At 72.2% G+C, this 55,316-nt stretch carries 58 protein-coding genes, 1 tRNA gene and 1 pseudogene (2 of these 60 cut by a window edge); 29 read left to right on the top strand and 31 right to left on the bottom strand.

What is annotated here, in order from left to right; translation table 11 throughout:
• The 4 genes from hpnE to AB0M46_RS06285 form a co-directional block, all read right to left on the bottom strand.
• Window positions 1–1,119 carry the 5' portion of a hydroxysqualene dehydroxylase HpnE gene (hpnE, locus tag AB0M46_RS06270; RefSeq protein ID WP_363333259.1) on the bottom strand. Its footprint begins 249 nt before the window's first position, so only the first 1,119 of its 1,368 coding nucleotides appear in the window; the start codon lies at window positions 1,117–1,119; its stop codon lies off the left edge, out of view.
• Window positions 1,116–1,985 (bottom strand): presqualene diphosphate synthase HpnD, encoded by an 870-nt coding sequence (gene hpnD / locus AB0M46_RS06275; protein WP_363333260.1) that lies wholly within the window; start codon window positions 1,983–1,985, stop codon window positions 1,116–1,118. Before hpnD ends, hpnE begins: the two co-directional genes overlap by 4 nt.
• Window positions 1,982–2,860 carry a squalene synthase HpnC gene (gene hpnC / locus AB0M46_RS06280; RefSeq protein WP_363333261.1) on the bottom strand — a complete coding sequence of 293 codons (879 nt, stop codon included), beginning with the start codon at window positions 2,858–2,860 and terminating at the stop codon, window positions 1,982–1,984. Before hpnC ends, hpnD begins: the two co-directional genes overlap by 4 nt.
• A 125-nt stretch (window positions 2,861–2,985) precedes the next feature.
• Window positions 2,986–3,699, bottom strand: coding sequence for a polysaccharide deacetylase family protein (locus tag AB0M46_RS06285; protein ID WP_363333262.1), 714 nt, complete (start codon window positions 3,697–3,699; stop codon window positions 2,986–2,988).
• Between the two features lie 136 nt (window positions 3,700–3,835).
• On the opposite strand from AB0M46_RS06285, the gene AB0M46_RS06290 reads away from it, so the two are divergent.
• The 5 genes from AB0M46_RS06290 to AB0M46_RS06310 all read left to right on the top strand — a co-directional run bounded on the left by AB0M46_RS06290 (window position 3,836) and on the right by AB0M46_RS06310 (window position 7,210).
• Window positions 3,836–4,486, top strand: coding sequence for a TetR/AcrR family transcriptional regulator (locus AB0M46_RS06290; RefSeq protein WP_363333263.1), 651 nt, complete (start codon window positions 3,836–3,838; stop codon window positions 4,484–4,486).
• A gap of 59 nt (window positions 4,487–4,545) precedes the next feature.
• Complete coding sequence (locus AB0M46_RS06295; protein ID WP_363333264.1) at window positions 4,546–5,628, top strand: XRE family transcriptional regulator; 1,083 nt, start codon at window positions 4,546–4,548, stop codon at window positions 5,626–5,628.
• Window positions 5,629–5,701: 73 nt separating this feature from the next.
• Window positions 5,702–6,070, top strand: coding sequence for a metalloregulator ArsR/SmtB family transcription factor (locus AB0M46_RS06300; protein ID WP_363333265.1), 369 nt, complete (start codon window positions 5,702–5,704; stop codon window positions 6,068–6,070).
• Window positions 6,054–6,551, top strand: a complete 498-nt coding sequence (locus tag AB0M46_RS06305) for an SRPBCC family protein (protein WP_363333266.1) — start codon at window positions 6,054–6,056, stop codon at window positions 6,549–6,551. The genes AB0M46_RS06300 and AB0M46_RS06305 overlap by 17 nt, the downstream gene beginning before the upstream one ends.
• Window positions 6,548–7,210, top strand: coding sequence for a hypothetical protein (locus tag AB0M46_RS06310; protein WP_363333267.1), 663 nt, complete (start codon window positions 6,548–6,550; stop codon window positions 7,208–7,210). Before AB0M46_RS06305 ends, AB0M46_RS06310 begins: the two co-directional genes overlap by 4 nt.
• Here the strand turns inward: AB0M46_RS06310 and AB0M46_RS06315 are convergent.
• The 3 genes from AB0M46_RS06315 to AB0M46_RS06325 form a co-directional block, all read right to left on the bottom strand.
• The gene (locus AB0M46_RS06315) at window positions 7,186–7,317 is read right to left on the bottom strand and encodes a hypothetical protein (protein ID WP_363333268.1); all 132 of its coding nucleotides are present in this window, start codon (window positions 7,315–7,317) and stop codon (window positions 7,186–7,188) included. The two genes, AB0M46_RS06310 and AB0M46_RS06315, sit on opposite strands and share 25 nt — an antisense overlap.
• A 74-nt stretch (window positions 7,318–7,391) precedes the next feature.
• Window positions 7,392–8,150, bottom strand: a complete 759-nt coding sequence (locus AB0M46_RS06320; RefSeq protein ID WP_363333269.1) for a hypothetical protein — start codon at window positions 8,148–8,150, stop codon at window positions 7,392–7,394.
• Between the two features lie 47 nt (window positions 8,151–8,197).
• The gene (locus AB0M46_RS06325; RefSeq protein WP_363333270.1) at window positions 8,198–8,473 is read right to left on the bottom strand and encodes a hypothetical protein; all 276 of its coding nucleotides are present in this window, start codon (window positions 8,471–8,473) and stop codon (window positions 8,198–8,200) included.
• Window positions 8,474–8,538: 65 nt separating this feature from the next.
• Between AB0M46_RS06325 and AB0M46_RS06330 the strand changes: the two genes are divergently transcribed.
• Window positions 8,539–9,132 (top strand): thymidine kinase, encoded by a 594-nt coding sequence (locus tag AB0M46_RS06330; protein WP_363333271.1) that lies wholly within the window; start codon window positions 8,539–8,541, stop codon window positions 9,130–9,132.
• Here AB0M46_RS06330 and AB0M46_RS06335 read toward each other — a convergent pair.
• Complete coding sequence (locus AB0M46_RS06335) at window positions 9,102–11,330, bottom strand: EAL domain-containing protein (RefSeq protein WP_363333272.1); 2,229 nt, start codon at window positions 11,328–11,330, stop codon at window positions 9,102–9,104. The genes AB0M46_RS06330 and AB0M46_RS06335 overlap by 31 nt on opposite strands.
• Before the next feature lie 86 nt (window positions 11,331–11,416).
• Between AB0M46_RS06335 and AB0M46_RS06340 the strand changes: the two genes are divergently transcribed.
• The 4 genes from AB0M46_RS06340 (at window position 11,417) to AB0M46_RS06355 (ending at window position 13,906) form a co-directional block, all read left to right on the top strand.
• Entirely contained in the window at window positions 11,417–11,710 is a 294-nt protein-coding gene (locus AB0M46_RS06340) for a metal-sensitive transcriptional regulator (RefSeq protein ID WP_344620031.1), read from the top strand.
• Window positions 11,703–12,206, top strand: coding sequence for a hypothetical protein (locus AB0M46_RS06345; RefSeq protein WP_363333273.1), 504 nt, complete (start codon window positions 11,703–11,705; stop codon window positions 12,204–12,206). Before AB0M46_RS06340 ends, AB0M46_RS06345 begins: the two co-directional genes overlap by 8 nt.
• A 90-nt stretch (window positions 12,207–12,296) precedes the next feature.
• Entirely contained in the window at window positions 12,297–13,070 is a 774-nt protein-coding gene (locus AB0M46_RS06350) for a hypothetical protein (RefSeq protein WP_363333274.1), read from the top strand.
• A 182-nt stretch (window positions 13,071–13,252) separates the two neighbouring features.
• Window positions 13,253–13,906, top strand: a complete 654-nt coding sequence (locus AB0M46_RS06355; RefSeq protein ID WP_363333275.1) for an MOSC domain-containing protein — start codon at window positions 13,253–13,255, stop codon at window positions 13,904–13,906.
• On the opposite strand, the gene AB0M46_RS06360 is transcribed toward AB0M46_RS06355, so the two are convergent.
• From AB0M46_RS06360 to AB0M46_RS06380, 5 genes are all read right to left on the bottom strand, one after another.
• Window positions 13,889–14,752, bottom strand: coding sequence for a class III extradiol ring-cleavage dioxygenase (locus tag AB0M46_RS06360; RefSeq protein ID WP_363333276.1), 864 nt, complete (start codon window positions 14,750–14,752; stop codon window positions 13,889–13,891). The two genes, AB0M46_RS06355 and AB0M46_RS06360, sit on opposite strands and share 18 nt — an antisense overlap.
• 158 nt (window positions 14,753–14,910) lie before the next feature.
• On the bottom strand, window positions 14,911–15,129 hold the full coding sequence (locus AB0M46_RS06365) for a hypothetical protein (RefSeq protein WP_363333277.1): 219 nt from the start codon (window positions 15,127–15,129) through the stop codon (window positions 14,911–14,913).
• 60 nt (window positions 15,130–15,189) lie between these two features.
• A complete protein-coding gene (locus AB0M46_RS06370) occupies window positions 15,190–15,849 on the bottom strand; it encodes a phosphotransferase (protein WP_363333278.1) in 660 nt (219 codons plus the stop codon).
• A 115-nt stretch (window positions 15,850–15,964) separates the two neighbouring features.
• Window positions 15,965–16,573, bottom strand: a complete 609-nt coding sequence (locus tag AB0M46_RS06375; RefSeq protein ID WP_363333279.1) for a response regulator transcription factor — start codon at window positions 16,571–16,573, stop codon at window positions 15,965–15,967.
• Between the two features lie 81 nt (window positions 16,574–16,654).
• Entirely contained in the window at window positions 16,655–17,473 is an 819-nt protein-coding gene (locus AB0M46_RS06380; RefSeq protein WP_363333280.1) for a M20/M25/M40 family metallo-hydrolase, read from the bottom strand.
• A 348-nt stretch (window positions 17,474–17,821) separates the two neighbouring features.
• Between AB0M46_RS06380 and AB0M46_RS06385 the strand changes: the two genes are divergently transcribed.
• The gene (locus AB0M46_RS06385) at window positions 17,822–18,028 is read left to right on the top strand and encodes an RNA-binding S4 domain-containing protein (RefSeq protein WP_363333281.1); all 207 of its coding nucleotides are present in this window, start codon (window positions 17,822–17,824) and stop codon (window positions 18,026–18,028) included.
• Between the two features lie 273 nt (window positions 18,029–18,301).
• On the opposite strand, the gene AB0M46_RS06390 is transcribed toward AB0M46_RS06385, so the two are convergent.
• The gene (locus AB0M46_RS06390; RefSeq protein ID WP_363333282.1) at window positions 18,302–19,138 is read right to left on the bottom strand and encodes an NADP-dependent oxidoreductase; all 837 of its coding nucleotides are present in this window, start codon (window positions 19,136–19,138) and stop codon (window positions 18,302–18,304) included.
• A 265-nt stretch (window positions 19,139–19,403) separates the two neighbouring features.
• Between AB0M46_RS06390 and AB0M46_RS06395 the strand changes: the two genes are divergently transcribed.
• Window positions 19,404–19,733 carry a hypothetical protein gene (locus AB0M46_RS06395; RefSeq protein WP_363333283.1) on the top strand — a complete coding sequence of 110 codons (330 nt, stop codon included), beginning with the start codon at window positions 19,404–19,406 and terminating at the stop codon, window positions 19,731–19,733.
• A gap of 120 nt (window positions 19,734–19,853) precedes the next feature.
• Window positions 19,854–21,599: a cytochrome c oxidase subunit I gene (gene ctaD, locus AB0M46_RS06400; protein ID WP_363333284.1), complete on the top strand. Its 1,746-nt coding sequence runs from the start codon at window positions 19,854–19,856 to the stop codon at window positions 21,597–21,599.
• Window positions 21,600–22,435: 836 nt separating this feature from the next.
• Here the strand turns inward: ctaD and AB0M46_RS06405 are convergent.
• The 4 genes from AB0M46_RS06405 to AB0M46_RS06420 form a co-directional block, all read right to left on the bottom strand.
• Complete coding sequence (locus AB0M46_RS06405; protein ID WP_345139434.1) at window positions 22,436–22,813, bottom strand: STAS domain-containing protein; 378 nt, start codon at window positions 22,811–22,813, stop codon at window positions 22,436–22,438.
• A gap of 214 nt (window positions 22,814–23,027) precedes the next feature.
• Complete coding sequence (locus AB0M46_RS06410) at window positions 23,028–23,600, bottom strand: isochorismatase family protein (RefSeq protein WP_363333285.1); 573 nt, start codon at window positions 23,598–23,600, stop codon at window positions 23,028–23,030.
• Window positions 23,597–24,901 carry a nicotinate phosphoribosyltransferase gene (locus AB0M46_RS06415; protein ID WP_363333286.1) on the bottom strand — a complete coding sequence of 435 codons (1,305 nt, stop codon included), beginning with the start codon at window positions 24,899–24,901 and terminating at the stop codon, window positions 23,597–23,599. The genes AB0M46_RS06410 and AB0M46_RS06415 overlap by 4 nt, the downstream gene beginning before the upstream one ends.
• A 35-nt stretch (window positions 24,902–24,936) precedes the next feature.
• Complete coding sequence (locus AB0M46_RS06420; RefSeq protein ID WP_363333287.1) at window positions 24,937–27,561, bottom strand: LuxR C-terminal-related transcriptional regulator; 2,625 nt, start codon at window positions 27,559–27,561, stop codon at window positions 24,937–24,939.
• Window positions 27,562–27,778: 217 nt separating this feature from the next.
• On the opposite strand from AB0M46_RS06420, the gene AB0M46_RS06425 reads away from it, so the two are divergent.
• The 6 genes from AB0M46_RS06425 (at window position 27,779) to AB0M46_RS06450 (ending at window position 32,031) form a co-directional block, all read left to right on the top strand.
• The gene (locus AB0M46_RS06425) at window positions 27,779–29,308 is read left to right on the top strand and encodes a hypothetical protein (RefSeq protein WP_363333288.1); all 1,530 of its coding nucleotides are present in this window, start codon (window positions 27,779–27,781) and stop codon (window positions 29,306–29,308) included.
• Between the two features lie 15 nt (window positions 29,309–29,323).
• Window positions 29,324–29,620 carry an ATP-dependent Clp protease adapter ClpS gene (clpS, locus tag AB0M46_RS06430; RefSeq protein ID WP_363333289.1) on the top strand — a complete coding sequence of 99 codons (297 nt, stop codon included), beginning with the start codon at window positions 29,324–29,326 and terminating at the stop codon, window positions 29,618–29,620.
• Window positions 29,596–30,117 (top strand): DUF2017 domain-containing protein, encoded by a 522-nt coding sequence (locus AB0M46_RS06435; protein ID WP_363333349.1) that lies wholly within the window; start codon window positions 29,596–29,598, stop codon window positions 30,115–30,117. Before clpS ends, AB0M46_RS06435 begins: the two co-directional genes overlap by 25 nt.
• A 96-nt stretch (window positions 30,118–30,213) precedes the next feature.
• Entirely contained in the window at window positions 30,214–30,705 is a 492-nt protein-coding gene (locus AB0M46_RS06440) for a M67 family metallopeptidase (RefSeq protein ID WP_363333290.1), read from the top strand.
• 58 nt (window positions 30,706–30,763) lie between these two features.
• Complete coding sequence (locus AB0M46_RS06445; RefSeq protein WP_363333291.1) at window positions 30,764–31,075, top strand: MoaD family protein; 312 nt, start codon at window positions 30,764–30,766, stop codon at window positions 31,073–31,075.
• Window positions 31,076–31,080: 5 nt separating this feature from the next.
• On the top strand, window positions 31,081–32,031 hold the full coding sequence (locus AB0M46_RS06450) for a cysteine synthase (RefSeq protein ID WP_363333292.1): 951 nt from the start codon (window positions 31,081–31,083) through the stop codon (window positions 32,029–32,031).
• Window positions 32,032–32,131: 100 nt separating this feature from the next.
• Here AB0M46_RS06450 and AB0M46_RS06455 read toward each other — a convergent pair whose 3' ends face one another.
• On the bottom strand, window positions 32,132–32,509 hold the full coding sequence (locus AB0M46_RS06455) for a hypothetical protein (RefSeq protein WP_363333293.1): 378 nt from the start codon (window positions 32,507–32,509) through the stop codon (window positions 32,132–32,134).
• A 221-nt stretch (window positions 32,510–32,730) separates the two neighbouring features.
• Between AB0M46_RS06455 and AB0M46_RS06460 the strand changes: the two genes are divergently transcribed.
• From AB0M46_RS06460 to rdgB, 6 genes are all read left to right on the top strand, one after another.
• The gene (locus AB0M46_RS06460; protein ID WP_363333294.1) at window positions 32,731–33,483 is read left to right on the top strand and encodes an MBL fold metallo-hydrolase; all 753 of its coding nucleotides are present in this window, start codon (window positions 32,731–32,733) and stop codon (window positions 33,481–33,483) included.
• A 67-nt stretch (window positions 33,484–33,550) separates the two neighbouring features.
• Window positions 33,551–34,699, top strand: a complete 1,149-nt coding sequence (locus AB0M46_RS06465; RefSeq protein WP_363333295.1) for a glycosyltransferase family 1 protein — start codon at window positions 33,551–33,553, stop codon at window positions 34,697–34,699.
• On the top strand, window positions 34,696–35,808 hold the full coding sequence (locus AB0M46_RS06470; protein WP_363333296.1) for a glycosyltransferase: 1,113 nt from the start codon (window positions 34,696–34,698) through the stop codon (window positions 35,806–35,808). Before AB0M46_RS06465 ends, AB0M46_RS06470 begins: the two co-directional genes overlap by 4 nt.
• A complete protein-coding gene (locus tag AB0M46_RS06475; protein ID WP_363333297.1) occupies window positions 35,805–36,641 on the top strand; it encodes an SGNH/GDSL hydrolase family protein in 837 nt (278 codons plus the stop codon). Before AB0M46_RS06470 ends, AB0M46_RS06475 begins: the two co-directional genes overlap by 4 nt.
• A 25-nt stretch (window positions 36,642–36,666) precedes the next feature.
• Window positions 36,667–37,395, top strand: coding sequence for a ribonuclease PH (gene rph / locus AB0M46_RS06480; protein ID WP_363333298.1), 729 nt, complete (start codon window positions 36,667–36,669; stop codon window positions 37,393–37,395).
• Window positions 37,392–37,988 (top strand): RdgB/HAM1 family non-canonical purine NTP pyrophosphatase, encoded by a 597-nt coding sequence (gene rdgB / locus AB0M46_RS06485; protein WP_363333299.1) that lies wholly within the window; start codon window positions 37,392–37,394, stop codon window positions 37,986–37,988. Before rph ends, rdgB begins: the two co-directional genes overlap by 4 nt.
• A gap of 434 nt (window positions 37,989–38,422) precedes the next feature.
• Here rdgB and hutH read toward each other — a convergent pair whose 3' ends face one another.
• The 6 genes and pseudogenes from hutH to AB0M46_RS06515 all read right to left on the bottom strand — a co-directional run bounded on the left by hutH (window position 38,423) and on the right by AB0M46_RS06515 (window position 46,468).
• A complete protein-coding gene (hutH, locus tag AB0M46_RS06490; protein ID WP_363333300.1) occupies window positions 38,423–39,943 on the bottom strand; it encodes a histidine ammonia-lyase in 1,521 nt (506 codons plus the stop codon).
• Window positions 39,940–41,109: an imidazolonepropionase gene (hutI, locus tag AB0M46_RS06495; protein ID WP_363333301.1), complete on the bottom strand. Its 1,170-nt coding sequence runs from the start codon at window positions 41,107–41,109 to the stop codon at window positions 39,940–39,942. The genes hutH and hutI overlap by 4 nt, the downstream gene beginning before the upstream one ends.
• Before the next feature lie 254 nt (window positions 41,110–41,363).
• Window positions 41,364–42,686: pseudogene (locus AB0M46_RS06500) on the bottom strand (formimidoylglutamate deiminase); the annotation flags it as partial.
• Window positions 42,677–43,909: an allantoate amidohydrolase gene (locus AB0M46_RS06505; protein ID WP_363333302.1), complete on the bottom strand. Its 1,233-nt coding sequence runs from the start codon at window positions 43,907–43,909 to the stop codon at window positions 42,677–42,679. The gene AB0M46_RS06505 and the pseudogene AB0M46_RS06500, both read right to left, overlap by 10 nt.
• The gene (gene hutU, locus AB0M46_RS06510; RefSeq protein WP_363333350.1) at window positions 43,906–45,558 is read right to left on the bottom strand and encodes a urocanate hydratase; all 1,653 of its coding nucleotides are present in this window, start codon (window positions 45,556–45,558) and stop codon (window positions 43,906–43,908) included. The genes AB0M46_RS06505 and hutU overlap by 4 nt, the downstream gene beginning before the upstream one ends.
• Window positions 45,559–45,604: 46 nt before the next feature.
• Complete coding sequence (locus AB0M46_RS06515) at window positions 45,605–46,468, bottom strand: MurR/RpiR family transcriptional regulator (protein WP_363333303.1); 864 nt, start codon at window positions 46,466–46,468, stop codon at window positions 45,605–45,607.
• Window positions 46,469–46,563: 95 nt separating this feature from the next.
• On the opposite strand from AB0M46_RS06515, the gene AB0M46_RS06520 reads away from it, so the two are divergent.
• The 3 genes from AB0M46_RS06520 (at window position 46,564) to AB0M46_RS06530 (ending at window position 49,114) form a co-directional block, all read left to right on the top strand.
• A complete protein-coding gene (locus AB0M46_RS06520; RefSeq protein WP_363333304.1) occupies window positions 46,564–47,364 on the top strand; it encodes an MOSC N-terminal beta barrel domain-containing protein in 801 nt (266 codons plus the stop codon).
• 146 nt (window positions 47,365–47,510) lie between these two features.
• Window positions 47,511–48,221, top strand: coding sequence for a hypothetical protein (locus AB0M46_RS06525; RefSeq protein WP_363333305.1), 711 nt, complete (start codon window positions 47,511–47,513; stop codon window positions 48,219–48,221).
• 401 nt (window positions 48,222–48,622) lie between these two features.
• Window positions 48,623–49,114 carry a hypothetical protein gene (locus tag AB0M46_RS06530; RefSeq protein ID WP_363333306.1) on the top strand — a complete coding sequence of 164 codons (492 nt, stop codon included), beginning with the start codon at window positions 48,623–48,625 and terminating at the stop codon, window positions 49,112–49,114.
• Window positions 49,115–49,631: 517 nt separating this feature from the next.
• On the opposite strand, the gene AB0M46_RS06535 is transcribed toward AB0M46_RS06530, so the two are convergent.
• From AB0M46_RS06535 to bcp, 6 genes are all read right to left on the bottom strand, one after another.
• Window positions 49,632–50,363, bottom strand: coding sequence for a hypothetical protein (locus AB0M46_RS06535; RefSeq protein WP_363333307.1), 732 nt, complete (start codon window positions 50,361–50,363; stop codon window positions 49,632–49,634).
• Between the two features lie 317 nt (window positions 50,364–50,680).
• Window positions 50,681–50,753: transfer RNA gene (locus AB0M46_RS06540), tRNA-Leu, on the bottom strand.
• Window positions 50,754–50,775: 22 nt separating this feature from the next.
• Complete coding sequence (locus tag AB0M46_RS06545; protein ID WP_363333308.1) at window positions 50,776–51,618, bottom strand: transglutaminase family protein; 843 nt, start codon at window positions 51,616–51,618, stop codon at window positions 50,776–50,778.
• Complete coding sequence (locus AB0M46_RS06550; protein ID WP_363333309.1) at window positions 51,615–52,562, bottom strand: alpha-E domain-containing protein; 948 nt, start codon at window positions 52,560–52,562, stop codon at window positions 51,615–51,617. Before AB0M46_RS06550 ends, AB0M46_RS06545 begins: the two co-directional genes overlap by 4 nt.
• A gap of 8 nt (window positions 52,563–52,570) precedes the next feature.
• Window positions 52,571–54,130, bottom strand: a complete 1,560-nt coding sequence (locus AB0M46_RS06555; protein WP_363333310.1) for a circularly permuted type 2 ATP-grasp protein — start codon at window positions 54,128–54,130, stop codon at window positions 52,571–52,573.
• Window positions 54,131–54,188: 58 nt separating this feature from the next.
• A complete protein-coding gene (gene bcp, locus AB0M46_RS06560) occupies window positions 54,189–54,662 on the bottom strand; it encodes a thioredoxin-dependent thiol peroxidase (protein ID WP_363333311.1) in 474 nt (157 codons plus the stop codon).
• Between the two features lie 140 nt (window positions 54,663–54,802).
• Here bcp and AB0M46_RS06565 point away from each other — a divergent pair, with 140 nt between their 5' ends.
• A protein-coding gene (locus AB0M46_RS06565; protein WP_363333312.1) for a copper resistance protein CopC crosses the window boundary here: on the top strand, window positions 54,803–55,316 show its start. 1,274 nt of this gene lie beyond the right edge of the window; 514 of the gene's 1,788 nt are visible here — the first part of the coding sequence; it begins with the start codon at window positions 54,803–54,805; the stop codon falls past the right edge of the window.

The following is a 55,316-nucleotide window of genomic DNA, read 5'->3' on the forward strand; positions in this document are numbered from 1 at the left end:
CGCCGCGGGGCAGAGCCTGGCGATCGCGGCGGAGTGGGTGGCGGCAAGCCGCCCGGCCGGGGCCGCGATGTCGTCGTCGGCGGCGGAGACCGAGACCACCAGGTACTGCCCGTCGGCCATCGACGCCGGCGTACGGTCGAAAATCCACTGCGCCGGGGACTCGACCGCCGCGGCGAACGGCAGGCCGATGACGGGCCGGTCGTAGTGCAGGTGGACGTTCACGATCGGGGCGCTGCCCAGCCGGTGCCAGTCGTCGCGGCCGCTCGACGCCGAGTCCGGCACCAGCCGCGCTGCGGCGGCGTGCGGCACGGCCAGCACGACCGCGTCGGCGCTGAGCTCGTCCCGGGCCGCGCGGGCGCCGGCGTCCCCGATGGCGATCCGGAAGCCGGCGGCGTCCGGCCGGATCCGCTCGGCCCTGCTCCCGGTCGCCACCCGCACGCCGAGCCGGTTCAGCAGCCGGTACGCGGGACGGCCGTGCAGGTCGCGCAGCGGTGCGATCGGACGCCCGATGTCGCCGGCGTCAGCCCGGTCCAGCAGCCCGGTCCGGAACACCCGCGCGGCGAGGGCCAGCGACGCGTGCTCCGCGGGCGTGTTGAGCGACGCGATGGTGATCAGGTCCCACAGCCGGCGCACCGCCCGGGGACCCTGGCCGCGCTCCGCGAGCCACTCGCCGAAGGTGCGCCCGTCGTTGCGCGGGTCGTCCGGGTCCACCGTGCGCAGCGCGTTGGCGGCGAGGATCGCGCGCAGCCGCTCGCGGACGCCGAGCAGGGAGTACCCGGCCAGGGCCGGCAGCAGGTGCGCCGGAGCGGGCAGCCCGCGCGTGCGGGCCAGCACGTGCGGCGCCCGTCCGGGCGACAGGACCGGCACGCGGAAGCGCGGCTGCAGCTGCGTCAGCTCGGCGCTGCCGAGGCGGTCGAGGAGGGCTCGGTAGCGCTCGTAGCAGCGCAGGAACACGTGCTGCCCGGTGTCCACGACGAGGCCGTCGCGGTCGAAGGAGTACGTCGCGCCGCCGAGCTCGCTGCGCCGCTCGAGCAGCGTCACCCCGACGCCGGCATCGGCGAGCCGGACCGCGGCGGTAATGCCCGCGAGCCCGCCGCCGACGACGCATACCTCCGTCATACCGTCCGCCTGACGAGCGCTCGGACGGCGACCGCGGCCTTCGCCCGGGCCGGCAGGCGCAGCCGCGTCCGGGAGACGACCAGCGGATCGTGCACGATGCGGGCCAGCAGCCGGTGGTAGATGCCGGCCATGGCGGCGGTGCAGGCGGCGCTGCGCGCGTCCAGCATCGGCAGCAGTTGCAGGCCGGTCTCGTACCACTGCTCGGCCCGCCCGGCCTCGAAGCGCACGAGCGCGGCGAGGCGGTCGGGCGGGTCGGCGAAGCCGTCGCCGTCCAGCTCCAGGGTGCAGCCGAACCGGTCGAGGTCGTCCTTGGGCAGGTACAGCCGGCCGTTCTCGCGGTCCTCCCGCAGATCGCGCAGGATGTTGGTCAGCTGCAGCGCGATGCCCAGCGCGTCGGCCAGCTCGGCGGCCCGCCCCGAGGCGCCGGTGCCGAACACGCCCAGCGACAGGCGGCCGATGGAGCCGGCCACGCAGCGGCAGTACCACAGGAGGTCGTCGAACGCGGCGTAGGTGGTGCCGCGGACGTCGGCGGCACAGCCCTCCAGCAGGTCGTCGAAGGCCTCCAGCGGGATGGGCAGCCGCTGCGCCGCGTCGTGCAGGGCCAGCAGCACCGGGTCGCCGGCGCTCGTGCCCGGCCCGCGGTGCAGCGCCGCGCGGACCTGGTCGAGCCGAGCCAGCTTCTCGTCCGGCGGCAGGTGGCCGTCGCCGATGTCGTCGATGCGGCGGGCGGTGGCGTACACCGCGGACAGGGCGCGGCGCTGCTGCTTCGGCAGCAGGCGGATGCCGTAGGAGAAGTTGCGCGCCTCCCGCCGGGTGATCCTCTCGCACCGCCGGTACGCCGCATCGACGGCCGCGGCCCGGTTCACCCGATGCTCCTGACCATCGCGACCAGCCAGGACACCGCGATGTCCCGCCGTCGGGGGCGGGGCGGCCCGGGCAGCGGGTCGTATCCGCTGCGCCGCAGCGCCTGCAGCGTCGCGTACCCGCCGGCGAGGTACCCGGCGACGGCGACCCGCGCCCAGCCGTGCAGGGTCGCGAGCAGCGGTGACCCGGCGTCCAGCAACGCCTTCGCGCGCCCCGCCTCGAACCGCACGAGGCCGCGCAGCGCGTGGCTCGCCGTCGCCGCGGCCAGGTCGGCCTCGCGCACACCGAACCGGTCGAGGTCGGCCTCGGGCAGGTAGACCCGGCCGCGCCGGTAGTCCTCGGCGATGTCCTGGAGATGCTCGACGACCTGCAGCGCGGTGCAGATGCGATCGGACAGGCCGACCCGGAGCGGGTCGGCCTGTCCGAACACGTGCAGGACGAGCTCGCCGACGGGATCGGCCGACAGCGAGCAGTACCCCACCAGCTCGTCGAAGGTGGCGTATCGCGTGACGGTCTGGTCGACGCGGTTCGCCTCGATCAGGCGCAGCAGCGGCCCGGCGGGCAGCCCGCACGCGAGCACCGTCGGGGCGAGCCCGCTCAGCACCGGGTGCGCCACCCGCTGGCCGTCGTAGAGCCGGCGAACGTCCGTCTCGAACGCGTCCAGCGCCGCCGTACGCTCGGCCGCGGTCATGCCCCGAACCGGCTCGTCGCCCAGGTCGTCGACGAAGCGGGCGTAACGGTACAGCGCATACAGGTGCCGGCGGGTGATCCCGGGAAGGATGCGAAGCGCCACCGGGAAGTTCTCGGCGGCGGCACGCGCTCGCAGCGGCCCGCTCACACTGGGCGGTGCCGCCGGCTCCGTTGTCACATAGCTCATGTCAGGCGCCCACCCCGGTGCCCACGGTGGCGTGCGACGCCGCGAAGAGGTCCATGCCGCGCATTGCGGCGCGCTACCCGCAATCCGCGCCCGTAACCCCGGCGCCGCCCGGACTACCCCGGCCGCTACGGGAGGTGGTGGCTCATCCGGGCCAGACGTAGCCCCTGCCGCTCGCACTCGCCGGCGACCGCCGGCAGCGCGCCGAGGGCGCAGCGCCAGGAGCCGGGGGTCGCCGCGTGGTCGCTGTCGTGCAGCAGCAGGGTGGCGCCGCCGCGGATGCCGCCGGTGCGCAGGTGGGACAGCACCGTCTCGGTGGTGGCGCCGGCCTCCCAGTCGCGGCCCCAGGCGCTCCAGAGCACCGGACGCAGGCCGAGCCGGGCGCCCGCGGAGAGGCTCGCGGCGCAGAGGATGCCGTACGGCGGGCGGAACCAGACCGGCGGCACCCCGCACGTACGCAGGATCAGATCGGCCGTGCGCGCGAGATCGTCGTAGACCCGGCCCGGCGTCATCCGCAGGTGATCGCGGTGGGTCCAGCCGTGCACGCCGATCTCGTGCCCATCCTCGTGGATTCGGCGCAGCAGGCCGGGCGCCTTCGACGCCAGGGAGCCGAGCACGAAGAACGTCGCGGGGATGCGAAGCTTCGCCAGCGAGCCGAGGAAGGCCGGCGTGGACCGGGGATCCGGGCCGTCGTCCAGAGTGAGCGCGACGCTGCCCGGGCGGCCGACGCCGCTGAGTGCCCGCAGGTGCCGGCGCACCTGGGGCAGCGCCGTCACCGCGGGGCCGGCGTGCAGCGCCGCGACGGCCGCGCACGCGCCGATCGCCAGAAGCCGTTTCCTCACGCCGGTACGCCCCCCGCCCTTACCCGCCGCTGGCCGAGATTCGGCGCTACTACCCGCCGCCGCGGCGGTGAAACGGGGCTGGCACGCTATGACTATCGTCGATGAGGCGAGTCGACCGGCGAGAGAGGGGCACTCGATGGCCCGTACGACGTCCGCGCAGCCGGAGTCGAGTCGGCGCCGGCAGCGCTGGGCCGACGGGTACGACCCCGAGAACACCCGCAACTCGCTGATCGCCAGCGCGCTGGAGCTGATCGAGCGCCGGGGCTTCGACCGCACCTCGGTGCAGGAGATCGCCGAGCGGGCCCGGCTCACCAAGGGGGCCTTCTACCACCACTTCGAGAGCAAGGACGACCTGCTGCGCCACATCCAGGACGAGTACCTGGAGGCCCAGCTCGCCGCCATCCGGCGCATCGAGTCCGGCAACGACGACCCGAAGGCCCGTGTGGCCGAGCTCATCCGGTTCAGCCTGACCAGCGTGGCCGAGTACCGGGCGCACGTGACCATCTTCTACCAGGAGCGGCGGTACCTGACCGGCGAGCTCTTCGCCGAGGTGACCCGCAAGCGCGACCTGGTCGAGGCCGCCTTCGCCGCAATGGTCGCCGACGGCATCGCCCGCGGGGCGTTCCGGCCGGACGTCGACGCCCGGATCGCGATGCTCGGCCTGGTCGGCATGTGCGCGTGGGCGTACCAGTGGCTCAACCTCAGTGGCCCGCTGAGCGTGGACGAGGTGGCCCGCCAGTTCGGCGCGATGGTCCTGCAGGGCCTCGAGGCGCCGCCCGCCGGCTGACGCCGGGCCGCACACGGTGGGGCAAGGCGCAGACGGCCCCGCTCCGACATGATGTGGGCGTGGACGAATCGGAGCGGGAATGGCTCGAGGTGCGGGCGTATCTGCAGGAGCATCGGTTCCGGCTCGGGGTGGAGGCGGCCGGCGAGTTCGACGGGCATCTCAAGGTGTTCGGCACGCCGCTGGTCGCGCGGGCCGAATGGGTGCCCGATCGGCCCGTGCCGCTGGGGGACGTACAACTGCGGCTCATTGACGAGCGGCGAAGCGTGCCGACGAGCCGGGAGCTCGGGGCGGTGCTTCCCGAGGGCGACGAGCACTACAGCGACGCGTTCGGGCGGCTGGCGGCGCCGCGGGTGTTCCAGAACCGCTCGACGTACCGGCTGGTCGACGTCGACAAGGGCGCCGGCCTGCTCACGTTCTCCGACGGGTCGTACTTCGACAGCCTCGACGCCGGCGAGGCGAGCGGCCACGCGTTCGCGGCCGAGCGGCTCGGGCGGGACGGGGGCGGGATCCGCCGGGCGGTCGGGGACCCGTGCGACCCGCAACGGCGCGGGATGAATCTGGCGGTCAGCGCGCTCACCGTGCGGTACGACCCGGAACCTGACTCGGCCGAGTTCTTCCTGCACTGGCGGGACCCGGCCAAGGTCGGGCACGCGGGCGGGCTCTATCAGGTCGTGCCGTCCGGCGTGTTCCAGGCCTCCGGGGACGGGGCGTGGAACCGCGCGGCCGACTTCTCGCTGGTGCGATTCCTGGCCCGCGAGTACGCCGAGGAGCTCGGCGGCCGGGACGAGGAGTACGACAACGCCACGCACGGCATCGACTACGACGCGTGGCCGTTCGCGCGGGACTTCGTGGCCGCGCTGGACAGCGGGGGCGCGCGGGCCTGGTGCCTCGGCATCGGGGTCGACCCGCTGACCTTCGCCACCGACCTGCTCGCCGTCGTGGTGTTCGACGCGGCGGTCTTCGACGGGCTCTTCGGTCGGGTCGTCGCAGACAACGACGAGGGGCGGGTGCTGGCCGGGCGGCCGTTCACCGAGGCGGAGGTGCACCGGTTCGTCGAGGGCGAGCCCATGCAGGCGGCCGGGGCGGCCATCCTTGCCGGCGCCTGGCAGCACAGAGAGGTACTCCTGCCGCACCGATCGTGACGCCAGCCGGTCCCGGCGGGTGCTTTTCCGGCGTGTGGCTTGACGCATTCCGTTATCGGCATACGATTGAGGCATGGCACGGGCGGCAACGACCTCGGATGCGTTCAACGCGGTGGCCGAGCCCTGGCGGCGGGAGATCCTCGATCTCCTGGCCCGGGGCGAGCGGCCGGTGGGCGACCTCGTGCGGGTGCTCGGCCTCGCGCAGCCGCAGGTCTCCAAGCACCTGCGCGTGCTGCGCGAGGTGGACCTCGTGCGGGCACGCGACAACGGCCGCCAGCGGGTGTACCGGCTGAATCCGGCCCCGCTGAAGGGCATCCACGACTGGGTGGCCGGCTACGAGCGGCTGTGGAACGAGCGCTTCGACCTCATGGACGAGGTGCTGGACGAATTGATGCTTGACGAATCAACGGAGGGGGAGAACGGCAATGACGTCGACGACTAAGGGGACCGCGAAGGTCACGCTTCCCGAGGACAACCAGATCCTCGTGACCCGGGAGTTCAACGCGCCCAAGGCGCTGGTCTGGCGGGCCTACAACACCCCGGATCTGGTCAAGCGGTGGTGGGCCGGTGACCGGGGAGAGGTCGTCAGCGCCGAGATCGACCTTCGGGTCGGGGGCGGATGGCGGTACGTCATGATCGGCGCCGGCGGCTCCGAGGTGGCCTTCCGGGGCGAGTACCGCGAGATCGCCGCCCCGGACCGGCTGGTCAACACCGAGATCTTCGAGGGGCTCCCGGACCCGGACGACCACCCGAGCCTGATCACGGTCACGCTGAACGAGCAGGACGGGCGCACCCACTTCCGCATGCTGTGCGAGTACGGTAACCAGGCCGACCGCGACGCCGTCATGGAGTCGGGCATGGAGAACGGCATGCAGGAGTCGTTCGATCACCTCGAGGAAGTGGCTTGCAAGCTCGATATGTGAAGTGGGACGAGGCCGTCGAGATCTTCCGGCGGCGGGGGCTGCCGGAAGAGACCTACCGCAACCTCTACCAGGAGGAGTACATCCTCCACCCCGGCCCGGCGAGGGTCGACGGCCCGTTCCCGCTGAACTTCCACGAGGACGCGCACCCGTGGAATGCCGACACGCCCGAGGCCGCCACGGGGTACATCGTCGACGGCGACCTGACGATCGAGGGCAACCTCTACGACGAGGACGATGGGGCGGCCGCGCTGGTCGTGCTCGGCAGGCTGAAGGCCCGTGACGTCTTCTTCGGGTGCGATACGAAGCTCATCGTCCTCGGCGACGTTGAGGTGGGCCTCTTCGCCGGCGAGATGACCGACAAGCTCGTCATGCTGCACGGCGACCTGCGCACCGTGGTGACCGCGCTCGACGCCGAGTTCGAGCCGGATCTTGTCGCCGGCACGCACTCCGGGCGGTTGGTCGCGCCGGCGTACGTCGACCTCGACGTCGAGGACGCCACCGCCGGCCGTCCACTGTCTGACCTGCTGGTCGACGAGGTCATCTCGGGAGACGGCGTCGACTTCGACGCGCTACGCGAGCGGGTGCCGGCGGGCGAGCCGGTCATCCGCCCCGGGCTCGCCGCCGGCGGCGGGCGTCAGAGCGGCTCGTCGGAGTCGTAGCAGGGGGTGGCTGCGGGCGGCTCGGCGTCGCCGCGCCCGCAGCCACCCAGCACGGCGGCGGCCAGGAGCAGGCACAGCATCCGCCGCTGCGAGATCGGCGACAGCAACCACCAGATGACGGGTTGGCTGGTTTGCGTGTCGGCCGAGGCGGGCGGGCCCGGTACAAGCGTGATGCGGTGGGTCAGGAGCGGACCGGGGCCGCGTGGAAGGCCGGGGACGTGTGCTCCGCCGGGACGGCCGTCGCCTTGCGCAGGCGGAGCTCGGCCTCGAAGGACTCGTCGTCCAGGCTGCGCTTGGCCGCGGCGGCCATGTCGGCGGCGTTGGCCGTCTGGCGCTCGATCTCCGACGCCTCCTGGTAGGCCTGGAACTTGCGGTCGCGGACCACCCGGCGCAGGTGCAGCTCCTGGGCGAAGGGGTGCGCCGCCGGGTCCCAGCCGTTGCGGTGCATCAGGGCGTCGGCCAGGTTGGCGGCCGAGATCTCGCCGCGGTCGTGTGCGGCGTTGGCGAGCCGGACCAGGTGGCGGCGGCGGATGTCCGGGTCGTCCTCGGCCAGCGGGAAGGCGTTGGCCCGGCGCAGGCGGTGAACGGCCTGCTCGGTCTCCTCGTACGCGCGCCACGCCGCCTCCTGCGTGTGCTGGGCGGCCTCCCACTCGCCGCGCCGGCGCTCGGCCATGACCATCGCGCGCTCGGCGGCGACGGCGAGCTCCGCGCTGTACCGCTGCAGCTCCTCGATCTCCTTGGCGGTGCGCTCTATCTTGGCCTGCCGCTCGCGGATGGCCTCGGGGTCGCGCACGGCCTTGCGCAGGCGGCTCCACCAGGACGGGCCGCCCGAGCCGCGGCGGGAGAACACGGTCAGGATCAGGAACGTGACGATGACGGCCGCCAGCAGGGCCAGCCAGATCGCCAGGGCTTGTTGCACGCCGGTGGAGAAGTTCTGCATGGGAGGGGCACCTCGGGGGGACGAGACCGGTCAGGGTGGGATTCGTCTCACACCAGGGGTGCTGGTGGGGCGCGACCCGGAGTGGCGCCTACGTCACGGCCGGTGAGCGGGGCGGGGGTCGGGTGGGCGACGACGGCGGTGGGGATTTCCGCGGCCGCGGGTCGCTCCTCGACAGTGGCCGCGGGCGCGGAAGTGGCCAGGGATATGGCGACCGGCGGGCGAAGGTCCACTGTGGATGGCGGGGCGGTGGTGGTGAAGCCGGCGCCGAGGATCAGGGCACAGATGGCCAGCGCCAGCCGCCTCACTCCACGCCCCAGGATCACCACTCAAACATGCCCGGTCCCGCCGAAGGCCGCAACCCGGACGATCGGCGGTATCTTTTCTCGCCGTGGATCTGACCGTCATCCTCGGGCCGATGAAGAGCGGCAAGTCGCTCGAGCTCGTGAGCCTGTTATCGCCGTTGCAGTACACGAACGCGCGGCACCGCGTGTTCCAGAGCGCGCGGCACGTGCGCGACGCCGGGGTGGTCTCGCGCAGCGGGGCGGCGCTGGCCACCGTCAAGGCCACCTCGCTGGCGACGGCGCTGGACGAGGAGCTCGACGTCGTCGGGATCGACGAGGTGCACATGTTCGCGCTGAGCGACATGGTCGTCGTGCGGCGGCTGCTGGAGCGCGGCACCCGGGTGGTGGCCGCCGGCATCGACCTCGATCACCGCGGGGAGCTGTTCGCGCCGGTGCGGGCGCTGCTGGAGCTGGGGCCGGCGAGCGTGACCTACCGCCGCGCGGTGTGCGACCGGTGCCGTTCCTTCTCCGCCGTGTACACCCAGGTGCTGGAGCACGGCGAGCCGATGGTCAGGGAGCTGGCGCCGTCGACCGCCCTGCCGGACGACGGGACGTACACGTACGAGGCCCGCTGCCGCACCTGCGTCGTGCTGCCGTCGTCCGCGAGCGTTCAGGCCGCCGCGGACTCGAGCACGAACTGAGGGCTGGGCACCGGGCGGCCGAAGTGGTAGCCCTGCGCGTAGCGGTACCCCAGGCGGTAGAGCTCCCGGGCCTGCTCGGCGGTCTCCACCCCCTCCGCGATCGCGTCCAGGTTGAGTCCGTCGCTGACGTTGATCAGCGCGGTCGCGATCACCGCGTGCCGCCCCGCCATCGTGACGTTGTCGACGAAGGACTTGTCGACCTTCAGGATGTCGACCGGGCACGTCTGCAGCAGGCCCAGCGACGAGTGGCCGGTGCCGAAGTCGTCCAGCGCGATGCGCACGCCCAGCCGGTGCACGGCGTCGAGGGCCTCGATCGCCCGGCCGCCGCCGAAGACGGCCGTCTCGGTGACCTCGATGGCGAGGCGGTCCGCGGGCAGTCCCGTGGCCGCCAGTACCGCCGCGACCACCTCCGCGAAGTCGGGCTCGGCCAGCTGCCGGGCCGAGACGTTCACGCTGACCTTGCCGGGCGCGGCGTTACCGAGGGTGGCCATCCAGGTGGCCGCCTGTGAGCACGCCTCCAACAGGATCCAGGCGCCGAGCTCGACGATCTGCCCGTTGCGCTCGGCGACCGGGATGAAGTCGGCCGGGCTCATGAAGCCCAGCTCCGGGTGGTGCCAGCGGATCAGCGCCTCGACCCCGGCGATCTCGCCGCGCGGCAGGGCCACGATCGGCTGGTATACCAGCTGGAACTGCCCCTGGTCCAGCGCCTCGCGCAGCTGCGCGCCGAGCCGGGCGTGCTCGGAGGCGCGCTGGTCGAACTCGGCCCGGAAGCGCTCCTGGCGCGACTGGCTCTCCTTGGCGGCGTACATGGCCACGTCGGCCCGGCGCAGCAGCTCGAACGGGTCCCGCGTGCCGGCCGCGTCGGCCACCCCGATGCCGGCCTGGACCAGCAGGTGGTGCTCGCCGGCGTAGACCGGCTGCTCGAGGGCGGCGGCCAGCTCGGACACCAGCGCGTCGGCCGCGGTCCGGCTCGTGTCCGGCATCAGTACGGCGAACTCGTCCCCGCCCAGCCGGGCCGCCACGTCGCCGGGGCGCAGCACGCCGGTGAGCCGCCGGCCGACCGCGGCCAGCAGCTGGTCGCCGACGGCGTGCCCGAGCCCGTCGTTGATCCGCTTGAAGTCATCAAGGTCGATGAAGGCGACCTGCGGGTGGCCGCCGCAGTCCAGCTCGTCGCGGATGAGCTCCTCCAGCAGCCGCCGGTTGGGCAGGCCGGTGAGGTCGTCGCGCATGGCCAGCTCGGCGAGCTGCTCGGACTGCGACTGCACCTTGCGCACCAGCCCCGCCATGCGCACCACGACCAGCAGGAACAGGGCCACGGCGACCACGCCGATGGCGAGCCAGTCCATGTGGTGCACCCCGGCCAGGCCCTGACCCAGCAGCAGCACCGGGGCGATCAGGGAGCTGATCGCCAGTACCGCCAGACGCGCCACCGACAATGTGGTCTCCAGCGCGTCGACCGGCTCGCTCAGCGCGCCCATGGACCGGTGCAGCGCCGCCCCGCCGAGCGCGACATAGGACGACAGCCATCCGATCTCCAGGATTCCCGGCGGTACCTCGGCGTAGGTGGACAGCACCGAGTAGCTCACGTCGGTGGCGAACATCAGCACCAGGCCGGCCACGAACAGCCAGTAGCTCGTCGTGCGGGCCGCCCGCCCGGTCAGCAGCCGGGCCAGCAGCACCAGCAGCACGACGTCGGCGAACGGGTACGCCAGCGAGAACGTGCGGTGGATGAACGACACGTTCCCGGCGTCGGCGATCGGACGCATCGCGAAGACCCAGAGCAGCAGCCCGCCGCCGGAGGCGGTGATGCACGCGTCGATCACCCCGGCCCGGTCCCGCCCCTGCGCGCGCAGCAGCAGCCACATGCCGACCGCCAGCGGCAGGTACGCGCCCAGGTAGAAGACGTCGGCCAGGGAGGGGATGGGCGCGGTGCCGGTCCGGTGGGCGTAGACGCCGTACGTGACGTCGCCGAGCGACCAGATGCCGAGGCCGGCGGCGAACCAGTACCAGATCGCCCTCCGCGCCGGCCGGTTGCGCCGCACGCCGAGGAGCACCATGATCACGGCCCCGAGCCCGACCGCCTCGTACGCAAGGTTGGCGAGGTGGGAGTTCTGGGGCAACAGCGGGTACGCGGCGGCCGCGAAGCCGCCCACCAACAACCAGACGAGCCAGAGGCGCCCGGTCAGCCACTCTCCCACGGGAGGGCTATCGGCAGCCGCCGGACCGCTCTTGAGGGTTTTTATACCCCCAGGGGGTTACTAGCTCGACCGGTATGCTTACCGGTATGACGAGCCCGACGCCGCGCGGGTACACCGCGACCAAGGACCAGCTGCAGAGCCGCCTGCGCCGCATCGAGGGCCAGGTCCGCGGCGTGGAGAAGATGGTCGAGGACGACCGGTACTGCATCGACGTGCTGACCCAGATCAGCGCGATCCAGGCGGCGCTGGACAAGGTCGCGCTGGGGCTGCTCGACGACCACGCCCGCCACTGCATGCACCACGGCGCCGAAGAGGGCAAGGGCGAGGAGATGGCGACGGAGATGATGGCCGCGGTGGGCCGTCTGCTGCGGCGTGGTTGAGTACGACTTCGTCCGCCAGACCGACGGCTTCACCTGCGGCCCCACGGTGGCGCTGGTGGCCTCCGCGGCGCTGGACCCGGCGTACGGCGCGACCGTGCGCGACCCTTCCGCCGAGCAGCACCGGATCCATGCCGCGGCCAACCGCCTCTGGCCGCGCAAGCTGGGCACGACGCCGTGGGGCGTGGCCGCGGCGATCTCCGCGCACACGGCGGCGCTTGGCGTTCGGTACGGCTGGCACCTCTTCCGGGGCGACCTGCGCGCGGCGCTGGCCGCGGTGGAGTGCGACTGGCCGGTGGCGATGCTCATCGGGGCGGGCATCCCGCGGCACTGGGTCCTCATCGTGGGGCACTCGGACGGGGTGCTGCGGTGCTTCAACCCGGCGCGGGGCTCGGTCGCGAGTGTGCCGGTCCCCGACGTGATGCACCGGCGGCTGGGGCCGCTGGGCTTTCCGCGGGCCTTCGCGCTGGTCCTTCCGACCCGCACCGTTCGGACCTGAACAACCCCCACTCCGGCTGCCGCCGTTTCAAGGTCAAGTCGGTTCGACCACCTGTAACGTGGACGTAACTCTTCGTCATCGGGGGCGGTCATGGGCATCGAGCTGTCGGTCGTTGCGGGGCTGTGTTACGCGTCGTCCAGCGTCAACGCCACCGGCGTGGACCGGCACGCGACGAGCCCGGAGGAGGCGGAGCTCTTCGGGCTCGGCGGCGATGCGCTCGCCGAGGCCGTCGCCACCTGCCTCGGCCGGGCGCCCGACCGGGTCCAGCTCGACGGGCTGCTGCACGGCACGCACGGCTGGGCGCCCGTGACCACCACGATCCGCGTGGCCAGCGCGTCGGTGACCGGGGTCGGGTCGGAGCCGGTGGCGCAGCCGATCGGCGAGGGCGCCACGATGACCGCCACGGCCGCGCATCTCTGGTCGCCGATCGGCGGGATGGTGGCGGCGGAGGCGTTGCGGTATGACATCGAGGCCCCCGACGGCCAGCGGCTCACCTATGAGCACCGGTGGGGCGCCGACACCGTCGAGTCGTCCACCGTGGCGCTGGCGGGGGCGGCCCCCGGCGACGAGCTGCTCGCGCTGCGCATGGACCTCGGCGTGCGGGTGGTGTACGACGCGTACCTCAGCGGCGACGTCGCGGTCGTCTTCCGGGACGGCCACGAGGGGCACCGGGTGTGGGGGGTCGACATCGGCACGATCATGGCGGCCGGCGGGCTGCCAAATGGGCGCAACTTCGCGGAGAACCTCGGCGTGCGGTACCTCGCCGGGGCCCGGGTCGTGCACGCCGGGCCGGGCGGCACGCTCAGCACCGTCGGCGGGCCGGGCATCCGCGCGGGCGAGGACCTGGCACTGGTCAACGCGTAACAACTAAGGCCTGTTTCATAGCTGGGGTGGGAGCGAGGCGGAGTCCAGATTTCGTCTGGTGGTGGCCCGCGGGAGCCAGGCTACCGGTGTTGTAGCCGGGCTTCCGCGGGACGCCGCCAGGCGGAATCTGGGCCCGCCGCAGCCCCGCCTCAGCTATGAAACAGGCCTTAGAGTCTGCAGGCGTGGCCCATCTGCTCTCGGTCAATGTCGGCACGCCCACCCTGACCGAGCACTCCGACGTGCCGTACACCGGCATCGACAAGCGCCCGGTCGAGGGCCCCGTGGCGATCGCCGTGCCCGGCCCGCGGGGGACCGAGCCGACCGGCGTGGCCGGGGACCGGATCTGCGACACCCGCCATCACGGCGGCCCCGACCAGGCCGTCTACGCCTACGCCCGCGAGGATCTCGACAGGTGGGCCGGCGAGCTCGGCCGGGAGCTGCCCGGCGGCGTCTTCGGCGAGAACCTGACCACGTCCGGGCTCGACGTCACCGGCGCCCGGATCGGCGAGCGCTGGCTGATCGGCGAGCGGACCGTGCTCGAGGTCTGCGCGCCCCGGATCCCGTGCCGGACGTTCGCCGGCTGGCTGGGGGAGCGCGGCTGGATCAAGCGGTTCACCGAGCGGGCCGAGCCCGGGGCCTACCTGCGCGTGATCGAGCCGGGCGAGGTGCGCGCCGGCGACGGGATCCGCCAGGCGTACGTCCCGGAGCACACCGTCACCGTCGGCCTGGCGTTTCGCGCGCTCACCACCGAGCCCGACCTGCTGCCCCGGCTGCTGGAGGCCGGCGAGGCGCTGCCGGCCCGCACCCGTGAGAAGGTGCTACACCGTCTGCAGTGAGCGCTTGGACAGGCCCATGAAGTACCCCTCGATGACCGACCGCACCGGGGCGTCGGGCCGGTCGGCGGCGCCCAGGGTGACGAACAGCGGCGTGTAGTGCTCGACCGTCGGGTGGGCGAACGGCATGCCGGGGGCCTGGCTGGCGAAGCGGCTCAGCGTGTCGACGTCGCCGCGGGCCAGCGCGTCGGCCGCCCACGCGTCGAAGTCCTCCGACCAGCCGGGCGGGTTCCCCGCGCCGCTCCAGTGCGCCCGGGTCAGGAACGGCAGGCCGTGGGTCATGAAGCCGGAGCCGATGACGAGCACGCCCTCCTCGCGCAGCGGGCGCAGCCGGCGGCCGAGCTCCAGCAGGCGGTCCGGGTCGTGGGTCGGCAGGCTCAGCTGCAGCACGGGGACGTCCCCGAGCGGGTACATCACCATCAGCGGCACCCACGCGCCGTGGTCCAGGCCGCGGCTGCTGTGCTCGTGCAGCGGCTCCGAGTCGGGCATCGCCGCGGCGACCCGCTGCGCGAGCGCGGTGGCGTCCGGCGTCTCGTACTGCAGCGTGTAGAACACCGGCTTGAAGCCGCCGAAGTCGTACACCAGGGGCGTCCCCGCCGCCGTGGCCGACACGCTGAGGGGCGCCGACTCCCAGTGCGCGCTCACGATGAGGATGGCCTTCGGCTTGGGCAGGTCCAGCGCCCAGTCCAGCAGCTGGCGCATCCAGGCGGCGTCCTCCAGCAGGGGCGGGGCGCCGTGGCTGAGGTACAGGCTGGGCAGCGGCCCATCCTCGGGCGTCCAGGCCCGCTGGTCGCGGCTGGCGGGCACCGCGACAGAGAGGTGCTGCTCGAGAAGGGGCAATGCGCTCATGTCCACCAGGCTACCGCTTTAGTTGAGCGCTCAACAAGGCCCGATAAGTCGGGCGCTCCGCGCCGCGACTTATCGGATTTATACCTCGTCGGGAGAAATGTCTGAAATTCTTCGTCTTCTTGGGAACGGGCTGGTGAAAACGGGCAAAGGGGCAGAAGTCAGCCGGTGGCGAGGTCCGCGGCGCGGTACAGGGCCTCGGCGACGGCCCGGGTCTCCTCGGCGCCGTAGACGAGCAGGAGCTCGCGGTCCGGCCCGCCGTGCCGGTCGGTGGTGGTCGCGCGCTCCACGACGACGCGCGTGGTGGTGAGCTGGTCGTCGACGGAGATGTCCATGTCGGCCACGCCGATGTCCACCTGACGGACGAAGAGTTCTTCCATGAGCAACAGCGTGGCGCCGGTCGCGCCCCTGCAACGCCGCCCCATGCGGGTTATTCGGCCTCAGAAGTGGGCGCGGACCGAGGTGGTGACCAGGAGCTTGGCCTCCTGGAGATGCGCCTTCTCCTCGGCGGTGACGTTCGGGTCGGCCAGGCGGCGGTGGGCGGCCGCCTCCAGCTGGGACAGCGGGTTGTCCCGCGTGCAGCTCAGCAGCGTGGCGAGGAACGGCTCGGCCCGGTTGGCGAAGGGGCCGGGAAGGACGGCGACGGCCGCGATGATCAGCGCGGTCATCGCCACGTCGAGCTCGGGCGGGCCTTCGGTGCTGTTGCGCCAGTCGATGACCACGGGCCCGCCCTCGGTCATGACCACGTTCTCGGGGTGCAGGTCCAGGTGCAGGATGCGGGTGCCGGGGTCGGTGGCCGCGCGGACCCGGACCTTGTGCAGCCGCTCCAGCAGGTCGGCCAGGACGGTGGCGCCGGCGCGCAGGTCGAGCGTGGCGTCGCCGAGTGCCTGCAGCATGGTCGGGCCCTCGAGGCGCTCCATGACCAGGTCGGCGCCGTCGGCCTCGTACACGCGCGGGACCGGGTAGCCGTGATCGGAGACATACCGCATCATTGCTGCCTCGGCGGTCACGTCGCCGCCGCGCCGATAGCGCCGCAGGACTCGCCGCTCATCGAGCGCATAGACGTCCGCGTCGCGGCCGCTGGCGAGTAGTGCGGTCATGCCGCGACTCTACGTCCTGGGGCCCGATCGTTCAGCCCTTGGGCGACAGCCATCCACAATCGTCACACGCTTGTCAAGAAGGTCATGAATCTCAAGGCCGCGAGGGCACAACGCCTCAGAGCCAACCGTTTTCGTCGGCTAAGCGGACGGCCTCCGCCCGGGTGCGGGCGCCGGTCTTGCCGATCGCCGCCGACAGGTGGTTGCGCACGGTGCCCTCGGACAGGCCGAGCTGGCCGGCCACGTCGGCCACCGTGCCGCCCTCCCGCGCGGCCCGCAGCACGTCGGCCTCCCGCGGTGTGAGCGGGCTGTCGCCGCTGGCCAGGGTCTCCGCGGCCAGGGTCGGGTCCACCACCCGCAGGCCGGCGGCGATCCGGCGCACGGCGTCGGCCAGCTGGCGGGCCGGGGTGTCCTTGACCACGAAGCCCGAGGCCCCCGCGGCCATCGCCCGGCGCAGGTACCCGGGCCGGCCGAACGTCGTCACCATGAGCACCCTGCACGAGGGCAGGGCCCGGCGCAGCTCGGCGGCGGCCGAGATGCCGTCCAGGCCCGGCATCTCGACGTCGAGCAGCGCCACGTCGGGACGATGCTCCCGGGCGGCCGCGACCACCGCGTCCCCGCGGCCGACCTCGGCCACGACGGTGAGGTCGGGCTCGAGGTCGAGCAGCGCGGCGAGCGCACCGCGCACGAGCGCCTGATCGTCGGCGATCAGCAGTCGGATGGACACCCCAGCATGGTGCCACGCCGGCCGCGCCCTTCGGAGGCAACGATCATGAGCGCGGGCCGGGAGCCATGTGCGTGAAATGCGTCACTGCGCCAGGTCGGTGATCGTCCGCACGGAGGCGTTGACGACGGCGGCCGCGAAGGCGTAGTCGAGCGTGTCGGCGGTGTCGCCCGACCGGTGGTAGTTCGGGTTGCGGTAGTCGGCGGTGTCGGTGACCAGCAGCGAGCGCCGGCCGGTGGTCCAGTACGGCACGTGGTCGCTGCGCATCGCCACCTCCCGGGCGAACTCCGGCAGCACCAGCGGCAGGGCCGGCACCTCGACGCGCCTGGCGAACGCCTCCAGCAGCCCCTGCGAGGCCTGGTCGGCGACCAGCGCGATGAAGTCGCCGCGCGCCGGCGGCTCGATGAAGCCGGCCAGCTCCTCGGGGAAGCGCTGCTCCGGCGCGGTGTACCCGATCATCTCGAAGATGATCGACTCGGTGTCGGGCGTGATGCGGGCCATGTGCGCGGTGCTGCCGTCGAAGTCCTCCTCCTCGCCGCCGAAGAGGCAGAACCGGATCGTGCGGGCCGGCAGGTCGGCGTCGCGCAGCGCCCGGGCGGCCTCCAGCACACCGGCCACGCCACTCGCGTTGTCGTCGGCGCCGGGGCTGGTCGCGACCGTGTCCCAGTGCGCGCACAGCTCGACGGCGTCGTCGGAGGTGCCGCCCTGGATCTCGGCGACGAGGTTGACCTGGTGCAGCTCGCTGCCGTAGCGCTCGACGCGGACCGCGAGGCCCAGGCCGCCGAGCTGGTCGCTGATGTACGTCAGGGAAGCCGGCACCCCGGCGGTGTCCTCGTACCGCGGCCCGCGCGCGGTCAGCGCCTCGACGTGGGCGCGCAGCCGTTGCGGCGAGATCGTGATCACGGCCACAGGTTAGGGCAATCCTGGAAAGAGGGCAGCCCCCGAGGTTCCCGCGCAGATTGCGCGTGGCCGGTCGGACTCAACCGGAAAGCCTCGGGGGCTGGGTAACTGTCTCGTATTCGCCGGCCGCCATCCGGGCGAACCGCACGAAGTGCGAGTCCAGAGGACGGCGACTAGCGGACAGCCACCTCACGAGTCCCATTGCTACACAACTTTGGACCACCTCCTTTCCCGTGTACGCCCAACCTAGCCAGCCGCGCGGATCATCGGCAACGCCTTTTCGGTAGCAGTCGGGGAGTAGCGGTTGGTTAGGCTCCGTCCGACCCGTCCCCGACACCGTTGGAGGCCCCGATGAGAGACGTCGAGATCAGGGGCGACATGATCCGCCTCGGCCAGTTCCTGAAGCTCGCCGACGTGCTGGAGTCCGGCGGCGAGAGCAAGGAGCTCATCGGCGAGGGCGAGGTCACCGTCAACGGCGAGGTCGACACCCGCCGCGGCCGCCAGTTGCACCGGGGCGACGTCGTCGAGGTCCTCGGCCAGACCCTGCGGGTCGCCTGAAGATCGGGTACTCAGGAACTTCACAGCGCCGTCTTGGCCTGTGCCCAGGTCCGCGGCTCATGCTCTACGTGTGACCGGCGCCGGAAAGCCGGAAGCCTCCCTGGATGGTCCACCGGCGCACGGTCACGCCAACGTCACTCATGACGTCGCCGAGCTGGGGTGGTCAGCTGAGGGCGGCGCTGATGCGGTCGAGGTCGGGGCACCACCTGCCGGGGGTGTTCCCGGCCTCGACTGTGTTACGGCCCTTCGCTCTTGCCCCCGGGCCTCCCGTGCTTACGGGGTCAGCACCACCTTGCCGCGCACTTTGCCCGTGTCGAGCAGGCGGTGCGCGTCGGCCGCCTCGGCCAGCGGCAGCTCCCGGTGCAGCGAGACCCGCAGCAGCCCGCGATCGGCCAGATCGGCCAGCCAGCGCAGGTCGGCCGCGGACGGCTCCGGCGCCACGTACCGCCCGCCGGCCGTCGCGATGGCCGGGTTGACCGCCGACACCGCCCGCGCGGGGTCCCGCACCTGCCGCAGCGCCGCCGCGGTGGCCTCCCCGCCGATCATGTCGACGGCCACGTCGACGGGCTCGTCCCGCTCGATCGGCTCGGCGCCGAGCTCCCTCAGGAAGTCGTGATCGGCCGGGTCCGCGGTGCCCAGCACCCGCTCGGCCCCCAGTGCCCGGGCGATCTGCACCGCGAAGTGCCCGGCCCCGCCCGCCGCGCCGTGGATCAGCACGACGTCGCCCTCGCCGGTGCCGGCCGCCCGCAGCGCCTGCAGCGCGGTCATCGCGGGCTGGGGCAGCGCGGCGGCCTCGACGAACGTGAGACCGGCCGGCTTGTGGGCGGCGGCGCCCTCGGCGACCGCCACCCGTTCCGCGTACGCGCCTTCGGCGTGCGCGTACACCTCGTCGCCGACGACGAACCCGGTCACCCCCTCGCCGCGCCCGACCACCACGCCGGCCAGGTCGCGGCCGGGGACAGGATCGACGGTCAGGTCGTTGCGCTCGACCCCCGCCGCGCGCACCTCCACGAGGAGCTGGTCGGCGGCGGGGCGCGGGTCGGGGACGTCCTGCAGGGACAGGGCGCCGGCGTCGTGCGCGGTCAGCGTGATGGCCTTCACGCCTTCCATGTCTAGCGGTTGCGGGCCCCCGTGCAGGCCGATACCGCGAGGTCGGGCGGGTGAGATCCGCTCAGGCGGGCACCGGGGCCGGCGGATCGCCTGGGAGCGATTTCCATCTCGCGGCGTCACGTACCGCTTCCGTTGTGTCAGCGCAAGGTTTCGCCACCGGGCTTCGGCCGGCAAATTTCGGCGCCCGCCTCGACGCGGCGACCTCGGATCTCTAGCCTGCTGGAGCAGATAGCTCCCTCTCGTAACCCCCTACTGGGAGGCAGTCATGCGTGACTGGATCGCCGCCATCGTCGCCGCGCTCGGGGTCCTGCTGGTCCTCGCCGGCGGCGCGCTCATCTTCTGGCAGGCCCTCGGTGAGGCCCGCCCGTTCAAGCCGGCGGCGCCGTTGCCGGAGTCCGAGTACACCCCCGGCTACGCGTCGGACGCGCCCGCACCGCAGCCGGCCGCGGTGCCCGTGAGCAGCAGGTTGTTCGGGGCGGTGAAAAGCCCGACTTCGGCTGATCGACTGATCTTCTGGGGGATCATCTTGTTGGTGCTGTCGGCCATCGCGGCCGGCGCGATCAGCTTCGACCTCGGGGCCAAGGGCGGTAGCTGAACCCCAGCGATTCCGTGTCGGGTGGACGGACTATCCTGCCTGCGGGGTGACGTGTTGATCGCACGGCGCCTCGCGGAGCTGGGTTCGCCCAGCTGGTTCAACAGCCTCAGGAGGCCTTTCGTGACCACCGTCGCACCGAAGCCGATCGTCACCAGGCCTTGGCCGGTGCACAAGCCGGTCAAGGGCTCGGCGTTCGCTCGGCTGCTGCGCACTACGGACGCGAAGCAGATCGGCCTGATGTACCTCGTCACGTCGTTCGTGTTCTTCATGATCGGCGGGTTCATGGCCCTGCTGATGCGGGCCGAGCTGGCCAGGCCGGGCCTGCAGTTCCTCTCGCCTGAGCAGTACAACCAGCTGTTCACCATGCACGGCACGATCATGCTGCTGTTCTTCGCGACGCCGGTCGTGTTCGCCTTCGCGAACTACATCACGCCGCTGCAGATCGGCGCGCCCGACGTGTCGTTCCCCCGCCTCAACGCGTTCGCCTACTGGCTCTACGCGTTCGGTGGGTCGGTCACGCTGATCGGCTTCCTCACCCCGGGCGGCGCGGCCGACTTCGGCTGGTTCGCCTACGCCCCGCTCAACAGCATCACCAACTCGCCCGGCGTCGGCGCCGACCTCTGGATCGTCGGCCTGGTCCTCTCCGGCCTCGGCACCATCCTCGGCGCGGTCAACATGATCACCACCGTGCTGACCCTGCGCGCGCCCGGCATGACGATGTTCCGGATGCCGATGTTCACCTGGAACATCCTGGTGACCAGCGTCCTGGTGATCATGGTCTTCCCGATCCTGGCCGCCGCGCTGCTGGCGCTGGAGGCCGACCGCCGCCTGGGCGCGCACGTCTACGACGCCGCGACCGGCGGGGCGATGCTCTGGCAGCACCTGTTCTGGTTCTTCGGCCACCCCGAGGTGTACATCGTGGCGCTGCCGTTCTTCGGCATCATCACCGAGGTCATCCCGGTCTTCAGCCGCAAGCCGGTCTTCGGCTACAAGGGCCTCGTCGGCGCGACGATCTCGATCGGCGCCCTGTCGATGAGCGTGTGGGCGCACCACATGTTCGCCACCGGCCAGGTCCTCATGCCGTTCTTCTCGTTCCTGAGCTTCGTCATCGCCGTTCCGACCGGCATGAAGTTCTTCAACTGGATCGGCACCATGTGGCGCGGCCAGATCACCTTCGAGACGCCGATGCTGTTCGCGGTCGGCTTCCTGGTGACCTTCCTGTTCGGTGGTCTCTCCGGCGTACTGCTGGCCAGCCCGCCGATCGACTTCCACGTCTCCGACACGTACTTCGTGGTCGCCCACTTCCACTACGTGCTCTTCGGCACGATCGTGTTCGCCGTCTACTCCGGCGTGTACTTCTGGTTCCCGAAGATGACCGGCCGCATGCTCGACGAGCGCCTCGGCAAGGTCCACTTCTGGCTCACCACGATCGGCTTCCACACCACGTTCCTGGTCCAGCACTGGCTCGGCACCCAGGGCATGCCCCGCCGGTATGCCGACTACCTGGCCACGGACGGCTTCACCACGCTGAACATGATCTCGACCATCGGCGCGTTCATCACCGGCCTGTCGACGCTGCCCTTCCTGTACAACGTCTGGAAGTCGTACAAGACCGGCCGCGTGGTCGAGGTCAACGACCCGTGGGGCCACGGCATGTCGCTGGAGTGGGCCACCTCGTGCCCGCCCCCGCTGCGCAACTTCGACAGCATGCCGCGCATCCGCTCGGAGCGCCCGGCCTTCGACGCCAAGTTCCCGGCCCACGCCCCCGGCCACTCGCTGGAGGCCCCGCCCCCGGGCGGCGCCCGGCCCCTGACCCACGAGGCCGACGGCGGCGCCTCGTACCAGGACCACCGGATCGAGGACTAACCACAAGGCAGCCTCTGGACGCCCTCGGAGCCGCAAGGCTCCGGGGGCGTTCCCGTTTCGTCCGGACGCGTTCGCATCGCGCCAGCGGCCCTGTGAGCCGCCTTCACGCCCTCCGCGGGGCCGGCGGGCAGCGAGCCCCGGTGGCCGTTCCTCCGTGGGGAGCGCATCCCGGCGTCGGTGGCCCGTCCTACATCGCTCCGTGGGGATCGGCGGTCCTTGAGCCTCGGCGCCGGCAGCCGTTGTGGGGCGAGCCTTGCCGGTTGCGCCGCTCGCCCGAGGACCGCACCGTGGCCAGCGTGCCCGGCGACTCGGGTGAGGCCCTGAACCTCCCCTGGGACACGCCTCCGTGGGGAGCGCGGCCGGCAGGTAGGCCCGGCGCCAGTGGCCGCTGTGGGGGCGCCTGCCGTCGTTCCGGGGGGAGCGCGGTGGGCAGTGGGCCCTGGCTGTGGGCGCGCCTTCTGTCGTGCCGTGGGGCGCCGGGGCAGTGCGTCGCGGCGTCGGTGGCCCTGGTGGGCGAGCCTTCCGTCGTTCCGGCGAGCCGCGATCTCGGCGCTCGTTGTGGCGCGTCTTCCGCCCCGCTGCGGGACCCTGTGGGAGGCGGCGGGGCGACCACTCCGTTCGTACCCGAACGGGTGAGGGGACCGGCCGACCGACAGGTCATGAAATTTCCGGTAAATTCGGGCGCAGGTCACTCGATCGGGGGCGACGGCCTGGGTAACGCTGCGTAGGTACGCGAGTAATGGAGCGCCACCGCCGGGGTGTGAGCGGGGCGCTCCATTACGTCGTCGTCAAGAGGTTCGGCCGGAGCCGGGGAGAGAACTACCGAAGGTGATCGGTCAGGCGGGCTGCGTCACGCCGCGCTCGCGCGGGGCGGGCAGTCGACCGGACACGGTGCCGGGCGGGATCGGCACGCCGAGGATGTCGCTCACGCCCACCACGGCGAAGAGGCGCGCGATGAACGGGTTGGGCCGGCGAATGTCGAGCTTAACGCCCATGCTGTGGCAGATGCGCTTGGCAACGACGAGGGTGCCGATGCCGGTGGAGTCGAGGAACGTGACCCCCGCGAGGTCGATGACGAGGAGGTCGATGCTTCCGTCGAGCACTGAGCTCACTGATGTGCGGAGCTCCTGAGCGGTCTCATAGTCGATTTCGCCACTCAGCGTCAGCACTGACTCCCGCTGATCCGAAGGGCGAGTCTCGATCGACAACTTCACGTGACCCTCCTGGTGCTGAGCCGTCCACCATGGACGACCCTTTGAGGTCCCGCAAGCGTAGCGAAGTCTAGCCATTTTCGCCACGCTCCGTGTAGGTGCTCCTTACGTTGTGACGTGAAAACACCTCACGTTGTTTTGCGGAACCGCTTGCCGGGATGACGGTACACGTCGGTTGTTACACGGCAAGTCCAGCCACGTGCCATCCGCCGGACGGTCAACTCCCCGCAACGACCGGTTCACCGATCAGGGACACGCCGGCGTCGCGCAGCTCTACCAGGGCGGATGCGGTCGTGGCAGCCTGGACGCCGGCCGTCAGGTGTAGCAGCACGGTCGTAACAAAGCCCTCACGCACCGCATCGAGGGCGGTGGCGCGCACGCAGTGGTCGGTCGCGATGCCGACCACGTCGACGTCGGTCACGCCCCGCTCGCGCAGCCAGACGGCCAGGCCCTCGCCGCCGGCCGAGCCCTCGAAGCCGGAGTAGGCACCGCTGTACGACCCCTTCTCGAACACGGCCTCGACCTTGGACGTGTCCAGCGCCGGGTGGAAGCCCACGCCCTCGGTGCCGACCACGCAGTGCGCGGGCCAGGTGCTGACGTAGTCCGGGTGCTCGGCGAAGTGCGCGCCGGGATCGATGTGGTGGTCCTGGGTGGCCACGACGTGGTCCCACGGCCCGGCGGCGAGCGCGTCGGTGATCGCCGCGGCGACCCCGGCCCCACCGGCGACGGCGAGCGACCCGCCCTCGCAGAAGTCGTTCTGCACGTCGACCACGATCAACGCCCGAGTCATGCGGAGCCTCCCGAAACGATGGTGCCCCCCGTAACGATCACCGGAACCGCCGGGTCGCCGGCGGAGAGCTTGAGCCCCTCCCAGGGGATGGAGATGAGGCACTGTCGCAGGTGCTCGCGCGACTCGGGAAGCGTCGGCAGGTCGGCCACCCGCTCGCCGCCGCGCAGGAACGGCCGCTGCAGGGCCCGGTCGTGCGGCTTGGCCTCCGGGCTGCCGAGCGAGACGACGACCTCCTCGGTCGCGGTGCCGGTCGGCTTGTGCCGCCGCACCGCCGTCTTGCGCCCGCCCACGGTGCCCTTGTTCTCCGAGCGCTTCACCACCGGCCGGCCGTCGACCTCGACGAGCTTGTACACCAGGCCGGCCGTCGGCGCCCCCGAGCCCACGACCACCGCGGTGCCGGCCCCGTAGACGTCGACCGGCTCGGCGGCCAGGGCGGCGATCGCGTATTCGTCCAGGTCGCCCGAGACCACGATCTGGGTGTCGGTGGCGCCGAGGGAGTCCAGCAGCGCCCGCGACTCCGAGGCGAGCACCGAGAGGTCGCCGGAGTCGATGCGCACGGCCCGAAGGTCGGCGCCGGCCACCGCGATCGCGTTGCGGATGCCCTGCGCGATGTCGTAGGTGTCGACCAGCAGGGTGGTCTGCTTGCCCAGGGTCGCCACCTGCGAGGCGAACGCCGCCTGCTCCGAGTCGTGTAGCAGCGTGAAGGCGTGGGCGGCGGTGCCGGTGGTCGGGATGCCGTAGCGCCGGCCGGCCTCGAGGTTGGACGTGAACGCGAAGCCGGCCAGATACGCCGCCCGGGCCGCGGCGACCGCGGACTCCTCCTGGGTGCGCCGCGAGCCCATCTCGACCACGGCGCGCCCGCGGGCGGCGGTGACCATCCGGGCCGCGGCGGCCGCGATCGCGCTGTCGTGGTTGAGCACGGACAGGATCAGCGTCTCCAGGACCACGCACTCGGCGAACGTGCCGCTGACGGTCAGGATGGGGGAGCCGGGGAAGAACAGTTCGCCCTCGGCGTAGCCCTCGACCTCGCCGCTGAAGCGGTACTGCCCGAGCCACGCCGCCGTCGCCTCGTCCACGATGCCGCGCGAGGAGAGGAACTCGATCTCCTCCGGGCCGAAGCGGAACGACTCGATGAGGTCGATGAGCCGCCCGGTGCCGGCCACGACGCCGTAGCGACGCCCGGTCGGCAGGCGGCGCGCGAACACCTCGAAGACGCAGTGCCGGTCGGCCGTGCCGTCGCGCAGGGCGGCGGACAGCATCGTCAGCTCGTAGTGGTCGGTCAGCAGCGCGCTACTCGTCACGGCTCAAACATATTCCACCCGCAATAGGACGCCGGTCACTCCTCCGGTGGCAGGGAGCGCAGGGCGGCCGCGAGCTCCGCCCGGCCGGTCACGCCCAGCTTGGCGTACACCCGCATGAGGTGGTTGTCGACCGTACGGGAGGACAGGTACAGCTGGTCGGCGATCTCCTTCGACGGCACCCCGGCCGCGGCCAGCCGCGCGATCTGCCGCTCCCGGCCGGTGAGCATCGGCTGCGGCACCACCAGGGCCGGCGTCACCGCGTTGGGGCACTCGGCGCGCAGCTCGGCCAGGCGCTGGGCGGCCCGCGGTGTCTGGGGCGAGCGGATGCCGCGCAGCAGGGTCACCGCGCCGGCGGCGGCCTCGGCGGCGTAGAGGTACAGCTCCAGCTCGGCCAGCTCCTCGGCCACCGAGAGCAGCGCGCCGCCGTCCTCCTCGGCCATCGCCCGCACGTGCCAGGCCATGGCCGGGGCGAGCCGGCCCTCCACGGTCTGCGCGACGGCCGTGATCCGCTCGCTCACCTCGGCGGCGAAGCCGAGGCGGCCGAGGTCGTAGAGCGCGAACATCTCGTGCGCGGCGAACCCGTCGCTGCGGTTGCGGGCGGCGAGCAGGCGCAGTACCTCGGCCGCGGTGGCGATGTCCCCGGAGGCGACGGCGACCCAGGCGCGGGCCTCCTCCAGCCACGGGTAGAGCACCTCCATGGAGCGGTAGTGCGCCTCCTCGGCCAGGGCGAAGGCGGCGGTCGCGGAGGCGGCGTCGCCCTGCAGCGCGGCGATGTGGGCCCGCTCGGCGTGGGCGAGGGCCACGAAGATCCTGCCCGTGGCGAGCATGGCGCTGGCCTGGCTGGCCGCCCGGCCTGCCTCGGACAGGTGCCCGCGCATCCGGGCCGCCTGGGCCCGCACGATCTGCAGGTAACCGGAGCCGAGCAGGAAGTTGCCGGCGTCGGCCATGCCGGCGAACTCGGTGGCCACGATCGCGTCGACCGCGGTGAGGTCCGCGGCCAGGATCATGGCCGTGCCGCGGGCCAGTTCGATGCCCAGCTGGATGTACGGCACCTCGGCCCGCCACTGCGCGGCGTCCGCGTCGAGCAGGGCCATAGCCTTGACCGTCTGCACCGGCGTGCCCCGCATCGCCTGCAGGTGGCCCATGATGCTGCGGGCCAGGGCGCGCGGCCCGGGCGCGCTGGCCGGGCTGTCCAGCACCGTGCGGGCCAGGGTGAGCGCCTGCCCGTGGTCGCCGCGGTGCAGCCGCATGGTCGACTCGACCGACAGCGTGAGCGAGCGCTCCCGCAGGTCGGTGAGCTCGTGGGCCTGCCGGTCCATCTCGTCGGCGGTGGAGGAGTCGCCCAGGCCCCACTGCGAGGTGATGTGCCGGATGGCCAGCCAGCGGCTGCGCTGGGCCTCGTCGGTGATCTGGTCCTCGTTCTGGTCCAGGATCATCGCGCCCTCGTCGGGGCAGCTGGCGAACATGAGGATGGTGGCCAGGGTCTCGGCGGCGTCGAACCCGCCACCGGCCGCGACGGCCGCCTTGCCCAGCCGCATCGCCAGCGCCATGTCGTAGGTGGCGAAGGCCAGCCGGCAGGCGTTGAGCAGCAGGACCGGGTCGCGGGCGGTATCGCTGTCCAGCCGCCAGACGGCGACGCGCAGCAGGTCGTCGCGGCGGCGGGCCCCGCTCTCCTCGACCAGCGTGGCCAGGTCGGCCAGCAGGCGCCGGAACCGGGTGACCGGGCAGCGGCGGCGCACGACCTCGCCGTACAGCGGATGCGCCAGCCGGACCGTGGTGCGCCGGTCCTCGACGACCACCCGCACCAGCTGCCGCTCCTCGGCGATCTCGACCGTGGCCAGGTCGGTCGCCTTCACCAGCAGCGGCAGGCCGATCGGCTCGCCGAACGCGACCAGCTCCAGCACCGCCCGCTCCTGCGGGGTGAGCTTGCCGATGCGCGCGTCGACGACCTCGGTGAGCGTCGGGGCCAGGTCGACCTTGCCCGTCCAGCGCTGCATGCCGTAGCTCTCGATGATCTCGCCGGCCGCGTGCGCGGCGATCACCAGCTCGCGCAGCAGCAGGGCGTTGCCCTGGGAGAGCTGCTGCAGGCGGTCCACCGAGGCCGAGTCGACCGGGCCGCCGAGCACCTGCTGCAGCAGGTCGGAGGTCTCCTGCAGGGTGAGCGGGCCGAGCTCGATCCGCTCGACCAGGTCGTCCTTCCACAGCGCGGAGATCGGGTCGTGCACCGACTCGCCCGTGCGCACCGTGCCGATCACGGTGGCGTTCTCGGAGCGGGCCACGTAGTACACCAGCGCGGCCGACAGGGGGTCGAGCAGGTGGGCGTCGTCGATCGCCACGACGATCGGGCGGCCGGCCGCCTGCCGGTGCAGCGCATCGACGGCCCAGCGCAGCAGCCCGGCCGGGGAGCCGCCGGCCGGCTGGTCCGGCGGGAGCACCTGGGCGAGCCCGCCGAGCGGGAGGCCGGCCGTGGCGGCGTTGGCGGTCGCCGTCCAAACCGCAAGCCTGTCCTGGTCAAGGGCCTGGACGCCCTCGCGCAGCAATCGGCTCTTGCCGATGCCGGGCGGGCCGCCGAGAATCAAGCCGCGACCGGTGGCACCGGAGGCGGCCTCGGCTAGGCGGACCAGTTCTGCGTTTCTGCCGACAAAACTCCAGGGGGGCACCGTCGCAGCATATCGATAGGTCGATTACGGGGCGTACCCGCGGAAGCGCGAACTTGAGTAGTGCGTTCGGTTCCAGTTGAGTACCAGCAACCCTGCTGTTGTAAGTGGCTGTTCACGTAGCGTTCCGATGCCCCGCCCTGCGCGGCTCTGAGCTGCGCACGGACGGATCTTCCGGGGAGAAGGCACGCAACGCCGACCGCGCACAAGGAGGTCGCACATGGGCTTCGGGGTCATGCAGGCGCCGCTGATCGACCTGTCAATCATGTCGATGCCGGGCCGGACGGCCCGCACCAGCGGGAGTCTCGTGTCCATGCCGGTCCGCGGCAGCCGTAGCCATCGGCCGCCGATCGCCCCGTCCCAGCCGTCCCACCGCCGCCACGCCGTCGTCGCGGGCGCCTCCGGCGCGGGGAAGACCGCGCTGGTCAATGCGCTGATCCGGCGTACCGTCGCGGCCCGTGCCGACGCCGGGGACGCCTGGGTGGTGTTCCGCCCCGGCGAGCGCCCGGACGCCTGGGCCTTCGTGCCCGGGCACCGCGAGGCGCGGCCGTTCCCGGACCTGAGCTCGGTGAAGGGCCCGATCCGGCCGGCCCGGCGGATCGAGATCACCCATCCCTCGCCCCTGCTCGAGCGGCTCGCCTTGATCGACACGCCCGGCGCCGGGTGCGCGGACGCGGCCACCGCCGAGATCGTGCTCGACGCCGCCGGCAGCGGCCTGGGCCTGGTCTTCGTCGTCGACGCCGCCGCCCCGCTCGGCCGGACCGAGCTGGACCTGCTGGGCGCCGCGGCCGCCCGGGTGGACCGGATCGCCTTCGTGCTCACCCGCATCGACCAGCACGACGAGTGGACCGAGATGCTCGCGGCCAACCGCGCGCTGCTCGCCTCGCGGGGCCCACGGCTGGCCACCGCGCCCTGGTTCCCGGTGTCGCTGGAGCCGGACGGCGTCTTCGGCGTCGCCGAGCTGAGCCACGAGCTGGAGACCTGGGCCCGGGAGGACGCGTCGGCCGGCGAGCCCGCCGGCACCCGGCCGGGTGCGGTGACCGGGGCCACCGTGTCCGAGACCGGAGACGGCTGGCAGGCGCAGCTCGACCGCGAGGTCCAGGCCCGCCGGCTGGCCGCCATGGAGCGCGTGTCGATCGACCTGGCCACCATCCACGTGCGCTGCGTGCAGGAGCTCGGCTCCGGCAAGGGCTGCCCCGAGCTGCCCCGCGTGCTCGACCGGGAGCTGCACGCGCTGTCCCTGCGCAGCAGCCGCCAGCTGCGGGCCGACACCCGCGAGGCGATCGGCGCCGTCTTCGGCTCGCTGCTGGACACCCCGCCCGACGAGGCCGTGCTGGCCCGGGTGGTCGCGGCCGCCCGGCGGGTGGTCGACGGTCAGCGCGACGACGGCCGGGAGCGCGACCGCGCGCTGCTGGTCACCACCACCTCCGGCGTGGCCGCGCTCACCGGCGCCGGCGCCCTGGACAGCTTCTCCGTGGTCGGCGGGGGTGGCGACGACGCCGAGCAGGTGCTCTCCCCGGTCGGCATCGGGCTCAACGCCGGCTCCTACGCCATGTGGCAGCCCAAGCACGCGCCGGGCGGGCCGCCGAAGATGCCGGACAAGAAGGACTGCCGGCGCTGGCTCCAGCAGGCCCTGCGTGAGGTCGAGGTCGAGCTCGGTCACGAGCTCGGTGCGCGCTACGCGGAGCTGTGCCAGGCGCTGGCCATCATTGCGGGGGACGCGGTCGACCATGGCGTGCTGCTCGCTTGATGGCACCATGTTGGTATGGCGGCGCCGCAGGTCCTACCGATCGAAGAGACCCACGTCGAGGTTGACGAGGTGCCCCAGACCGACCGTCCGTGGGTGACCGTGGTCTGGAACGATCCCGTCAACCTCATGAGCTACGTGACCTGGGTCCTGCAGAAGCTGTTCGGGTACAGCAAGGAGAAGGCCGAACGCCTCATGCTCGACGTGCATCACAAGGGCAAGGCGATCGTCATCAGCGGGGCGCGCGAGCGGATGGAGTACGACGCGTCCCGGCTGCAGGCGCATGGCCTCTGGGCGACGGTGGAGCGATCGTGAACATGTTCGTGCGCGCCGGCAAGGTGTGCGTGGCCCGGTTCGGCCCGGCCGAGGCGGCGGTCCTCAACGAGGTCATGCTCGAGGTGATCACGCTGCTGTCGGAGGGCTTCGACCGCGCCGATCCCGTCATCGAGCGGCTGTTTCCCGATGTGTACCGCGACGACGCCGCCCTGTCCGCAGAGCTGCGCCGCTACACCGAGGACGACCTGCGCTCGGCCAAGCTGGAGCAGGCCGCCATGCTGCTCGACGGCCTGCCCGTCGAGGGCGGCGAGGTGGCGCTGGACGAGGAGCAGGCCGAGGCCTGGCTGAGGGCCCTGACCGACGTGCGGCTCACCCTCGGGCTGCGGATCGGCATCGTCGACGACGACATCGACGTCGAGGCGGAGCTCGACGAGGCGATCATGAGGGACCCGACGTCGGCCCGGGTCGGGCAGCTCTCCGTGTACCAGTACCTGACGTATCTCCAGGAGTCGCTCGTCGGCGCCCTCATGGGGTGAGGGTGATCACGGCAAGGGCTGCTCAGGCGTCGGCGCTCTCACGGGGTGAGGGCGGTCACGGGCAAGGGTCGCTCAGGTTTCGGTAGGCTGTCTGTCGTGCTGACCATCGACGCCGCGATCCTCGCCGCGATTGTCGCGCACGCGCGCCGGGACCACCCGGACGAGGCGTGCGGGATCGTCGCGGGCCCGGCGGGCTCCGACCGGCCGGAGCGGCTCGTGCCGATGGAGAACGCCGCCCGGTCCATGACGTTCTACGAGTTCGACTCCAAGGAGCAGCTGCGGCTGTGGCGGGAGATGGACGACGCCGACGAGGAGCCGGTCGTGGTCTACCACTCGCACACCGCGACCGAGGCCTACCCGTCCCGCACGGACGTCTCCTTCGCCGGCGAGCCGAACGCCCACTACCTGCTGGTGTCCACCCGCGATCCCGAGGTGACCGAGGTCCGGTCGTTCCGCATCGTGGACGGGGCCGTCACCGAGGAGCCGGTTGAGGTAGTTAATGCAGTCGTGGATCCGAATGCCGTCCAGAAGTACCTCTTCGGGCAGAGCCCGACGACCGTCGACTACGAGTGTCAGACCGGCAGCTGATCAAGCGCCGTCCGTCATCCGTCCGCACGTCGTTTTCCGAGGTCTTTGAGGAGTAATCATGGCTATCGAGGTTCGCATCCCCACCATCCTGCGCAGCTACACCGGCGGCGCCAAGACCGTCGAGGGCTCCGGCGACACCATCGCCGACCTACTGACCGACCTGGACTCGCGCCACGCGGGGCTGAAGGACCGCCTCATCACCGGTGAGGGCGGCCTGCACCGCTTCGTCAACGTGTACATCAACGACGAGGACGTCCGCTTCCTCGGCGCGCTCGACGCGAAGGTCAACGACGGCGACTCCGTGACGATCCTGCCCGCCGTCGCGGGCGGCGCGTTCGCGTTCGCCGCCGCTCAGGCCCTGCGGGGCTGATCGTCGTGGCGCGCTACGAGTCCCTGCTCGACGCGTGCGGAAACACGCCGCTGATCGGTCTGCCCCGGCTCTCGCCGAGCGCCGACGTGCGGTTGTGGGCCAAGCTCGAGGATCGCAACCCGACGGGAAGCGTCAAGGACCGCGTGGCGCTGTGGATGGTGAAGGCGGCCGAGGAATCCGGCCGCCTCCGCCCGGGCGACACGATCATCGAGCCCACCAGTGGCAACACCGGCATCGCGCTGGCGATGGTGGCGAAGCTGCGGGGCTATCGGCTGGTCTGCGTCATGCCGGAGAACGTCTCCTCCGAGCGCACGGCCATCCTGCGCATGTACGGCGCGGAGATCATCTTCTCGCCGGCCGCCGGCGGCTCCAACCGGGCCGTGGCCGTGGCCAAGGAGATCGCGGCTGACCACCCGGACTGGGTGATGCTGTACCAGTACGGCAACGAGGCCAACGCCCGTGCCCACTACGAGTCGACCGGCCCGGAGATCCTGCGCGACCTGCCGGGCATCACCCACTTCGTGGCGGGCCTGGGCACCACGGGCACGCTCATGGGCGTGGGGCGCTACCTGCGCGAGAAGGTCGAGGACATCGAGGTCATCGCCGCCGAGCCGCGCTACGGCGAGCTCGTCTACGGCCTGCGCAACCTCGACGAGGGCTATGTGCCGGAGCTGTACGACGCGACGGTGCTCACCCGGCGCTTCTCGGTCGGCACCCGCGACTCGGTGCTGCGGACCCGGCAGCTGGTCGAGGTCGAGGGGATGTTCGTCGGCTTCTCGACCGGCGCCGTGCTGCACGCGGCCCTGTCGGTGGCCCACCAGGCGCTCAAGGCCGGCAAGCGGGCCGACGTGGTGTTCCTGGTGGCGGACGGGGGATGGAAGTACCTCTCGACCGGTGCGTACGGCGGGACCCTGGCCGAGGCGGAGAGCGCCCTCGAGGGCCAGCTCTGGGCCTGACGGCCCTGCAGAACGGGCGCGGCTCGGGGATGTCCGGCATGTCGGGCGCTGGTACGTCACGACATGCCGGATTTGTACGGTGCCAGGGTATAAAAAGCCCTCAGAGGCCCGTCACGATCCAGCCGGTCAGCAGGCTCGCCGAGGCGACGCCCAGCAGTGCGAACGGCAGGCGGCGGCGGTGAACGCTCGCGAACGCCCCGATCGTGCACGCCAGCCCCAGCAGGCCGATGGTGACGACGGTGGGGGCGTACCAGCCGCGGTACTCCGCCACGAGGCCCACGAACGCCCGCAAGGCCACCGCCATGCCCCCGAGGCCCAGCGCGGCCGCCCAGGCGCACACGGTGGCGATCTGGCGGTTGGCGGGGCGCGGGTCGTTGCCGGTCGGCAATCGGAACGCGTCCGGCAGCTGGCGGCGTAGTTGCTTGACGCGCTGGGAAAACGTCGACCGACACGGTGCCTCCTGAAGAACCTGGCTCACTGGGTGCAACGAGCAGGGTCGTTGAGCGTGACGCAACCGTGTCACGTTGGCGACATCTGGCGTCCGATCATTCAGCCTGGGCTGCCAGTCCGGCGTAGGCTGCGCAGCGTGACGGCCCGTGCCCTACAACGGCCGGCCTGGCGATTGGATCTATCCTCACCTGACCGGTGTGATCCACAGATTCGGACGAAGACGGGAGACGGCGGGTTGAGGGCAGCACCATGAGGCTCACGGTTCTCGGCTGCGCCGGCAGCTTCCCGGGCCCGGAAGCGCCCTGCTCCGCCTATCTGGTCGAGGCGGACGGCTTCCGTCTGCTGGTCGACTTCGGCCCCGGCTCCATGTCGAGCCTGCAGCGCTACGGCGGGCTGTACTCGATCGACGCCATCCTGCTGTCGCACCTGCACTGCGACCACATGCTCGACGCCTGCTCGTACATCGTGGCCCGGCACTACGGCCCGGCCGGCAAGTATCCGCCGCTGCCCGTCTACGCCCCGGTGGCCGCCCCCGAGCGGATCGCCGCGGCCTACGGCGGGGAGAACGAGCCGCTCTCGCTGGCCGACGTCTACACCTTCTACGCCCTGCAGCCCGGCAGCTTCCCGATCGGGCCCTTCCAGGTCACCGTCGACCGGGTCAATCACCCGATCGAGACGTACGGCGTGCGGATCGAGCACGGTGGCAAGGTGCTCACCTACTCCGCCGACACCGCTCCCTGCGAGGCGCTGATCCGGCTCGCCCAAGGCGCCGACGCTTTTTTGTGTGAGGCGAGTTACCTTGACGGCGTCGACAACCCGCCAGATCTCCACCTCACCGGGCGGGAGGCGGCCGAGCACGCGACCAAGGCGGGCGTCGGGCGACTGCTGCTCACGCACCTGGTGCCGGCGTGGGGGAGCGAGGCATTGACGCTCGAAGCGGCCTCGGGAGCGTTCGCCGGACCGATCGATGTCGTCCGACCAGGCGCTCGGTACGACATTTAGGAACCCGTTTGCCGTTTGGCCAACATATCGTGGCCGCATGCATGGACACCCCCCTCATGGTCATGGCATGCGGATCGCGATCGTCACCGAATCGTTCCCGCCCGATGTGAATGGTGTGGCCCACTCCGTCGTCCGGGTCGCCGAACATCTCGTCGCGCGTGGCCACGAGCCGCTCGTGATCGCGCCCCAGCCGTCGTCCGCGGCGCGATCGGTCACCGGCTCGTTCCCGTACCAGATCATCCGGGTTCCGTCAGTGGCGACGCCCGGCTACGGGAGCTTCCGGCTGGGCCTGCCCAGCCCGCGCCTGGCCGCCGCCCTGAAGGCCCATCGCACCGACCTCGTCCACCTGGCCAGCCCGTTCGTGCTCGGTGCGCGCGGCATGACCGTGGCCTCGTCGCTCGGGCTGCCCACCGTGGCGGTCTACCAGACGGACGTCCCGTCCTACGCCCGCCTGTACTACAAGTCCAACCTTGGCGAGTCGGCCGCCTGGCGCTGGCTGCGACGCATCCACAACGCCGCCGACCGGACCCTGGCGCCCTCGACCGCGGCCGCCACGGCGCTGCACAGCCACGGCATCGAGCGCGTCTGGCTCTGGCGCCGGGGCGTCGACGCGGCCCGGTTCGACCCGCGCCACCGCTCGGCCGCCCTGCGCCGCGCGGTCGCCGCCGACGGGCAGGTCATCGTCGGGTACGTCGGCCGCCTCGCCGTCGAGAAGCGGGTCGATCTGCTCGCCTCGGTCAGCCGCATCCCCGGCGTCCGGGTGGTCGTCGTCGGCGACGGCCCGGCCCGCGCGAACCTCGAGCGGGCCATGCCGGAGGCGGTGTTCCTCGGCGAGCGGCGCGGCGCCCAGCTGGCCCGGATCTTCGCCAGCCTCGACCTCTTCGTGCACACGGGCCCGTTCGAGACCTTTGGCCAGACCATCCAGGAGGCCCTGGCCAGCGGCGTACCGGTGGTCGCCCCGGCCCAGGGCGGCCCGCTCGACCTGGTCGACGACGGCCGGACCGGGCTGCTCGTGCCGCCCGGCGACGCCGCCGCGCTCGTCGACGCGGTCGCCTCGCTGGTCAACGACCCGGAGCGGCGCCAGGCCATGGGCGTCGCGGCCCGGGTCGCCGTCGCCTCGCGCACCTGGGCGGCGGTCGGGGACGAGCTGATCAGGCACTACGTGGACGTGCACTCGGGGGGCGTGGCCGCCCGGTCCGTATCGATCCCGGCATGACCTCACGGATCGTGCGGCTGGCCAACTTCGTCATGCCGCGCTCCGGGGGGCTGCGAACGGCGCTCCAGGCCCTCGGCGAGGGGTACCTCGCCGCGGGCCACGAGCCGATCCTCATCGTCCCGGGGGCCGTCTACTCCGACGAGATGACCGGGCAGGGCCGGGTGATCACGATCCCCGGGACGATCGTGCCCGGCACCGGCGGGTATCGCGTCCTGCTGGCCCGCCGCCGCCTCATGAGGCTGCTCGAGCGCCTCGAGCCCGACCGGCTCGAGGTCTCCGACCGGTTCACGCTGCGCTGGACCGGCCGCTGGGCCCGAGAGCGGGGCATCCCGGCGGTCATGGTCTCCCACGAGAGCCTCGCCGGGCTGCTCACCTTCGCCGGCCCGCTCAGCAACCCGTGGGCCGACCTGCTCAACTCCCGCAGCTTCCGCTCGTACGACCGCATCGTGTGCACCACCAACTGGGCCGCCGCCGAGTTTCGCCGCCTCGGGGCCGGCAACGTCAGCCAGGTGCCGCTCGGGGTCGACCTCGAGCTGTTCAACCCGGCGCGGTACGACGACTCCCTGCGCGCCCGCTACGCCACGCCCGGCCAGGTCCTGCTCGTGCACTGCGGCCGCCTGTCGTCGGAGAAGCGCCCCGAGCGCTCCGTCGAGGCCCTCATCGCGCTGCGCAAGCGGGGCGTCGACGCGGTGCTCGTGATCATCGGCGACGGCCCGCTTCGCGCCCGGCTGCAGGAGCAGGCGCACGGCCACCCGATCCGCTTTATGGAGTTCGTGGCGGAGCGCACCGCCGTCGCATCGCTGCTCGCCACCGCGGACGTCGTCATCTCGCCCGGCCCGATCGAGACCTTCGGGCTGGCCGGGCTGGAGGCGCTCGCCTGCGGCACGCCCGTCGTCGTGGACGCGGCGTCCGCGCAACCCGAGGTGGTCGGCGCCGCCGGCGTCGCCGTCACCAATGACTTTGCGGGAGGTGTACTCCAGGTGCTCACCCGACCGGCAGCCGCGCGTCGCGCCGACGCCCGGGCTCGCGCTGAGCAGTTCTCGTGGCCGGCCTCCGTCGCCGGCTTCCTCGCCGTCCACCACTCGTCGTCGACGGTGGCCGTGCGATGACGGTGTTCGCCGCCCTCGGTGACTCGACCACCGCGGGCTACGGGGACAGGGTCAAGGGCGCCTGGCGGGGCTGGGCGCCGATCTTCGCCGCGGCCCTCGGCGTCAAGCTGCACAACCTCGCCACCAGCGGCGCACGGGCGGCCGACCTCGAGCGCGACCAGCTGCCGAAGGCCCTCTCCGTGGCCCCGGACCTGGCCGCCGTGCTCATCGGCACCAACGACACGCTGCGGGACCCGTTCGACTCCTCCCGCTTCGCCGGGCACCTCGAGCGCACCGTCGCCGCCCTGCGCGGCGCCGGTGCCGAGGTGCTCACCATCCGGCTGCCCGACCCGGGCCGGATGTTCGGCCTGCCCGGCTCCCTCGCCCGCCCCCTGGCCCGGCGCATGGCCGAGATCAACGAGGCCGCCGACCTCGTCGCCGCCCGCTACGACACCGTGCACTTCGACGCGGCGGGCGACTCGGACTCGTACGACCGGCGGATGTGGAGCGTCGACCGGCTCCACCCGAGCGAGCGCGGGCACCGGTTCCTCGCCTGCTCGTACTTCGACCTGCTGGACAGGCGAGGCGTGCTCGAGCGCCTCGGGCTCGTCGGCCCGTCGTCCGGCCGCCCCTCGCCCGAGCCCAGCAGCCCGCCGCCGGCCCTCGGCGCCCAGGCGCTCTGGATGGCCACCGCGGGCTCCGCGTGGGTGATCCGCCGCTCCACCGACCTCCTCCCGGGCCTGCTCCGCCTCGCCTGGGCGGAGTGGCGCCACGGCTCGCCGGACCTCGACATCCTGGACCTTGACCTCGGCTCGCCCGTGCGGCCCGACGAGGTACCGGGGAAGGTTGCGTAATCGCCCAATGACTAGGGTGGTCGGTATGGCTCGACCCGATGGACGCACACCCGACCAACTTCGACCCGTATCGATCACTCGCCAGTGGAGCATGCACCCCGAGGGGTCCGTGCTCGTCGAGTTCGGCAACACCCGGGTGCTCTGCACCGCCAGCGTCACCGAGGGCGTGCCCCGCTGGCGCAAGGGCTCCGGCCTGGGCTGGCTCACCGCCGAGTACGCCATGCTCCCGCGCGCCACCACCACCCGCAGCGACCGGGAAAGCGTCAAGGGCAAGATCGGCGGCCGCACCCACGAGATCTCCCGCCTCATCGGCCGCAGCCTGCGCGCCTGCATCGACCTCAAGGCGCTCGGCGAGAACTCCATCGTCCTGGACTGCGACGTCCTGCAGGCCGACGGCGGCACCCGCACCGCCGCCATCACCGGCGCGTACGTGGCCCTCCACGACGCCGTGCAATGGCTGGCCACCCAGCGCAAGCTCGCCGGCAAGCCCGCCGACGCCCTGCACCGCTCCGTCTCCGCCGTCAGCGTCGGCATCATCGGCGGCCAGCCCCGCCTCGACCTCTGCTACGAAGAGGACGTCGTCGCCGACGTCGACATGAACGTCGTGTGCACCGGCGCCGGCGACTTCGTCGAGGTCCAGGGCACCGGGGAGCAGGGCGTCTTCGCCCGCGCCGAGCTCGACGCCCTGGTCGACCTCGCCGCCGCCGGCTGCGCCGAGCTGGCCACGCTCCAGCAGAAGGCGATCGCCGGATGAAGCTCCTCCTGGCCACCCGCAACAAGAAGAAGCTCATCGAGCTGCGCCGCGTCCTCGAGTCCTCCGCCCCGCACGTAGAGCTGCTGGGCCTCGACGAGGTGGAGACCTACCCCGAGGCGCCCGAGACCGGGCTGACCTTCGAGGAGAACGCCCTCCTGAAGGCGAGGGAGGCCGTCCAGTACACCGGGCTGCCCAGCGTCGGCGACGACTCGGGCCTGTCCGTGGACGCCCTGAACGGCATGCCGGGCGTCTTCTCGGCCCGCTGGTCCGGCCTTCCCAGCGGCGCCCCCGACCGCGACGGCGCCAACCTCCGCCTGGTCCTCGCCCAGCTCGGCGACGTCCCGGACGAGCACTTGGGCGCCGCCTTCGTCTGCGCCGCCGCCCTGGTGTACCCGGACGGCCGCGAGGAGGTCTTCCGCGGCGAGGTCCGGGGCCACCTGATCCGCGCCCCACGTGGTGAGGGCGGCTTCGGGTACGACCCCATCTTCGTGCCCGACGGCCACGCCGAGACCACCGCCGAGCTCTCGCCCGAGGCCAAGGACGCCATCAGCCACCGCGGCAAGGCCTTCCGGGCCCTGGCAGCACACCTGTAACCACCCCGCCCGCCCGCCGACCTCGTTTCGGCGGGCGCGGCGGGAGTGTCCCTCCCCGCGCCACACGGCTTCCGCGGCGCCTGGCCCTTTGCTCTCACGGGGTCGATTGGGCATGGTGCTGCGCAGCCTCCGCGCCGTGGTCCTCTGTGCGGCGCCTGGTCCCTCTGTGCGGCGCCCTGGTCCCTCTGTGCGGCGCCTGGTTCCTCTGCGCGGCCTCCGCGGCGCCTGGCTCTATTGCGCCGCTTTCGTGGCGAGGCCGCCCCTGCCTCGCCACGCACCTCTCGTGGCGGCTGCCCCGCCTCCTCTGCGCGCACCCTTCGCGTGTCGGCCGCGCCGCTGCTGGGCAGTGCCCTGCGGCGGCTGTCCCGCCTTTCTGGGCGGGTTCCTGTGGTGGCAGTCCCCGCCCCTTCTGCGCCGTTCCCGCGGCGGCCGCCTCAGGACAGGGGGCCGGCCGTCGCCTCGATCTCCTTCCGCAGGTCTCGGGACCACACCAGGGCGCGGGCGGCCTCCATCACCGGGGCGAGGAACACGTCCGGGCCCGGGCGGCCGGCGAACCGCTCGACCGTCGCCACCGCGAGCCGGCCGGCGGGCGACGGCTGGAGCGGGGCCCTCAACTGGATGCCACGGACCGCCGAGATCAGCTCGACCGCCAGGATGCTGCACAGGTTGTCCAGGACGGTGCGCAGCTTGCGGGTCGCCGCCCACCCCATCGAAACGTGGTCCTCCTGCATGCCCGACGTCGGCAGCGAGTCCACGCTCGCCGGCGCCGCCAGCCGGCGGTTCTCGGCGACGATGCCCGCCGCCGTGTACTGCGCGATCATCAGCCCCGAGTTCACGCCCGGGTCCGGCGTCAGGAACGGCGGCAGCTCCCGCGACCGGCTCACGTCCAGCAGCCGGTCGACCCGCCGCTCCGCGATCGCCCCCACCTCGGCCGCCGCGATCGCGAGGTAGTCGGCGGCGAACCCGAGCGGCGCCCCGTGGAAGTTGCCGGTCGACTCCACCCGGCCGTCGGTGAGCACCACCGGGTTGTCGACGATCGAGCGCAGCTCCCGCCCCGCGACCGTCGCCGCGAACTCCAGTGTGTCCCGCGCGGCCCCGGCCACCTGCGGCGCGCACCGCATCGAATACGCGTCCTGCACCGCATGCGCCAGGTCGTCCCGGTGCGAATCCATGATCGGCGACCCCTGCAGCAGCCGGTGGATGTTCGCCGCCGACGCCGCCTGCCCGGGGTGCGGCCGGATCGTGTGCAGTTCCGGCATGAAGGGCCGGTCCGAGCCGAGCATCGCCTCGATCGACAGCGCCGCGGTCACGTCCGCCATCGTGAACAGGTGCGCGGCGTCCTCGATGGCCATGAGCAGCATGCCGAGCATGCCGTCGGTGCCGTTGATGAGCGCCAGCCCCTCCTTCGACGACAGCTCGATCGGCGAGACGCCCGCGTCGAGAGCGCTGACCCGCGTGCCGTCCTTGGCCAGCACCCACCCCTCGCCGATCAGCACCAGCGCGCAGTGCGCCAGCGGGGCGAGGTCACCGGACGCGCCGAGCGACCCGTGCTCGGGCACCCAGGGCGTGATGCCGGCGTTCAACAGTTCGACGAGCGCCTGCGCGACTTCGGGCCGCACCCCGGAGCGCCCCATCGCGAGCGACCGGATGCGCAGGAGCATCATCGCCCGGACGACCTCCCGGGGCATCGGCGCCCCGACGCCCGCCGCGTGGGACCGGATCAGCGCGTGCTGCAGCTCGGCCCGTCGCTCGGGCGCGATGAACGTGTTGGCGAGCGCCCCGAACCCGGTCGACACCCCGTACACGGGCCGCCCGTTCCGTTCGATGTCATCGACGATCGCGCGGCTCGCGCGCATGGCGTCGAGCGCGTCCTGCGCGAGGGTCACCCGCGCGTTGGCCCGGGCGACCGCGATCAGGTCGTCGGGGCTGATGCCAGAGGCGGTGATGGTGATCAAACCAGCTCCCCATTGAGCACGACGGTAGTTGTGAGCGGCACCCCGGGCCGGTAGGCCAGGTGCACGTGTGAGGGGGCGTCGAGCACGACCAGGTCGCCGCGCGCCCCGACGGTGAGATGCCCGACGTCGCCGCGGCGCAGCGCCGCCGCCCCGCCGCGGGTAGCGGCGAGCACGGCCTCGGCCGGCGTCATCCCCATCTCGCGCACGGCAAGCGCGATGCAGAACGGCATCGACGTGGTGTACGACGACCCGGGATTGCAGTCGGTGGCCAGCGCGACAGTCGCCCCGGCATCGATCAGCGCCCTCGCCGGCGGGTACGGCGACCGCGTCGAGAACTCCGCCCCAGGTAGCAGCGTCGCCACGGTGGCCGAGTCGGCCAGCGCCGCGATGTCGGCCTCGGACAGGTGCGTGCAGTGGTCCGCGGAGGCCGCGTTGAGCTCGACCGCGAGCTGCACGCCGGGCCCCTGCGTCAGCTGGTTGGCGTGCACGCGCACACCCAGCCCGGCGTCCGCGCCGACGGTCAGGATCGCCCGCGAGTGATCGGCGTCGAAGGCGCCGCGCTCGCAGAACACGTCGATCCAGCGCGCCCCGGCACCACACGCCGCCGTGAGCATCGGCCCGCAGATCAGGCTGACATAGTCGTCGGCCCGCTCGGCATACTCCGCCGGCACCACGTGCGCCCCGAGAAACGTCGTCTCGACCGTGAACTCCCGCGCGATCTGCAGCGACCGGGTCTCGTCCGCCACGGTCAGCCCATACCCGGACTTGATTTCCATCGTCGTCGTGCCCTGCCGCAGCGCCTCGCCTCGCAGCCGGCCGACGTTGGCGCGCAGCTGCTCGTCCTCCGCCGCGCGCGTGGCCCCGACCGTGGTGCGGATGCCGCCCCCCGTGTACGGCTCCCCGCCCATCCGCGCCGCGAACTCGGCCGACCGGTCGCCCGCGAACACCAGGTGCGAGTGGCTGTCGACGAACCCGGGCAGCACCGCCGCACCGTCGGCGTCGAGCCGCGCGTCGGCCATCGGCGCGTCCACGGCCCGCCCGATCCACTCGACGCGCCGGTCGTCGATCACGAGGGCGGCATGACGACGGATGCCGAGCGGGCCCTTGCCCCAGGCCGGATCCCCGGTGACCAGCTCGCCGATGTTGGTGACCAGCAGCGACCTCATCGCCCCGCCCCGATCCGCCCGGACCCGAGACCGGCCGAGACCACACCCATCCCGGGACCGCCTCCGGCCTGTGGGTTGCCGCTCGCTCGACCGGCGGCGTCGATCGGGCCGTCGTCGGCCGGCGGCGTCCCGCTGCCGTCCACCTGGGCTTGCTTCGCGCGGGCATCCTCCGCGCTGGCCTTCTCCGCGGGGGTTGTCGTTGCGCGGGTCGCCCTGGTCTGGTCGGTCGCGGGCTCCGGACGGCCGGGCGTGGGGATGGCCGCCAGCGCCCTGGTCAGGGCGGCTCCGACGTCGGGCATTGCCAGGTGCACCCCGTCGCGTACGACAACGCGTCCGTCGATCACCACGTGGCGGACGTCGCCGGCGGTGGCCGCGAACCCAATTGCCGCCGGGTCGCAGCCGGCCGTGCGGGGCGAGTCCAGCGCCACGGTGACCAGGTCGGCGCGGGCGCCGACCGCGATCGTGCCGGCGTGCGCCCAGCCCAGCGCGGCGTGCCCGGCGGCGGTGGCCGCGCCGATCAGCTCGGCGCCGGTGAAGTGGCCACGGTGCTCGGTGCGCAGGCGCTCGTGCATCTCCATCCCGCGCGCCTCCTCGAACAGGTCGATGACCGCGTGGCTGTCGCTGCCGAGGCTCAGCGGGCTGCCCCCGTCGGCGAGCGCCCGGGCCGGCCCGATGCCGTCGGCGAGGTCCCGCTCGGTGGTCGGGCAGAAGCACACCCCGGTGCCGGTGTCGCCGAGCTCGGCCCGGTCGGCGTCGGTCAGGTGCGTGGCGTGCACGGCCGTCACCCGTCCGCCGAGCAGCCCTCGGTCGGCGAGCAGCTCCGTCGGGGTACACCCGTGAACGGCCAGACAGGCCTCGTTCTCGGCCCGCTGCTCCGACAGGTGCACGTGGGTCGGCATCCCCTCGGTGCGCGCCGCGAACTCGGCGAGCACGCCGGCCGGGACGGCCCGGACGCTGTGCGCCGCCGCGCCGATCCGCGCGTGGGGCCGGGCCCGCAGCCGGTCCAACCGGCTCGACCAGGCGTCGAACGATCCGTCGCCGAACCGCAGCTGCACACCCTCGAGCGGCCGCCCATCGACCCCGGCGGTCAGGTACAGCGTGTCGAGCAGCGTGATCCGGATGCCGGCGTCCGCGGCCGCCGCGATCAGCGCCTCGCCCATCGCGTTGGGGTCGGAGTACTTCGCGCCGCCCGGGGCGTGGTGCAGATAGTGGAACTCCCCGACACACGTGATGCCGGCGAGCGCCATCTCCCCGTACACGGCGACCGCCAGCGCGTGGTAGGAGTCGGGGTCCAGCGCGCCCGCCACCGCGTACATCTGGTCGCGCCACGTCCAGAACGTCCCCCGGCCCCGCTGCGTGCGCCCCCGCAGGGCACGGTGGAAGGCGTGGGAGTGCGCGTTGGCCAGGCCGGGCAGCGTGACGCCCGGGAGCCGCACGGCGCCGCCGGCCTCGGCCGCCTCCGAGGGCGTCCCCGGCCGCACGGTCACGAACCGGCCGCCGGCCAGCTCGAGCAGCACGTCGTCGGCGATGCCCGTCGGAAGCCAGGCGTGAGCGCAGTGGTACCGCGTCACTGACATAGCCGTGCCAGCAGATCGGTGAGCTTCTCCACCCCGACGGCGCAGTCGGCGTCGGAGGCGGACTCCTGCGGGGCGTGGGAGATGCCAGTCGGGTTGCGCACGAAGAGCATCGCGGTGTCGACGTGGCCGGCGAGCACCCCGGCGTCGTGCCCGGCCCCGGTCGGCAGCACCGGCGCGTCCAGGATCGTCGTGGCCAGCCGACTCACGTCCCCGGCGAAATCCACCTCGCCGGTCGTCGACTCGGCGGCCATGACCACATGCGTCCCGTCCAGCCGGGCCCGCTCCTCGGCCCGCTGATGGATCGACTCCACCAGCTTCTGCAGGGTGTCGGCGTCGGCGGCCCTGGCGTCCAGCCAGGCCGAGGCCCGGGAGGCGATCGCGTTCGTGGCGTTGGGCGCGACGTCGACCCGGCCGACCGTCGCGTGTGCGCCGTGCGCCCGGGCGGCCTCGTCACTGGCCAGCACCGTGTGCGCCAAGGTCAGCATCGGATCGTGCCGGTCCGACATCCGGGTCGTGCCGGCGTGGTTGCCCTGCCCGGTGAAGTCGAAGCGGTACCGCCCGTGCGGCCAGATCGCGCTGGCCACCCCGACCGGCGCGTCGAGGTGATCGAGGGCTCGTCCCTGCTCGACGTGGAGCTCGACGAACGCCCCGATGCGGGCCAGTCGCTCGGGATCGGGGCCCAGCCGGTCGGGGTCGAGCCCGGCCCGGCCCATCGCGTCGGCGAGCCACGTCCCCTCACGGTCGCGCAGCCGCAGCGCCTTGGCCGGGTCGTAGCCCCCGGTGAGCAGCCGCGATCCCAGGCACGGCACTCCGAACCGGGCGCCCTCCTCCTCGGTGAACACGACCACCGCGAGCGGCCGCGACGGCGTCACGCCGCGCTCCCGGAGCCGGTCGACGGCGAGCAGCCCCGACACGACGCCCAGCGGGCCGTCGTAGGCCCCGCCGTGCGGCACCGAGTCCAGGTGGCTGCCGGTGACGATGGCGCCCTCGCCCTCCGGGTCGCCCCACCAGGCCCACAGGTTGCCGTTGCGGTCGATCTCGACCTCGAGGTCGCGGTCCAGTGCCTCCTCGACGAACCACTCCCGGCAGACGAGGTCGACGTCCGTCCACGAGTGGCGCATGTACCCGCCGTCGTCGCCGGCCCGGCCCACCGGGCTCAGCGACCCCCACAGCGCGGCGAACCGCTCGGCGTTCACCGTGGTGGCCGTTGCGTTGTCGCTCATGACTGCTCCCGCATCGGTACTCGAAGGCTGGTCGCCTCGGCGACCTCGGACGCGTCTTCGTACCCGGCGTCGACGTGCCGCAGCACGCCCATCGCGGGGTCGTTGGTGAGCACTCGTGCCAGCTTCTGCGCGGCGAGGTCGGTGCCGTCGGCGACCGAGACCTGGCCCGCGTGGATCGACCGCCCGATCCCCACCCCGCCGCCGTGGTGTATCGACACCCACGACGCGCCCGATGCGGTGTTGACCAGGGCGTTGAGCAGTGGCCAGTCGGCGATGGCGTCGGAGCCGTCACGCATCGCCTCCGTCTCCCGGTAGGGCGAGGCGACGGACCCCGTGTCGAGGTGGTCGCGCCCGATGACGATCGGGGCCTCGATGGTCCCGTCGGCGACCATCTCGTTGAACCGCAGGCCCGCGCGGTCGCGTTCGCCCTGCCCGAGCCAGCAGATCCGGGCCGGCAGGCCCTGGTAGGCGACGCGCTCCTGCGCCATCGTGATCCAGCGCCGCAGGGACTCGTTCTCTGGGAAGAGTTCCAGGACCGCACGGTCGGTGGCGGCGATGTCGGCCGGGTTGCCGGACAGCGCCGCCCATCGGAAGGGGCCCTTGCCTTGGCAGAAGAGCGGCCTGATGTACGCCGGGACGAAGCCCGGGAACGCGAACGCTCGATCGAATCCGCCGAGTTGTGCCTCGCCCCGGATCGAGTTGCCGTAGTCGAACACCTCGGCCCCGCGATCGAGGAACCCGACCATCGCCTCCACGTGCCGGGCCATCGAGTGCCGCGCCCGGTCGGTGAACTCTTCGGGCTTCTTCGCCGCGTAGTCTGCCGCGTCCTCGGGCGCGATCCCGCTCGGCACGTACGACAGCGGGTCGTGCGCCGAGGTCTGATCGGTCACGATGTCGACGGCGACGCCCATCCGCAACAGCTCGGGCAGCAGCAGCGCGGCGTTGCCCACGACGCCGACCGACAGGGACCGCCGGGCGATCTGCGCCTCCACCGCGAGCCGCACCCCGGCCTCGAGCGAGTCGGCGATGACATCGAGATAGCGGGTCGCGACGCGGCGCTCCAGCCGGCCCCGGTCGACGTCGATGATGAGACAGGCCCCGCCGTTCATCGTCACCGCCAGCGGCTGGGCGCCACCCATGCCGCCGCACCCCGCGGTCACCGTCAGCGTGCCGGCCAGCGAGCCGCCGAACCGCTTCTCGGCCACCGCCGCGAAGGTCTCGTAGGTGCCCTGCAGGATGCCCTGTGTGCCGATGTAGATCCACGAGCCGGCGGTCATCTGGCCGTACATCGTCAGGCCCAGCGCCTCCAGCCGGCGGAACTCCGGCCAGTTGGCCCAGTCGCCGACCAGGTTGGAGTTGGCGATGAGGACTCGCGGCGCCCATTCGTGCGTCTGCAACACGCCGACCGGGCGGCCCGACTGGACCAGCATCGTCTCGTCCGGGGCCAGCGTCGTCAGCGTGCGGACCAGCGCCCGGAACGAGGGCCAGTCCCTGGCGGCCTTGCCCGTGCCGCCGTAGACGACCAGGTCCTGCGGGCGCTCCGCCACCTCGGGGTCGAGGTTGTTCATGAGCATGCGCAGGGCTGCCTCCTGTTGCCAGCCTCGCGCCGTCAACTGAGTGCCCCGAGGGGCACGGACCGCTTCCATGATTCTCCTCGGCTAGGTGTCGGCTAGGGTCGGCTCGGCTAGGGGTTGGCTAAGGCAGGAATATCTGGCGGTTGGCGGCGGAGCGCTCGAAGGCCTCCAGCCGCTCCTGGGTCTCGGCCGGCGCGGCGTCGCACATGGCCTGCAGCAGGATCGTGACCATGGCCATCGGCGTCGTGTGCATGTCGAACACGAGCCGGGATCCGACCGGGGCAGGCAGGACCACGTCCGACTCGGCTGCCGCCGGGCTGACCGGCGAGTCCGTCACGGTGACCACGCGAAGCCCGGCGGCCCGCGCCTCCCGCAGCGCGTCGACCGCCTCGCGCGGATATCGGGGCAGCACAAACGCCAGCATCGCAACTGCGCCAGCCGCGCGTGCCTGTTCCATGCGATCCGCGAGCAGGCTGCCCTGCTCGTGCAACAGGCGAACGTCCGGGTGGACCTTGGCCGCGAAGTAGGCGAACGCTCCCGCGAGCGCGCCCGCGGCCCGCATGCCGAGCACCGGCAGCGGCCGGCTCTCCATGAGCAGCCGGCCCGCCTCGGTGAGCGGCCCTGTGTCCCGAAGCGTGTCGGACAGGTGCTGCAGGTTGGCGATCTCATCGGCCAGCGCCTGCTCGAACTGGCCGACCGGCGCCGTCTCCTCGCTGTCGTCCACTGTGGATGAATTGTGCCGGTAGCCGTCGATCGTGAGGCGTAGCTGGTCCCGCAGCGCCGGATAGCCCTCGAAGCCCAGTGCCGTGGCGAACCGGGTCACAGAGGGCTGGCTCACCCCCGCCAGGCTGGCCAGATCGCCACTGGAGAGGTAGCCGGCCCGCCCGGCGTGCTCGACCAGGATGCGCGCGATGCGGCGCTGGACGGGCGTCAGTCGCTGCCCGTCGAAGAGGTCGAGTATCCGCTGCCGGGGGGATGTGGTCATGGCTCGACTGTAAGTCGGCTTTCACGCTTGCGTCAACCGCATGGAGTCATTCAGAATGATGGCGGGAAGGGAGTACGACATGCGACTCTCAGAACGTGCACCTGAGCTATTTGGCCACCTACCCGATCAAGAGCTGCTACCGCGTCGAGGCAGACGCCGCCGAGGTAGAGCCCTGGGGTCTGGCCGGCGACCGGCGGTGGCTCGTCGTCGACGGGGGCGCGAAGCTCATGACGCAGCGGAACTGGCCCTCGATGGGCAGGATCCGGCCGCGGTACTCCGAAGAAGGCCTCGTCCTCGAAGCGAACGGGATGCCCAGCCTCGCGGTCCCGTACCCGTCCGGCACGACGACGGACGTCAAACACTTCCACGAGTGGATCGCCGCGACGTCCGCGGGGGACGCCGCGCATCACTGGATCTCGCAGGTGGTCGGGCAGCCGGTCCGCCTGTTCCACCTGGACGATCCGACCCGCCGGCAGGTGGAACAGGAGTTCGGCGAGCCGGACGATCGGGTCTCGTTCGCCGACGGCTACCCGCTGCTGCTGACGAACGAGGCCTCGCTGCACGCGGTGAACGACTGGCTCTCCGAGGACGGCGACGAGCCGATCGCGATGACCCGCTTCCGGCCCAACGTGGTGGTCTCCGGGGCCCCGGCCTGGGCGGAGGACGACTGGCTCGGCCGGCGGATCGTCATCGGCGACGTGACGTTCCGGGCGCCGAAGCCGTGCGACCGCTGCGTGCTGACCACCATCGACCCGGAGACGGGCGAGAAGGGGCGCCAACCGCTGCGCGTGCTCGGCATGCACCGGCGATTCCCGGCCGGGCTGCTGTTCGGCGTCAACCTCATCCCGGATGGCCGGGGGAAGATTGCGATCGGCGACGAGGTCAGCATTCTCTGACCCGTCAGCAGCCTCCGGCTGATCGGGCGCCGGCCCGAAGGAATTGGTCAGCGAGCGGAGCCGGCAGCTGCGCCGACCGTGCGGGGTGGAGGGGCGAAAGTGGCATAACGCGTCGCGGGAGGCGCATGGCAGGTCATGATCAAGCCGTGACGCCCTTACGGGTGCGGCCCCATCTCGCCGAGATTCTCGACCGCACTGACCACGTCGTCGTGACGTTCAGCGTGCTCGGCAACCTGCTGCCGGAGCCGGACGCCGTGGCGCGGCAAATCTTCGCCATGCTGGACGAGTCCGGGCATCGGATGTCGATTCTGATAGGCACCAGTGACAACCCCTTCGACATGTTGGCCGAGGCGTACGGGGTGTCGGAGGAGGCGGGACGCAGGGCCGAGCAGTTGGTGCACAACGCGGAGGTCGACGCCGCAGACTGGGTGCCGGTGACCGCGGGCACGGCAGAGCTGTTCGAGGCGTGCCGGGCGACCGGGCGGACGGTCGCGGTGTACGCGCCGCACAGCGAGTCGGCCGTCGGGAGGTACCTGCACCGGCTCGGACTGCGGAGCCTCGTCGGGCCGGCGCTGGGGCGGGGGTTCGCGATGCGGAACCCGGCGGTGCGGACCATGGCGCCGGTGTTCGACGCCATCGGCGTGTGGGCCGAGGAGACGGCGGTGGTGTGTGCCACGTTCGCGGCGATGTCGGCGGCGCAGCGGGCCGGCGCTCACGCGATCGGCGTCGAGCGGCTCCGGGAGCCGCGGAAGATGCTGCACGGAGGGGAGGGACGCAACGCGGTGGTGCGGTCGCTGCCAGCGCTTGCCGAGGCCATGACCGCATGCGGGCCACCCCGAACCGCCGGGGCCACTTAGCGGCCGCTGGGCCGCTGGGCCGCTGGGCCGCTGGGCCGCTGGGCCGCCGGGGTGCTGGGGCGTCGGGGTGTTGGGCCGCTGGGGCGTCGGGGCGCCTAGCGATGGCGTTCCAGAGATAGCGGCAAGTAGGTGGTGTGTCGGCGTGGCGGTGGCCCCGCGTGAGGGGGCGGCGGTGTGGAGGTGGTAGCCGGTGGCCCGAGTACAGACGGGAGATCGGCTCTGGGGGTCTATGTGGGCGCCTTCTGACTGGCATCGGACAGCTGGTTCAGAAGGGCGGGCGGTGGTGCGGCGGCGGGTTTGTGGTGGTCAGGACGGGGCGGGCGATCTGGGGGATTGAAGAGTGTGGACCGTCACGCGGCGTGGCGGGGGGAAGTGGGTGGGGCTCTGGTAGAACAACGCGCGTGTCGTTTTTGCTCTGGGATGGGCGGGCCATCGGGTACCGGCGGGCGGGGGTCGGGGCCGGGGTTGGGCTGTTGTGCTTTGTGGCGGGGTACCTGGTGGCGCCGGGGGAGGCGTTCGCGCACCCGAAGCGGCTCGGGCTGAGCGTTCTGCTCTTTGCCTGCGGGGTGGCGGTGGTGGTCTGGGCGGCGGCGATGGCGCACGTCGGGGTGCAGATCAGCATGTACAACGTGCGGATTCGGCACGGGCTGCTGCCTCTGCCGTCGGTCTCGGTGCCGCTGCGCATGGTGCAGGGGCTGCGGGCCGTGGATGTGCGGGCCAGTGTCGGGCAGCGGTGGGGGTGGACCTGGGTGCCGGGGCGGGGGCGAGCGGTTGTCGTGCGGTCCGGGCCGGCGTTGATGTTCGACTTCGGGGGGCGGCAGTTCACCGTGAGTGTGGATGAGCCCGAGGCGGCGGTTGCCGCGCTGCAGCGGATGCGGATTCCGATGCTCTGAGCGGGCCCAGGAAGACGCGAGCCCAGAGACGCAGGCCCCGGAGGGACGCGAGCCCCGAAAGGCGCAGGCTCAGAAGAGGCAGTCCCGGAAGGCGCGGGCCCGGAGGAACGGGCGGCGGAGGTGGGAATGGTGAAGCCCGGCGGAGTATCCATCCACCGGGCTTCGGCGTGCCGCCCAATTGCGCACACCGGCGACGTTTGAAGAACGTGGATCAGGTTATGACGTCGCGCTCTTCGATTGAGCTATCGGTCCATGGGAGAGGACCGAGCGGGAGTTGAACCCGCAACCTCGACGACTGGCGTCCCGTTCGGTTGATCCGGCGTTCGGCGGCGAATGCTCAGACTGGAGCGAGAAGTTGAGTTTGTGTTTCGGTTCCCGCGGCCGCCTCTACCGTTGGGCTACGCCGTCACGTCAATGGCGGCGGGAGGAATCGAACCTCCACGTTGACACCGCGCGCACCTGTCAAACTGAGCCTCAGGTTCAGTCTGCGCTCCTTGCGCACCACCGATCTTAGACCCTAACCGAAGAGGTAGCGAAACACCTTTTCCCCGGTCTGCTGCTCGACCACTTCGGCCGCGTTGGCCTCCTCGCGGGCGAACTTGACCGCGGCCTGCAGCTTCTCGACGCGCTCCACGAGCTCGTTGACGCGCTTGGCCGGGAGGGCGCCGGAGAACTTGATGGTCTTCCAGTAGCCGATGACCACGTCCTCGTAGTAGACCTCCACCTGCGCCGGGTGCTTCTCGGTGGCCTCGGCCTTCACGTGGTTGCGCGGGATCTTCTTGGTGCGCGTGGTCTGGGTCGGCTCGGTGGCGTAGGTGTCGGCCGAGGCGTCGTACACCCACGTCTCCGCGGCGTCGAGGACCGGCAGCTTGCGCACGAACGTGAGCACGTCGGCGAGCTGCTTCTCCAGGAACAGCAGGTAGGAGACCGGGACGTCGCGCAGGAGCGGCGTGCCGTCGACGACCACGTCGGCGCGGGCCACGCAGTTCGTCCAGTCCTTCGTGGCGGTCACGTCGAAGAGGCGGGTGAGGATGGTGCCGGTCTGGCGCAGTACCTCTTCGGCCTTCACCTGAACGCGGGTGGACTCGGGCGGCAGCTGCTCGCCCTCCTCGTCCTTCGGGCGGTAGGTGCGCGAGATGCCGGCCAGCAGCGCCGGCTTCTGCAGCACGTGATGGGCCTCCGTGAGGTCCTGAAACGAGCGGGACTTCACGCCCTTCTCGACCGCGATGATCTGATTCAGCTTCGTCATAATGCGCCCGAGTGTACGAGCGCCACCACCCCAAGAAAAACGAAAAACCCCCACCCGGCCGGCAACAACAGAACCGCAAGCACAGAGCCACAAGCGCAGAGCCGCAACACCCGAGCCGCAGCAACACCCGAGCCGCCGCAACGACCACACGAACCGCAACCACCCACGGCCGCAACGACCACGCAAAACCGCAACCACCGACATAGGGGCGTGGGTGGCGAAGCCCCCACTGGGGAGCGAGCGAAGCGAGCGCGAAGGATCCACAGGCGACCGAGCGAGCGCGTCCACGACGCGCGAGCAGGGTGAGCCTGAGCCGGTGGGGCCGGTGAGAGTCGAACTCACACTGGCACGGACCTAAACCGTGTGCCTCTGCCATTGGGCTACGGCCCCTCGTAACCGAGAGACACAATACTCAGGCCAGTCGCGTGATCTCCACCGTGACGCCCAGGTGTTTGCTCGGCGCGCCGTGGTACACGCCGCGGAGGGGCGGGACGTCGTCGTAGTCGCGCCCGCGGGCCACGACGACGTGCCGGGGGCCGACCGGGACGCCGTTGGTGGGATCGAAGCCGGTCCACTCGCCGCACCACCACTCGACCCAGGCGTGGCTCTGGCCGGCGACCGTCTCGCCGACCTCGGCCTCGACCTTCGGGTGGAGATAGCCGGAGACGTACCGCGCGGGAACCCCCTTGGCCCGCAACAGCCCGACGGTCAGGTGCGCGATGTCCTGGCAGACCCCCTGGCGCAGCTCCCACGCCTCCTGGGCGCTGGTCTGCACGCCGGTCGAGCCCGGCACGTACGCCACCTCGGAGCGCACCCAGTGCGACACCGCCTCCGCGGACTCCGCCGGCGAGAGTGTGCCGACGGCGGTCCAGGCCTGCTCGACGAGCTCCGGGCCGACGGCGGTGAGCCGGTTGAGGGCGAGGAACTCGGCGTGCGCGTCGAGCACCTGGTCGGCGCCGAGGTCGGCCCAGCCGAGCGTGCGTTGCGGCGCCGGCGGCGGGGAGACCTCGACGAGGCTGCTGGAGACGACCCGCAGCTGCTGGTGGGGGCGGTGCAGGTCGAAGGCGGTGACCTGGGTCGCCCAGTAGTCGTAGTAGCGGTAGGTGGTCGCGCCCGGTGTGACCTCGACCTGGCTGAACAGCGTCGTCTGCCAGGGAAGGGTCATCGGGGTGAGCCGGGCCTCGTTGTAGGACGCCGAGACGGCGCCCGCGTACTTGTAGCCGGTGACGTGCCGGATCTTCAGGCGCCAGTTCATGAACCACCCCAAGCTACGGTGCCCCAGGTGACGGGCGTGGACTGCGGGAAGTACCGGGCGGTGATGGCCGCGCTCGCCGTCGCGCACGTCTGCTGCAGGCCGCGCAGGTGGTGGGGCAGCTCGGCCAGCAGGGTGGTGGTGTCGGCGTACTCCAGGCGCGTGCGGACCTGCCCGATGGGCCTTCGGGCGGCGTCGGTCACGCCGGCCCGCTCGGTGGTGGGCGCGAGGTCGATCAGGCACTGTTCCGCCGTACCCAAGGCATGCAGCGCGGATCGGGGGAACAGGCGGTCCAGGAGCAGAAACTCGGTGACCCGCTGGGGGTCGAACGTGCCGCCGTGGGTGCGCAGGAACGCCTCGTCGGCGCCGCAGGAGCGCAGCACCGTGCGCCACCCGGTGCCCTCGTCCGGCGTGTTGGTCTGGATCGACAGCAGCCGGGCGGTCATGTCGACCCGCTCGAGGCTGCGCCCGAGCACCAGGAAGCGCCACCCGTCGTCGCGGCTCATCGTGGACTCGGCGAGGCCGGCGAGCACGGCCGCGCGTTCGCGCACGTAGCTGAGGAAGACGGTCGGGCCGAGGCGCTCGGCGGCGACCCGGCGGGAGGCGAGCGTGTGCCAGGTGACGTTGAGGCACTCCCACATCTCGCTGGAGATCGTCTCGCGCACGCCGCGCGCGTTGTCCCGGGCGGCCACGATCGCGCCGGAGATGGCGCTCGGGTCCTCCGCGTCGAACGCGAGCAGCTCCAGCACGTCACCGGTGGTGAGGCGGCGGTCCTGCGGGGTCGGCGCGCCGAGGATCGACATGAGCGAGCGGCAGGCCCCGTCCTCGTCGGCCCACGGGTCCTCCAGCAGCCGGCCGAGGAAGGCGTCGAGGATGCGGGCGGTGTCGTCGGCCCGCTCGATGTAGCGGCCGATCCAGAACAGCGACTCCGCGATGCGACTGAGCATCAGTACTCCTATTGCTGTCCGGCCAGGTGCGCGGCCGCCGGGCCGCTGTCACGGGGGCTGCCACCGGCGCCGCGGGGCTCGGTCGCGATGCGGGGCGCCGGGGCGGGCGCCGGCTCGCCCGGGTGGGCCAGCACCCAGGTGTCCTTCGACCCGCCGCCCTGGCTGGAGTTGACCACCAGCGCGCCCTCGGGCAGCGCCACCCGGGTCAGCCCGCCGGGCAGGAGCCAGATCTCGTTGCCGTCGTTGACCGCGAAGGGCCGCAGGTCGATGTGCCGGGGGGCCACCCGGTCCCCGAGCAGCGTCGGCGACGTGGAGAGGGCCACCGGGCGCTGGGCGATCCAGCCGCGCGGGTCCTTCTCCACCGCCTTGCGCAGCGCGACCAGCGTCTCCCGCGAGGCCTGCGGCCCGATGACGATGCCCTTGCCCCCGGCGCCGTCGACCGGCTTCAGCACGAGCTGGTCGAGCCTTCCGAGGACGTCGTACAGCACGTCGGGATCGCGGTCGTCCAGGCGGTACGTCTCGACGTTGTCGATCAGCGGCTCTTCCGACAGGTAGTAGCGGATCAGGTCGGGCACGTAGGTGTAGACGAGCTTGTCGTCGGCGACCCCGTTGCCGACGGCGTTGGCCAGCGTCACCTGTCCGGCCCGGGCCGCGTTCACGATCCCCGGGCAGCCGATGACCGAGTCGGGCCGGAAGTGCAGCGGGTCCATGAAGTCGTCGTCGACCCGCCGGTACACGACGTGCACCGGCCGCTCGCCCTGCGTGGTGCGCATCCGCACCCGGTTGCCGCTGCACACGAGGTCGCGGCCCTCGACGAGCTCGACGCCCATGAGGCGGGCGAGCAGGGCGTGTTCGAAGTACGCCGCGTTGTACACGCCGGGCGTGAGCACCACCACGGTCGGGTCCTCGACGCCCTCGGGGGCGGCCGCCCGCAGCGCCGCGAGCAGGCGGGCCGGGTAGTCGTCGACCGGCCGGACCCGCGCGTCGGCGAACAGGGCCGGCATGGTGTGGGTGAGGGCGCGGCGGTTCTCGATGACGTACGACACCCCGGACGGGATGCGCAGGTTGTCCTCGAGGACCCGGAACCGCCCCTCCTCGTCGCGGACCAGGTCGACGCCGCTGATGTGCACGCGCACGCCGTTGGGCGGCTCGATGCCGTGCGCCTGCCGGTGGAAGTGCGCGCTGGTGGTGATGAGCTTGCGGGGCACGACGCCGTCGGCGAAGACGCGTCCGGCGCCGTAGATGTCGGCCAGGAACGCCTCCAGGGCCTTGACCCGCTGCCGGACGGCGGCCGTCAGCAGGTCCCACTCGGAGGCGTCGAGGATGCGGGGGATCAGGTCGAGCGGGAAGGGCCGTTCCTCGCCGGCGTAGGCGAAGGTGACCCCGCGATCGGTGAAGACGCGAGCCAGCTGGTCGGCCCGGAACCGCAGGTCCGCGGGGGCGAGTGGCTGGAGCGCGGCGAACAGTGAGCGATAGGGCGACCGCGGCTGGCCGGGGCGTTCGAACATCTCGTCCCAAGCTTCGAACATGGCCCCGGACATCGAGTAGTCATCGAAGATGTCCGCCATGACGAGAGCCTAGGGACGCCTCGTTTCGGCCGGATTACCGTCGTGTTCGGCGCCGGGCCTAGTCCAGGCCGAGGTCCTTGCGCAGCTTGGCCACGTGGCCGGTGGCGCGCACGTTGTACAGCGCCCGCTCGATGTGCCCCTTCTCGTCGATCACGAAGGTCGAGCGGATCACGCCGAGCACCGTGCGGCCGTAGTTCTGCTTCTCCCCATAGGCGCCATACGCCCGCAGCACCGCCCGGTCCGGGTCGGACACCAGCGGGAACGTGATGGCGTCGCGCTCGCGGAACTGGGCCAGCTTGGCGGGGGAGTCCGGCGAGATGCCGACCACCTCGTAGCCGGCCGAGCGCAGCGACGCGATGTTGTCGCGGAAGTCGCACGCCTGCTTGGTGCAGCCCGGCGTCATCGCGGCCGGGTAGGCGTAGAGCACGACCTTGCGCCCGCGAAGGTCGGTGAGCGACAGGGGCTCGTCCCGGTCCGTCTGCAGCGTGAACTCGGGGGCGGTGTCACCCGGCTCGAGGCGCGTCGTCGTCATGCCCTGGACTCTACCGCTTGGGCCTCAACGGCATGTGCCGCCATAGCGGTACGTCCATGAGACGGCACACACGGTCATCGGGAACTTTTCGTCCGCCACCCGCGACCACCCGAGAATGACGGGCGCGAAATCATGACGGTATGACCCGACGCAGATGGGCCGTACCCCTGGCGATGCTCCTCGGGGCCTTGGCCGTCCTCGTCCTTCCCGCGGCGCCCGCCAGCGCCCATGCGACCCTCGTCCAGACGGCGCCCGTCGCCGCCACGGTGCTCGACCAGCTGCCCGGCGAGGTGACGCTGACCTTCAGCGAGCCCGTCCGCCTGGTGACCGACAAGATCCGGATCACCGGGCCGGACGGCAAGCGGGCCGACACCGGCAAGCCGGCCGTGCGCGACACGGAGCTGGTCATCCCGGTCAAACCGGACGGCCCCAAGGGCACGTACCTGGTCAGCTACCGGATCATCTCGGCCGACAGCCACCCGGTCAGCGGCGGCTACAGCTTCTCCTACGGCCAGCCTTCGGCCACCCCGAGCGCCGACGACCCGGGCGCCTCGGTGCAGACCGACCCCGTGGTCAAGAACGTCATGTCGGTGGCCCGCTTCCTCGGCTTCGCCGGCCTGGTGCTGCTCGTCGGCCCGGCGCTGGTCCTCTTCG

Origin of the sequence: Dactylosporangium sp. NPDC051485 (genome assembly GCF_040682015.1) — a bacterium.
In the GTDB taxonomy this organism is placed as follows: Bacteria; Actinomycetota; Actinomycetes; order Mycobacteriales; family Micromonosporaceae; genus Dactylosporangium.

Excerpts from the sequence above, each read along its gene's own strand:
- hpnC (WP_363333261.1), bottom strand. The coding sequence starts at position 2,860 with ATGAGCTATGTGACAACGGAGCCGGCGGCACCGCCCAGTGTGAGCGGG.
- AB0M46_RS06290 (WP_363333263.1), top strand. The coding sequence starts at position 3,836 with ATGGCCCGTACGACGTCCGCGCAGCCGGAGTCGAGTCGGCGCCGGCAG.
- AB0M46_RS06300 (WP_363333265.1), top strand. The coding sequence starts at position 5,702 with ATGGCACGGGCGGCAACGACCTCGGATGCGTTCAACGCGGTGGCCGAG.
- AB0M46_RS06305 (WP_363333266.1), top strand. The coding sequence starts at position 6,054 with ATGACGTCGACGACTAAGGGGACCGCGAAGGTCACGCTTCCCGAGGAC.
- AB0M46_RS06320 (WP_363333269.1), bottom strand. The coding sequence starts at position 8,150 with ATGCAGAACTTCTCCACCGGCGTGCAACAAGCCCTGGCGATCTGGCTG.
- AB0M46_RS06340 (WP_344620031.1), top strand. The coding sequence starts at position 11,417 with ATGACGAGCCCGACGCCGCGCGGGTACACCGCGACCAAGGACCAGCTG.
- AB0M46_RS06350 (WP_363333274.1), top strand. The coding sequence starts at position 12,297 with ATGGGCATCGAGCTGTCGGTCGTTGCGGGGCTGTGTTACGCGTCGTCC.
- AB0M46_RS06360 (WP_363333276.1), bottom strand. The coding sequence starts at position 14,752 with ATGAGCGCATTGCCCCTTCTCGAGCAGCACCTCTCTGTCGCGGTGCCC.
- AB0M46_RS06365 (WP_363333277.1), bottom strand. The coding sequence starts at position 15,129 with ATGGAAGAACTCTTCGTCCGTCAGGTGGACATCGGCGTGGCCGACATG.
- AB0M46_RS06370 (WP_363333278.1), bottom strand. The coding sequence starts at position 15,849 with ATGACCGCACTACTCGCCAGCGGCCGCGACGCGGACGTCTATGCGCTC.
- AB0M46_RS06385 (WP_363333281.1), top strand. The coding sequence starts at position 17,822 with ATGAGAGACGTCGAGATCAGGGGCGACATGATCCGCCTCGGCCAGTTC.
- AB0M46_RS06390 (WP_363333282.1), bottom strand. The coding sequence starts at position 19,138 with ATGGAAGGCGTGAAGGCCATCACGCTGACCGCGCACGACGCCGGCGCC.
- AB0M46_RS06395 (WP_363333283.1), top strand. The coding sequence starts at position 19,404 with ATGCGTGACTGGATCGCCGCCATCGTCGCCGCGCTCGGGGTCCTGCTG.
- AB0M46_RS06410 (WP_363333285.1), bottom strand. The coding sequence starts at position 23,600 with ATGACTCGGGCGTTGATCGTGGTCGACGTGCAGAACGACTTCTGCGAG.
- AB0M46_RS06425 (WP_363333288.1), top strand. The coding sequence starts at position 27,779 with ATGGGCTTCGGGGTCATGCAGGCGCCGCTGATCGACCTGTCAATCATG.
- clpS (WP_363333289.1), top strand. The coding sequence starts at position 29,324 with ATGGCGGCGCCGCAGGTCCTACCGATCGAAGAGACCCACGTCGAGGTT.
- AB0M46_RS06445 (WP_363333291.1), top strand. The coding sequence starts at position 30,764 with ATGGCTATCGAGGTTCGCATCCCCACCATCCTGCGCAGCTACACCGGC.
- AB0M46_RS06460 (WP_363333294.1), top strand. The coding sequence starts at position 32,731 with ATGAGGCTCACGGTTCTCGGCTGCGCCGGCAGCTTCCCGGGCCCGGAA.
- AB0M46_RS06465 (WP_363333295.1), top strand. The coding sequence starts at position 33,551 with ATGCGGATCGCGATCGTCACCGAATCGTTCCCGCCCGATGTGAATGGT.
- AB0M46_RS06470 (WP_363333296.1), top strand. The coding sequence starts at position 34,696 with ATGACCTCACGGATCGTGCGGCTGGCCAACTTCGTCATGCCGCGCTCC.
- AB0M46_RS06475 (WP_363333297.1), top strand. The coding sequence starts at position 35,805 with ATGACGGTGTTCGCCGCCCTCGGTGACTCGACCACCGCGGGCTACGGG.
- rph (WP_363333298.1), top strand. The coding sequence starts at position 36,667 with ATGGCTCGACCCGATGGACGCACACCCGACCAACTTCGACCCGTATCG.
- rdgB (WP_363333299.1), top strand. The coding sequence starts at position 37,392 with ATGAAGCTCCTCCTGGCCACCCGCAACAAGAAGAAGCTCATCGAGCTG.
- hutI (WP_363333301.1), bottom strand. The coding sequence starts at position 41,109 with ATGAGGTCGCTGCTGGTCACCAACATCGGCGAGCTGGTCACCGGGGAT.
- AB0M46_RS06505 (WP_363333302.1), bottom strand. The coding sequence starts at position 43,909 with ATGAGCGACAACGCAACGGCCACCACGGTGAACGCCGAGCGGTTCGCC.
- AB0M46_RS06515 (WP_363333303.1), bottom strand. The coding sequence starts at position 46,468 with ATGACCACATCCCCCCGGCAGCGGATACTCGACCTCTTCGACGGGCAG.
- AB0M46_RS06535 (WP_363333307.1), bottom strand. The coding sequence starts at position 50,363 with ATGACGAAGCTGAATCAGATCATCGCGGTCGAGAAGGGCGTGAAGTCC.
- AB0M46_RS06545 (WP_363333308.1), bottom strand. The coding sequence starts at position 51,618 with ATGAACTGGCGCCTGAAGATCCGGCACGTCACCGGCTACAAGTACGCG.
- AB0M46_RS06550 (WP_363333309.1), bottom strand. The coding sequence starts at position 52,562 with ATGCTCAGTCGCATCGCGGAGTCGCTGTTCTGGATCGGCCGCTACATC.
- AB0M46_RS06555 (WP_363333310.1), bottom strand. The coding sequence starts at position 54,130 with ATGGCGGACATCTTCGATGACTACTCGATGTCCGGGGCCATGTTCGAA.
- bcp (WP_363333311.1), bottom strand. The coding sequence starts at position 54,662 with ATGACGACGACGCGCCTCGAGCCGGGTGACACCGCCCCCGAGTTCACG.